The following is a 57,671-nucleotide window of genomic DNA, read 5'->3' as shown; positions in this document are numbered from 1 at the left end:
ATCAATTTGTTCAATGCACCAAGTGATTAAATTTGCTAGGCGTTCCGTTTGTTTGGTTAAATGTAAAAAACCCATAACGGCTTCAAAGCCCGTTGACATACGGTATAGTTTGATTTCGGTATTTTTGGCACTCGTCTGGCTTTTACTATTGCGACCTCGACGATAAAAATCTTCTTCTTCTGGGGTCAATAATTTTTCATCCAACATTTTTTGAATCAACATCGCCTGCGCTTTGGCTGAAACATAATGCGTCGCTAAACGGTGCAACTGACTTGGGCGGGCTTGGCCTTGATTGACTAAGTGTTCACGAATATAAATTTCATAAATCGCATCGCCAACATATGCCAGCGCCAAGCCATTTAATTGTCGGTGGTCTCTCATCCTTCTCTTCTCCAACGGGTGCCTTGTGGTGTATCTTCTAGGACAATCCCTTTTTCTTTAAATAAATCACGAATCTCGTCACTTCTGGCAAAATTCTTTTCTTTTCTTGCTTGATTTCTTTCGACGATTAACGCTTCAATTTCCTCATCAATTAAGTCTTGTTTAACGTAAATCCCAAAAACACTTAAAATTTCGTGGTAATCAGCCAGCACTTTTTGAAGAACAACAGCGGAAACATCGGCTTGTTGACTGTAGACGTTCAACCATTTTGCCATCTCATAAACAACCGTGATGCCATTGGCTGCGTTGAAATCATCATCCATTTCCTTAGTAAAGTTGGTCACTAAAGTTTGCCATTGTGCTAATTTATCAGCGTCTTCAGCTAATTGGTCTTTCGCATCTTTTAAACGAAACTGGGCATTTTCATCGGTGATTTTTAAACGATTTAAATTCGTCTCCGCTTCTTTAAAGGTCGCGTCACTAAAGCGAATTGGGCGTCGGTAATGCGTCGAAGCTAGGAAGAAACGTAAGACTTGAGGGTCTTTTTGTTGAACCATTTCATGGACGGTCACAAAATTCCCTAACGATTTACTCATTTTTTCGTCCATTTCACCAATTGTTACAAAGCCATTGTGCATCCAATAATTCGCAAACGGATGCCCTGTCTTTGCTTCACTTTGGGCAATCTCGTTTTCATGGTGTGGAAACTCTAAATCTTGCCCGCCACCGTGGATATCAATCGTATCACCTAAGTGTTTATTGGCCATTACGGAGCATTCAATGTGCCAGCCCGGACGTCCGTTCCCCCAAGGTGATGCCCAAAAAATCTCGTCTTCTTTGGCTTTTTTCCATAAAGCAAAATCAAGTGGGTCTTCCTTGATTTGTTGCTCGCCACCGGTGCGTTGACTTGCGCCGACTTCTAATTCATCAATGGATTGATCACTTAATTTGCCATAATCTTTAAAGCGACGTGTCCGGTAATACACGTCACCATCAATCGCATAAGCATATTCTTTGTCAATTAAAACTTGAATGAAGTCAATGATATCTGGTATATGGTCCATTACGCGCGGATGGAGTGTGGCCGGTTTTACCGCTAAAGCACTCGTATCTTCTTCAAAAGCTTGGATAAATTGTTCCGCAATTTCTGGGGCAGTTTTGCCGACTTCTTTGGCTACGCGGATGATTTTATCGTCGACATCCGTAAAATTTGAAACATAATTCACTTCATAGCCGCGGTATTCAAAATAACGACGAATCGTATCAAAAGCGACGGTACTTCGGCCATTGCCAATATGAATGTAATTGTAAACAGTCGGGCCACAAACATACATTTTTACGCGACCAGCTTCAAGTGGTTCAAAAACTTCTTTTTGACGAGTTAACGTATTATAAATTTTTATCATTTCACTTTCCCTCCTAAAAAATAAAAAACGCCTTTCAAATAAGTTTCCTTATTTAAAAGACGCTTTTTTTGGCGTGGTTCCACTTTTTTTTACAGAAAAAACACTTTTTTTCTGCCTTTTTGACGTAACGAGTCACCATCGTCTTTGCTTTTAGTCAAAGCCACTCCCAGGTGCATTTCCGATCACTTTTTAATTGCTCACAGCATCCGCAATCTTCCTGAAAAAAAGTCATTCGTACTTCGCCTGTTCCACGTGTTTCTAATAAAATTTGGTTTATAAAACTTGGTTTAAATGTTCAAGGGCTTTTTCTTTACCTAGTAATTCAACCGTATCCGGTAATTCTGGCCCATGGGTTTGACCCGAAACCGCCACCCGAATTGGCATAAAGAGATTTTTGCCTTTGACACCTGTTTCTTTTTGAACGGCTTTAATCGCGGCTTTCACACTTGGTGCATCAACGACGTCTAACGCTGCTAATTGGGCTTTAAAAGCTTGTAAAACAGTTGGTACAGTCTCTCCTGCTAACACTTCTTTAGCAGCCTCATCTAAAACCGGATGCTTCGTAAAGAAGAGATTGGATAAGTTAACAATTTCCGCCGCAAAACTCATTTGTGGTTGGTATAAAGCGACAATTTTTTGGACCCAAGCCAAACGTTCTGGCGTCAAGTCTTCTTCTAGGCGACCATCTGCGACTAAGTAAGGAATACACATTGTTGTTAGTTCTTCAGTAGCCATTTGTTTAATGTAATGGTTATTGACCCACTCTAATTTTTTGCTATCAAAAGCGGCCGGTGATTTACTTAAACGGTTGGCGTCAAACATTTGAATCAGTTCTTCTTGTGAGAAGATTTCGTCTTCACCAACGGGCGACCAACCTAGTAAAGTAATAAAGTTAAACATTGCTTCTGGTAAATAACCTAATTCACGATATTGTTCGATAAATTGTAAAATACCGCCATCGCGTTTACTTAATTTTTTGCCCGTTTCTGAATTAATAATTAACGTCATATGGCCAAATCTTGGCGCTTCCCAACCAAACGCTTCATAGATCATCATTTGTTTTGGTGTATTGGCAATATGGTCATCGCCCCGTAAAACATGGGTAATTTTCATTTCATGATCGTCAACCGCAACCGCAAAGTTATAAGTTGGCATGCCATCGCGTTTTAAAATAACAAAATCGCCACCCACGTTATCTGATTCAAAGACAATTTCACCTTTTACGATATCATCAAAACGATATTCGGTGTTTCTTGGTACACGGAAACGGACAACTGGCTGAATACCTTGCGCTTCTTTTTGTGCTTGTTCTTCTGCTGTTAAATGACTACATTTGCCATTGTAACGTGGGATTTCACCACGAGCGCGCTGAGCTTCACGTTCTGTTTCTAATTCTTCTTCCGTACAGTAGCATTTGTAAGCTAAGTTACTCGCCAATAATTGATCGATTAACGGTTGATAAATCGCCGTTCTTTCTGATTGACGGTAAGGGCCATATTTCCCAGGATTTTCAGGGGACTCATCCCAATCAATTCCTAACCAAGCTAAATTTTCTAATTGGCTTTTTTCGCCTTCTTCAATGTTGCGTTTTAAATCGGTGTCTTCGATTCGGATAATAAAGTCACCACCATGATGACGTGCGAATAAATAATTAAATAATGCGGTTCTAGCATTTCCGATATGTAAGTGTCCGGTTGGACTTGGTGCATAACGTACACGAATTTTTGTCATGTTGTTCATCCTTCTTTACTGGTCTATTTTGTAGTAAAAAAACTACTGCTTGACTAGAATTGTACATTTATTAAGGCAATTAGTAAAGGCTCATGGACGAGAAATCCTTTGATTTTCCTTGTTTTTTACCGATATCTAAACGAAAATAAAAAAACTTTTTCTTTTCAGTTTTTGATACGATACGGAATTGTTGATCTTCTAAACAGTGGGGCTAATTGCGAGTACCTTTTGACTAGCGACTAGGATGACAGACTGCAAACTACCAAACTTAAATTATCTTCCATATGAAAACCAAATAAAGAGTTAAAATAAAGAATTAATTTGATTATTCCAAAGAATTTCGAAAATAATTTTTAATTTATAGTCTTATCTTAACTCTTCTTTTATTTCCTCAATTTCAGGAATAAGATTAAACAATACTCCTTTAATAGCAAAAATTTGACGAAATATAGAAATTATTAGAACTCAACCTCTCATCAGATGAATCAACACGCTTAATATCAAAATAAGAAAGGTTGATCGCCCTTTTTTGATTTATTCCGAGTATGTAACAGAAAAATTTGACAAGGAATTCTTATTTTTTTGTTTTTTTAACAAAAGCAATAAGTATTAAAAATAAGGGTAATGATACACCTAAACCTATAGCTATATCATCAGTAATATAAGTTATAATCAACATCAGGAAAGAGCAAAATACTAAATAATAAATATTCTTAAGTTCTTCTTTATACATATAAAAACCTCCTCTATAGTTAAAATAGCCCCCTAGATAAGGACAGTTAAAAAACACCTTATCTAGCGGGGTTTATTTTGTGTTCACTGAATGCAACAAGATAAAAAAGGTTGTATCAATCAATGAGCAGATGTGGAAATTATTGGCATAATGCACCGCAAGAATTATTTTTTTGGCCATATGGAAAATGTTTATAACTTCGCCAGTTGTCCCTTTTATACAAAAGTTTGCGCGATAGTGAATGATTTATGACCTACTCTATAAAAAAGTAAGTCCCGTCTCTTTTTTAATGATCTGGATTGGTAATCCCGCGTGATGAATGGGCTGGGCGAGCAAAAATCATCCGACCGGCAGCTGTTTGTAAGGCACTGGTCACCACGACTGTAATTTGTTCGTTCATGTAATGTTGACCGTCTTCTACTACAATCATGGTGCCGTCATCCAGATACGCAACGCCTTGTTGACGCTCCGTTCCCGCTTTAACGACCACGACTTCCATTGTTTCGCCAGGAATGACAACGGGCTTAACGGCATTGGCTAACGCGTTAATGTTTAAGACGGGAACATTTTGAAATTCCGCAACTTTATTTAAATTATAATCATTGGTCACGACAATTCCGTCTAATAACTTCGCGAGTTTTAATAACTTGCTATCGACTTCGTGAATTTCTTCAAAATCGCCTTCATACATCTCAACTGCGATGCCTTCTTCTTTTTGTAAGGCATTTAAAATGTCTAAGCCACGACGGCCCCGGACGCGTTTTAAGTTATCACCAGAATCCGCAATATATTGCAATTCATACAACACAAAATTCGGAATAATTAACGTTCCTTCTAAAAAGCCGGTTTTGGCAATATCATAAATGCGCCCGTCAATAATCACACTTGTGTCTAAAATTTTGTATTGATGGAAAAAATCATCGACTTTACGCGTTAATAATTGTTGTTCCGCATTTTCGTTTTTTTTATTTTTAGGACTAAAGATTTTACGCCATTCTTCCATTCGTGTGGTACCAACTTGAAAACCTAAATAACCAAATAAGAGCATTAAGACAACTGGAATAACACTATTAATAAAAGGGACTTTCCAGGCGAAGAAAGGAATCGAGATTGTTACACCTAAAATTAAACCAATAATCGAACCGATTGCCCCAAATAATAAATAAGTTAAGCTTAATTCACTTAACGCCCGTTCAATTTTTCGAATACCAGCTGAAATATAATTCACAATAACTAATGAAAATAAAAAGAAAATAAGAGCACCAATTAAACTATTTGTGATGGTATTATTCAGCCAGTCATTATTTGCATACCCTAAAGCTAACCATGCTGCTGGTAGCAAAGAGATGCCTAAACTTGCGCCTGCTAAAACTAACAGCGCACGAATGACACGTTTTTGCATACACAAACCTCCTCATACTTTTTTTAAGGTAGGTGATGTCACCTACCTCTTTTTTAATGAAATACTTTTTTCAATGCTTCGTCTAAAGTTGCCACGCCAATGACTTCAATATTTTTGGGCGGGCGCCAATTCGCTAAATTATTTTTTGGTAAATAAACTTTCGTAAAGCCCAGTTTTTGAACTTCTTTCACCCTTTGTTCAATGGCATTGACACGCCGAATTTCACCGGTTAAGCCAATTTCGCCAATAAAACATTCGGTCGGGCTCGTCCCTTTTTCTTTGTAACTTGAAGCCAAACTCATCGCAATCGCTAAATCAATCGCTGGTTCGTTTAATTTTACACCGCCAGCTGCTTTTAAATAGGCATCTTGATTTTGTAATAATAAGCCCGTTCGTTTTTCTAAAACAGCCATAATTAAAGAAACGCGGTTAAAATCGAGGCCAGTTGTTGTCCGCTTGGCATTCCCAAACATGGTTGGGGTTACGAGCGCTTGAATTTCGACTAAAATCGGTCGAGTGCCTTCCATCGCTACCACAATTGCCGAACCGGTGGCGCCAGCTAAACGCTCTTCCAAAAAGACTTGTGAAGGATTGGCGACTTCGTACAGACCACCTTCACGCATTTCAAAAATGCCAATCTCATTCGTTGAACCAAAACGGTTTTTCACCGCTCGTAAAATTCGGAAGCTTTGATGTTGTTCCCCTTCAAAATATAAGACCGTATCAACCATATGCTCTAACATTCTTGGCCCTGCAATCGAGCCTTCTTTGGTCACATGACCGACAATAAAAATCGCAATACCATTCGTTTTGGCAATCTTTAATAGTTCAGCCGTCGTCTCCCGGACTTGACTCACACTGCCAGCAACACTCGTAATATCCGGTTGGGTCATGGTTTGAATCGAGTCAATAATGACATAAGCGGGTTTTAAATTTTCAATAGCTTGGCGAATATCATGCATGTCTGTTTCGGCATACAAATGAAAATCATGGTCCGTTACGCCTAGTCGTTCAGCGCGCATTTTTATTTGTTCGGCACTTTCTTCGCCCGAAACATATAACACTTTGCCACCTGTTGCCGCTAACTGTTGTGAGACTTGTAATAATAGCGTTGACTTCCCAATCCCTGGATCGCCACCTAACAAGACCATAGAACCCGGAACCACACCGCCACCTAACACACGATTTAATTCTTCTAGTTTCGTTTGAACGCGTGGTTCTTTTTTGGCTACCACGTCAGTTAAACGCATCGGCTGCATTTTTTGTCCTGTTAAAGTGGTGCGCGTTCGCCGATCATTGGTTTCTTGGATTTTTTCTTCAACTAAAGAATTCCAACTATTACAATTCGGACATTTCCCTAAATAGCGCGGTGAAATATAGCCACAATGTTGACATTCAAATTGGGTTTTTACTTTTTTTGCCACAAAATCCTCCTATTCTTGGTTTGAAGAGCCAAAGCCACCCGTTCGTTCCGTCGTTGTTTGATCTTGATCGGCTTTTAAAAACGGTAAGAAAATCCCTTGACCAATCCGCTCGCCTTTTTTAATCACCATATCGGTTAAACCAAAATTCGTAAATTGGAACATAATGTGACCTTCGTTGTCTGTATTATTATAATAATCACTATCAATCACACCAATCCCATTGGCTAAAGACAAGAAACGTTTTAGCGGATTGCTTGAACGATTGGCAAGTTGTAAATATTCATCGTCACCCATATAAGCTTTAATACCAGTTGGCACTAAGGTTGGTTTTAATTTTTTGTTATCACTTTCTTGACCGATTTTGCGCGTTAACACTTGTTTCCAGATACTTGGAATAACAATTTCTGCTGCTGCTTCAAAATCATAGCCTGCCGCATGGTGCGTTGCTCTTTGCGGCAATTGAATTTCTTTATTTTGATAAGCCGTCACGACTTCAAATCCACGTTTTTTCATAATAACCTCCAATAAAATACTATTTCTATTTTACCACAGATTTATTCTCAGTTGTTTTGTTGAAGTTATTTGTCTTAATTTTTATTAATTTTTAGATAATTCAAAAAAATAATGGCAAAAGCATGACGAAAAGACTTTTTCCTTGTACAATAGGAAAAAGTCTTTTCAATGAAATTCTTATATGGGGTGAAAAAATGCGTCAATTTTTACAACAAGTGCAACGAGTCGTCGTTAAAGTCGGAACAAGTTCTTTAATTCATCCAAATGGAATGATTAACTTAGCCTCGATTGACGAACTCGCTTTTGTTTTAACCGATTTAAAAAACCAAGGCAAAGAAGTGATTTTAGTTTCTTCTGGTGCCGTGGGAGTAGGCATGCATCAACTGAATTTGGCAAAGCGCCCGACCACGATTCCTGAACAACAAGCAGTCGCGGCGGTCGGTCAAGCGGCACTCATGAATATTTATAACCAACGCTTCACGACTTATAGCCAACAAACTGGACAAATCTTATTAACAAGAGACGTGATTGAGTTTCCTGAAAGCCGTCAAAATGTAATTAATACTTTAGAACAACTATTAAAAATGGGTATTATTCCAATTATTAATGAAAATGATACCGTTGCCGTTGACGAATTGGACCATTTAACCAAATTTGGTGATAATGACCAACTTTCAGCGATTGTGACCCAATTAACTCAAGCCGATCTTTTAATTATGCTATCAGACATTGACGGTTTTTATTCTGCCAATCCAATGACAAATCCTGATGCCAAACTCTACGCGCATGTTCCGCGAATTACCGAAACAATTTTAGCGCAAGCAGGCGGGAAAGGGAGTCAATTTGGGACTGGCGGTATGAGTAGTAAATTAAAAGCAGCACAACGTATTTTTGAGATGCAAGGCGCGATGATTTTAGCCAATGGGAAGCAACCCAAAATTATTTTTGATATTTTACAAGGAGCTGAAATCGGAACACTTTTTAAGGAGGAACAATAATGCAAACTTTAATTGAATTAGGTAAACAAGCCAAAGAAGTCAGTTTACAACTGGCTTTACTCGATACGACCACGAAAAATCACTTACTCGAACAAATGGCCAACGACTTAGAAGCACAAACAGATGCCATTTTAGTCGCCAACCAAAAAGACTTAGACCGTGCGCCGGAATTTGGTATTAGCGAAACGATGCTTGATCGTTTGCGCTTAACCAAAGAACGTGTTTTTGAGATGGCACAAGGCGTGCGCCAAGTCGCTTCTTTACCTGACCCAATTGGCGAAGTTGATAAAATGTGGAAAAACCAAGACGGTTTAATGATTGGGCAACAACGGGTACCTTTAGGTGTAATCGGAATTATTTACGAATCGCGACCAAACGTGACGACGGATGCGGCGACCTTATGTTTTAAGACTGGCAATGCAGTGATTTTGCGTGGTGGGAAAGAAGCGAGTCACTCCAATCAAAAACTCGTCGCAATTTTACAAAACACGTTAGCAGCCAATGGGTATTCGCCTCATGCCATTCAATTAATTACGGATCCTTCTTATGAAGTTGCCAACGAATTCATGCGTCTAAATGAATACTTAGACGTTTTGATTCCACGTGGCGGGGCCGGTTTAATTCAACGTGTAAAAACGAGCGCAACTGTTCCAGTGATTGAAACAGGAACTGGGAATAACCATGTCTATATTGACGCCGAAGCTGATTTACAAATGGCTTTAGATATTACTTTCAATGCCAAAGTCCAACGTCCTTCCGTTTGTAATGCGGTTGAAACATTAGTCGTACATGAACGCATTGCCCCAAATTTTTTACCTGCCATCGAAAAGTTATTAACCGAGCAAAAAATTGCTTTGCGTGGTGACGAGCAAGCCTTAAAATACTTAACAACAGCAACTTTGGCAACACAAGAAGATTGGGAAACCGAATATTTAGATTTAATTTTAGCAATTAAAGTTGTAAGTTCCATTGAAGAAGCGATTCAACATATTAACCATTACAATACGAGTCATTCAGATGCCATTGTGACGAATAATTATTTCCACTCGCAAAAATTCTTAAATGAAGTCGATTCAGCAGCGGTTTACGTCAATGCTTCTACTCGTTTTACTGATGGCTTTGTCTTTGGTTTTGGAGCGGAAATTGGAATTTCAACGCAAAAACTACATGCGCGTGGCCCAATGGGATTAAATGAATTAACGTCTACTAAATATATTGTTTACGGAAACGGCCAAGTTAGAAAATAAAAAATCGCTCAAAGAATGCTTTCCATTCTTTGAGCGATTTTTTGCTTTTATCCTAAAGCAACGTCTAAAATCATCATAATAATAAAGCCAAGCATCGTACCAAACACCCCAAAATGACGGTGATTTTCCGTTGTTGCGCGTGCTTCTGGAATGAGTTCCTCAACAACGACATAAATCATTGCACCAGCGGCAAAAGCTAAAGCATAAGGTAAAATAAAGGTCACTTTTGTCACTAAAAGAGCCCCAATCACCCCAGCAATCGGTTCAACTAGCCCAGAAGCTTGCCCATGGAAAAAGGCTTTTCTCCGACTCAAACCTTCTTGTTGCAAAGGAATCGAAACCGCTGCACCTTCTGGAAAGTTCTGAATCCCAATCCCAATTGCTACGGCCGTCGCGGCTAAAACGGCTGCTTTTGGATCATCGGCACTTGCAGCTGCACCAAAAGCCACCCCAACGGCTAAACCTTCTGGAATATTATGTAACGTAATTGAAAAAACAAGCAATATCGTTCGCTTAAAGTGACTTGGAATCCCTTCTTCTACGTGATCTGGGCCAAAATGAATATGGGGTAAGATTTTATCCGCTGCGTATAAAAATAAACCACCCAAGCCAAAACCTATACTAACAACCAGCCAAGCAATATCGCCATTTTCTTCTGCTTGCGCAATGGCCGGGTCTAATAATGACCAAAAACTTGCTGCAATCATGACACCTGAAGCAAAACCAAGCATCGTACTTAAAACATTTCGATTAATTGTTTTAAAGAAAAAGACCAACCCCGCGCCCAATGCTGTCATAAAATAAGTAAAACCTGTTCCAACTAATGCTTGTTGCCACGGCACTAGTGTTACTAACCAATCAATCATTTGTCTACTCCTTTTTTCTTTCTTTTAATTATAAATGCGTTTTTCTTTTCTTTCTTCATTATAATTCGCCCTGGTTTTTTAGGCAAGCCGAATTCAGTGATAAAAACAGCATTCTAACCTTGATTTACTTGATAAATTCCCCTTTCCCCCTTATAATGCTAAGAGACCTTAGTCAATAAAAATTAAAGTGAGGAAATGAATTGATTACAGTAAGTGATATTAGTTTGCATTTTTCAGATCGCAAACTTTTTGATGATGTAAATATTAAATTTACCCCTGGGAATTGTTATGGTTTGATTGGTGCAAATGGAGCTGGTAAATCAACTTTCCTAAAAATTTTATCTGGAGAAATTCAACCGTCAACCGGAAATATTACTTTAGGACCAGACGAACGTTTAGCGGTCTTAAAACAAAACCATTTTGACTACGAAGAATTTTCAGTAATGGAAACAGTCATCATGGGACACCAACGTCTTTATGAAGTGATGAAAGAAAAAGACGCGATTTATATGAAACCTGATTTCAGCGATGAAGACGGGATTCGCGCAGCTGAACTAGAAGGGGAATTTGCGGAATTAGATGGTTGGGAAGCCGAACCACAAGCAGCCATGCTTTTACAAGGGTTAAACTTACCAGAAGAGTTACACCACGTTTTAATGAGCGAACTAACGGCTGGCCAAAAGGTAAAAGTTTTACTTGCCCAAGCTCTTTTTGGGAAACCCGATGTCTTATTACTAGACGAGCCGACCAACGGACTAGATATCCAATCAATCGCTTGGTTAGAAGAATTTTTAATTAACTTTGAGAATACCGTTATCGTTGTTTCGCATGACCGTCATTTCTTAAACAAAGTTTGTACCCACATGGCAGACTTAGATTTTGGTAAAATTCAACTTTATGTTGGAAACTATGATTTCTGGTTAGAATCAAGTCAGTTAGCTTTAAAATTACAATCACAACAAAACGCCAAAAAAGAAGAACAAATCAAAGAATTACAAGATTTTATCGCACGTTTTAGCGCCAATGCTTCAAAATCAAAACAAGCGACTTCTCGTAAGAAAATGTTAGATAAAATTACTTTAGACGATATTAAGCCTTCTTCTCGTCGCTACCCATTCGTTGGTTTTAAACCCGAACGTGAAATCGGCAATGACTTACTTCAAGTCGATGATTTGTCAGTAACGATTGATGGCAAAAAAATCTTAGACAAAGTGACATTCACTTTAAACAAAGATGACAAAGTGGCTTTCTTAGCTGACAACGATATTACGACCACGACTTTATTTAAAGTATTAATGGGTGAAATTACGCCTGACAGTGGTACGGTTCGTTGGGGTGTGACAACGAGTCAATCTTATTTACCAAAAGACCCAAGTGCAGAATTTGCCAATGATTTGACCATTTTAGACTGGTTGCGACAATATGCCAATAAAGAAGAAGACGACAATACGTTCTTACGTAGCTTCTTAGGTCGCATGCTTTTTTCTGGCGATGAAGTCATGAAAAAAGTCAATGTTTTATCTGGTGGCGAAAAAGTACGTTGTATGTTATCAAAAAATATGCTATCAAAAGCCAATGTTCTCGTTTTAGATGACCCAACCAACCACTTAGACTTAGAATCTATTACAGCCTTAAACGATGGCTTAATGGCCTTTACTGGTTCATTACTCTTCGCTTCTCATGACCACCAATTTATCCAAACGTTAGCAAACCGGATTATTACGGTTTCAGCCAACGGGATTGTGGATCGTGCTGATACGACTTATGATGAATTTTTAGAAAACGAAGATGTTCAAAAACGCGTAGCTGCTTTATATGCTTAAAAAAATAGGCAATGACTTGAAGTCATTGCCTATTTTTTTACTTTTTGCTCAGAGCAAAACGATGATTCCTTCACCTTGGTTATCGGGTATGAATCATCTGCTCTTTCGGCAACTTCAATCAATCGGATCAAGCGAAAGTGCCGCTTGGTCCGATTCATCTCCAGTTGCTCAGAGCAAAACGATGATTCCTTCACCTTGGTTATCGGGTATGAATCATCTGCTCTTTCGGCAACTTCAATCAATCGGATCAAGCGAAAGTGCCGCTTGGTCCGATTCATCTCCAGTTGCTCAGAGCAAAACGATGATTCCTTCACCTTGGTTAATATTCTTCTCTTGGGGAGAGGGAGGAAAATTTGTTGTATTCTTTGACAAAGAGGAGCTCGACGGTTCCACGTGCACCACTTCGGTTTTTTTCAATAATGACTTCAATGACGTTATCGTTTTGAGGCGCTTCTGCCATGCTTCCTTCATCTTCGCCGCCTTCACGTTGATAATAATCATCGCGGTATAAAAAAGCAACGATATCGGCATCTTGCTCAATCGAACCTGATTCACGAATATCACTTAAAACTGGGCGCTTATCTTGGCGTTGTTCCACACCACGCGAAAGCTGAGACAAAGCAATCACTGGTACTTTTAATTCCTTCGCTAATTTTTTTAATTGACGTGAAATCTCTGAAACTTCTTGTTGGCGGTTTTCACGACCTGTTCCTTCAATTAGCTGCAAATAATCAATTAAAATTAAACCAAGATTGCCTTGTTCTTGTGCCAGTTTACGACAGCGTGCGCGGATTTCTGAAATTTTAATCCCTGGCGTATCATCAATATAAATACTCGCTCGCGACAAACTGCCCATGGCAACAATCAAGCTCCGCCACTCTTCTTCTGTTAACTGACCCGTTCGTAAATTCGCAGCTTCAATCGAACCTTCTGCACAAAGCATCCGGTTAACTAACGATTCCGCTCCCATCTCCAAACTAAAAATCGCCACTGAACGATCTGTTTTAGTTCCAACATTTTGAGCAATATTTAAGGCAAAAGCGGTCTTCCCAACAGCAGGACGAGCAGCGAGAATAATCAATTCTTCTTTTTGTAAACCAGCAGTCATTTTATCTAAAGCTGGATACCCAGTAGGTAAACCCGTAATCGTCTCATTGCTTTGGGCCAAACGATCAATTGTTTCCATTGTGGTATTTAAAACTTCGGCAATTGATTTAAAACCGGTACTATTCCGTTTTTCTGAAACTTCTAAAATACTTTTTTCGGCCGCATCAACAATTGTTTGGACCTCTTCACCTTGTTCAAAACTGCTTAAGACAATTTGGTTAGCCGTTTGAATTAACTGTCTTAAAACGGCCTTGTCATCCACAATTTTAGCATAATAGGTCACACTAGCAGAAGAAGGCGTCGCTTGACTTAATTCCGTTAAATAACTAATACCGCCAATATCTTCAATCGTATTATTTTTTTCAATTTCAGCTTTTAATGTAATTAAATCGATGGCCTCGCTACGATCATTTAACTGAATCATACATTGAAAAATAATTTGATGGCTACGACGATAAAAATCACGCGGTGTTACAATTTCCATCGCTTCAATTAAAGCATCACCATCAAGGAAAATAGCCCCTAAAACGGCCTGCTCTGCTTCAATATCTTGTGGTGGGATACGATCTTGCCAGACTTCATTCATGTTATTTCTCTCCTAGTTTCTTCACTGCTTTCTATTCTACTAAAAATTAGAAAGAAGCACAATTACGACTCTTTGAAAAGGCGAAAAACAAACTACGTTATCGAATCAATCCCAAGATAACGCAGTTCCCATTTCATTATTCAATTGATACTTTAAAAATTCTTAACCTTGAACCACTTGAACTTTAACCGTTGCTGTTACTTCATGGTGTAATTTAGCTGGTACTTTCGTAAAGCCTAACGTACGAATTGGTTGTTTTAAATCTAATTTGCGTTTATCAATCTTAACTTTATATTGTTGATTTAAAGCATCCGCAATTTGTTTTGAAGGAATCGAACCAAATAAACGACTATCTTCACCTGCTTTGGCTACAATTTTAACGACTGTTTCTTCTTTTTCTAATACTTCTTTTAAGGCTTGTGCTTCTTTTAAGATTTCTGCATCTTGTTTTTCTTTTGCTCGGTTTTTGCCGGCCATTTCAGCTAAACTTTCTTTATTCGCTTCTTTTGCTAAGTTGTTTTTAATTAAGTAGTTTTGGGCATAACCGGTTGGTACTTCCTTTACTTCCCCTTTTTTGCCTTTTCCTTTGACATCTGCTAAAAAAATTACTCGCATATCATCACTCCTCTTCTATCTTTCCTAATACTATTAAATAGTATTTATTGAAGCTTTTCAAGTGCCTCTGACATTTGGCTTCATTTTCAAAAAATCTTCTTCTTCATTGTAGCACAAATCAATGTTTTCGTCTTTTTTGTTCCACGTGAAACAAAAAAAGACCCCACTCACGTGAGATCTTAAAATATTAATTTTCTTCGCCAACGAATGGTAATAAGCCCATAATACGTGCGCGTTTGATTGCGATAGTAAGTTTGCGTTGGTTTTTCGCTCCTGTACCAGTTACACGACGTGGCAAGATTTTCCCACGTTCTGAGATAAATCTTTTTAATAATTCAATGTCTTTATAATCAACATGTTCAATATGGTTTGCTGCAAGATAGTCGACTTTACGACGTTTGCGTCCGCCTCTTCTTTGTTGTGCCATCCTATTTCCCTCCTATCAAATTTCTTAGAATGGTAAATCATCGTCTGAAATGTCAATTGATGAGCCGCCGAATGGGTCGGTCGTGTCTCGATCAAAATTAGGCATTCCGGTTGCTTGAGAGGATTGATTTTGATTAAAATTGCTGCCAAAGCTTGGTTGATTAGCATTAAAACCCTCACTTGGTGCCGAACGGCGTTGTTCATTGACACTACGAGATTCTAACATTTGGAAGTTTTCTGCAACAACTTCGGTTACATAAACTTTTTGCCCTTGTTGATTATCGTAATTTCTTGTTTGAATACGACCAGTTACACCAATTAAAGAACCCTTTTTAGCAAAATTTGCTAAAGTTTCAGCTGACTTACGCCAGATTACACAATTAATAAAATCTGCTTCACGGTCACCACTTTGGCTCGTAAAGTTACGGTTTACAGCAAGTGTAAAGGTCGCAACGGCTGTGCCACTCGCAGTGTATCGTAAATCAGGATCTTTGGTTAATCTTCCTACTAATACCACATTATTAATCAAATCTGATCATCTCCTCATCGTTTTGTTTCACATGAAACAATTTTATGCTTCTTCTCTGACAATCATGTGACGGATAATATCGTCATTGATTTTTGCAAGACGATCAAATTCATTGATAGCACTTGCGTTTGATGGAGAAGAAACTTTAACGATGTGATAGATACCTTCACGGAATCCGTTCATTTCATACGCTAGACGGCGTTTTTCCCAATCTTTTGATTCGATAACTTCAGCGCCGTTATCAGTTAAGATTGTGTTGAAACGTTCGATTAAAGCTGTTTTTGCTTCTTCATCAATGTTTGGACGAATAATATAAAGAATTTCATATTTCGCATTTTCCATTGATTTTTCACCTCCCTATGGACTTAGGCTCTTCTATTTATAAAGAGCAGAGAGAGTGGCCATATTTGACTACTCACGAGAAATTATTATACATGGTTTCATCCATTTATGCAAGAGTTTCAATTTATTTTCTTCAAATAATTGTCATCACTAACTATTTACGCGAAAAAAAGTTCCTCATTTTTTCAAACGAGAAACTTTTTTACTTTATTCTTCTGTTGTTGTTTCTTCGACTTCTTCTTCTGGTTCGACGGTTGCCATCGTCACCACTTTGGCTTCATCTTCCATCTTCATCACGCGCACTCCTAACGTGGCACGTCCTGTTTGGGAAACATCGGCGACGTGGAAACGAATAATGACGCCTTTATCCGTAATTAGTAAGATGTCTTCATCGCCAGTAACCGTTGTTAAACCAGCTAATGGGCCATTTTTCTCAGTAATGTTGGCCGTCTTAATTCCTTTACCGCCGCGACCTTTAATTGGATACTCTGACGCTTTGGTTCGTTTACCATAACCATTTTCGGTAATAACGAGTACTTCGTCGTCTGGGCGAATAATCGACGCACCAATTACGTAGTCATCCTCTCTTAAACGAACACCACGCACGCCGGCTGCCGTTCGGCCCATATCACGCACCGCTTCTTCTTGGAACGTCACTGAGTAACCACCGTGCGTACCAATAATCATAACGTCTTCGCCGGTTGTCTTCAAGACGTTGACTAGTTCATCGTCTTCTTTTAGCCCAATCGCAATCAAACCATTGCTGCGAATATTGGCAAATGCTGTCACTGAAGTTCGTTTTACAACACCTAGTCTTGTCGTAAAGAACAAGAAACCTTGCCCATTTTGTTCTTCTTTGCTAACAGAGACAATCGTTTGAATTTCTTCACTTGAATCGATACCAAGTAAGTTAATAATTGGGATTCCTTTGGCTGTTCGGCCATATTCTGGAATTTCGTATCCTTTAGCTTGGTAGACTTTTCCGCGATTTGTAAAGAAGAGGAGCATGTCATGGGTTGAACAAGAAACCAAGGTTTGAACAAAATCTTCATCATGTACGCCCATTCCTTGTACGCCTCGCCCACCACGGCGTTGCGCTCTAAATTCACTATTTGCCACCCGTTTAATATAGCCATTATTCGTTAAAGTGATAACAATTTCTTCTTCTTCAATTAAATCTTCATCTTCTAAACTCAAGACTTCTCCGACCAACAATTCTGTTCGACGAGTATCGCCGAAACGTTGCCCAATTTCATGTAATTCGGTTTGAATAATTTCTAAAATACGTTCTGGTCGAGCCAAAATATCAGCTAAATCAGAAATAATGGTCAATAATTCTTGGTATTCATTTTCAATCTTATCGCGCTCTAAACCAGTCAGACGACGTAAACGCATATCTAAAATCGCTTGCGCTTGACGATCAGAAAACGTAAAGCGTGCAATGAGCGTTTCTTTGGCTTCTGAGTCATTTTTTGATCCACGAATGATCGCAATAATTTCATCAATATGATCTAAAGCAATCCGCAAGCCTTCTAAAAGATGGGCTTTATCTTCTGCACGTTTTTTATCAAACTGCGTTCGGCGAATGATGACTTCTTTTTGGTGCTCAATATAGTTTTCTAAAATGCGTTTGACACTTAAGATTTTTGGCACGCCTTTTTCGATGGCCAACATGTTAAAACCAAATGACGTTTGGAGAGCGGTCATTTTGTACAAGTTGTTTAAAATGACTGAAGCACTGACATCGCGACGAACATCAATGACAATACGCATCCCTTCACGCGAAGATTCATCTCGCAAATCGGTAATCCCTTCAATTCGTTTGTCACGATGAAGTTCAGAAATTCGTTCGATTAATTTGGCTTTATTGACCATATAAGGTAGTTCGGTAACTAAAATACGTTCGCGACCATTGGATTTTTCAACGATTTCAACTTTTGCCCGAATCGTAATGGAACCTCTTCCTGTTTCATAAGCCCGACGAATGCCCGATTTCCCCATCACCAAGCCACCCGTTGGAAAATCCGGTCCTGGTAAAACTTCCATAATATCGGCCGTCGTTGCATCAGGATTTTCCATTAAAACATCAATCGCAGCAATGACTTCGTTTAAGTTGTGTGGGGGAATATTGGTCGCCATCCCTACCGCAATCCCTGTCGTTCCGTTTACTAATAGATTAGGAAAGCGCGCTGGTAAAACTTCAGGTTCTTGCTCACTTTCATCATAGTTTCCTTTAAAATCAACTGTTTTTTTATTGATGTCACGTAACATTTCCATCGATAATTTACTCATTCGGGCTTCGGTATAACGCATTGCCGCCGCACCATCGCCATCGACTGAACCAAAGTTTCCGTGCCCATCGACTAACATGTAACGATAACTAAATGGTTGCGCCATACGCACCATTGACTCATAAATGGCGCTATCGCCATGTGGGTGATATTTCCCCATGACATCTCCCACAATACGAGCCGATTTTTTGTGCGGTTTATCTGAAGTCACACCTAATTCATGCATCCCATATAAAATTCGACGGTGAACTGGTTTTAGCCCATCACGTACATCGGGTAAAGCCCGCGAAACAATGACACTCATCGCATAATCGATAAAGGATTCTTTCATCTCACTCGTCAAATTGACTTCTTGAATATTTTTTTGTTTGTCTTCCAAGTTCTTACCTCCTTAACGATTAAATATCTAAGTTCTTCACGTAATGTGCATTTTCTTCAATAAAATTACGTCTTGGTTCGACTTTATCTCCCATCAACATTTCAAAAATTTGATCGGCTTCAATGGCATCATCGACGGTTACTTGTAGCATTAAACGATTTTCTGGATCCATGGTCGTTTCCCATAATTGATGATCATCCATCTCCCCTAACCCTTTGTAGCGTTGAATCGAAGGTTTTGGTGTTGCTGGTAGCGCGTCTACTACTGCTTGCAAACGGTCTTCTGCGTCTTTTCCAGGTTGCACATAAGTAATATTTTTTCCTTGTTTTACCCCGTATAAAGGCGGTTGTGCGATATAGACATAGCCTGCTTCAACAATTGGGCGCATGTAACGATAAAATAACGTCAATAGCAACGTACGAATATGGGCGCCATCGACATCGGCATCGGTCATAATGACTAATTTATGGTAGCGCGCTTTGGAAACATCAAAATCAGAACCAAAACCAGTTCCCATCGCTGTAAATAACGAGCGGATTTCTTCGTTGGCTAAGATTTTATCCATTGATGCTTTTTCAACGTTTAAAATTTTCCCACGAATTGGTAAAATCGCTTGGAATTCCCGGCTTCGACCTTGTTTTGCTGAACCACCAGCCGAGTCTCCTTCGACGATAAATAATTCGCATTTTTCCGGGTCTTTACTTGAGCAATCGGCTAATTTCCCTGGTAAGTTACTAATTTCTAACGCACCTTTACGACGCGTCACTTCACGCGCTCTTTTAGCAGCCAAACGAGCTTTGGAAGCAAGTAACCCTTTTTCAATAATTTGGCGACCAACTGTCGGATTTTCCATTAAAAATTTTAAGAAATACTCTGAAAATAAACGATCCGTTACCGTACGAACTTCTGAATTCCCTAGTTTGGTTTTCGTCTGTCCTTCAAACTGCGGATCGGGATGTTTGATTGAAATCACAGCCGTTAAGCCTTCACGCACATCTTCTCCACTTAAATTATCTTCATTATCTTTCATTAACTTTTGTTTGCGTGCATAGTCGTTAATCACACGCGTTAAAGCCGTTTTAAAGCCTGATTCATGCGTTCCGCCTTCATAAGTATGAATATTATTGGCAAACGTTAACAAGTTCGTATGGTAGCCATCGGTGTATTGTAAGGCTACTTCTACGATAATTTCTTGTTGTTCTCCTTCAATAAAAATTGGCTCTGGAAATAAAACTGTTTTATTTGCGTTTAAATGTTCAACGTAACTTTTAATGCCGCCTTCATAGTAATATTCTTTTAAAACAGGTTCTTCCGAGCGACGGTCTTCAATTGAAATGTGGAGACCACGATTCAAGAAAGCCAACTCACGGACACGCGTAGCTAATTTATCAAAGTTAAACTCGGTTGTTTCCGTAAAAATCTCTGCATCGGGCATAAAATGGACTTCAGTTCCATGGCGTTCTGTTTCGCCAATAACTTTTAAGTCTGCTTTAACAGCACCACGTTCAAATGCTTGATAATGGATTTTACCATCTTTGTAAACTTTAACTTCTAATACTTCCGATAAGGCGTTAACTACCGAAGAACCTACGCCATGAAGACCACCTGAAACCTTATAACCGCCACCGCCAAATTTTCCACCGGCGTGTAAAATCGTAAAGACCGTTTCAACGGCTGGCCGACCAGTTTTTTCTTGAATACCGACTGGAATACCACGACCATCATCAATGACTGTTATGCTGTTATCTTTTTCAACAATCACTTCAATGGTTGTCGCAAAACCAGCAAGGGCTTCATCAATCGAGTTATCGACAATTTCCCAAACCAAGTGATGTAGTCCTTCTGAGCTAGTCGAACCAATATACATTCCCGGGCGTTTACGAACCGCTTCTAGCCCTTCTAAAACTTGAATTTGACTCGCATCATATTCTTTTGCGCGTTCTACTAAAATTTTTTCTTCTTCCGTCACCTAGTTCTTCTCTCCTTTGATTGATCCATTTTGAACGTAATAAATTTCTGGTTCAACGGTCATTTTTTCTTTTAAATGCTCGAGTGTCGTCGTTGTTATAAATGTTTGCACTTTATTTTCAATTGTTTTTAGTAAATGAAGCTGTCTTGAGTCATCTAACTCACTCATGACATCATCAAGTAATAAAATCGGATATTCTCCTGTTACTTCATAAATTAAATCAATTTCAGCTAGGCGTACACTTAAAGCCGTCGTACGCTGTTGTCCTTGCGAGCCAAATGTTTGGACGTTTTTTTGATTGATTAAAAAAACAATATCATCCCGATGCGGCCCAACTACGGTCATTTGACGAAAGCGTTCTTTTTCTTTGTTTTTTTCAATTTGTTCAGCAAATTGTTGTTGCATTTGTGGCAACGTTAATGCTTCAGGAAGCAAAAAACTGGATACATATTCAAGTTCCAATACTTCTTTTCCTTGACTAATCACTTGATGAAGTTGGTTCGCCCAATATTCTAAGCGTTTAATAAAAATTTGACGAGCCAGTAAAATTTTACTACCAAATTCAATTAATTGTTCCGTTAAAACATCTAAGTACAGCTCGTCTGTTTGTTTTTTTTCCGCTAATTGTTTTAAATATTGATTGCGTTGTTTGAGTACTTTTTGATATTGGACTAAATCATATAAATAAACTGGGTTCATTTGACCAATTTCCATATCTAAAAAACGCCTGCGAATCTGCGGGCTACCTTTTACTAAAGATAAATCTTCTGGTGCAAATAAAATCACATTTAATTGTCCAATATAACTACTTAATTTTTTTTGCTCAATATGATTAACTTTTGTTTTACGTCCTTTTTTAGTCAAAAAAAGTTCTAAAGGAAGCGTGGAATGTTTTTTTTGGACCATTCCTTTTATATACGCATATTCTTGTTCCCATCCAATTAATTCTTGTTCATGTGTTGTGCGATGGCTCCTGGTCATTGCTAGAACAAAAATACTTTCTAGTAAATTCGTCTTCCCTTGTGCATTTTCACCAAGAAAAATAATTAGATTTTTTTTAAAAGTTAAATGAGCGGCTTCATAGTTACGAAAATGCTGTACTTGAAGCTCATTTAATCTCATCGATTTGACCCTGTTGTTCCATAAAGAAAGTACCCTCCCCAGGTACTTCAATCATCATGCCAGCGTATAACTTTCTTCCGCGACGATTTTCTGGTTCCCCATCCACGAAGACGGTATTTTCAGCTAAAAACCATTTGGCTTGCCCACCACTACTAATAATCGTTGCTTCTTTTAACATTTGCCCAAGTGTCATATATTCCGATTTTAGGTAAATTTTTGTTTTCATTTTTTCCCTCAATTCTTCATGAACTACATGTGCTTATTATACTCTTTTAAAGTGAATAAAACAAATTTATCCATATATTTTTGCCTTTTAACCACTTCAACTCAAAATCGACGTTTATTACTCAAAACAAAAAAAACGGCTTAGAATCGCTTTTAAGCCGTTTTTTTGTTTTCTGTTGTTTTTTTCATACATTTTCAAAGGTTTGAAAAATTAATTCGTGCGAACAGGAGTAATTAGTTGAACAAATTCTCCTTGACCTTCAGATGGTTCCAAAATAAAGGGACGAATGGCCGAAATAAAATGAATGTGAATCGACGTATCACCAAATGCTCTTAAGGCAGCTTTCATATAGTCTGGGTTAAAAGAAATATCAAGTGGTTCACCCGTTACTTGTGTATAACTCAAACTCTCTTCGACTTTCCCAATTTCTGGCGAGTTTCCGTATAAAATAACCCCATCGTCAGCAATATGTAAACGAACAATATTATTCCGGCCTTCGTGGGACAATAAAGAGGCCCGATCGATTGCTGCTAATAATTTCTTAACTTCAAACTCAATGGTCGTATTAAAGTTCGTCGGGATTAAACGATCCGTATCTGGATACGTCCCTTCTAATAAGCGCGAATAAAATTTCATATTTTGCGTTTCAAAAAGCACTTGATTATCCATCATCCGAATTGAGATGACTGCTTCTTCGTCATCACCATAAGAACGAGAAAGTTCAATTAAGCTTTTCCCAGGAATAACAATATCAAATTGATCATCCGTGTTTTCTAATGGGATTTTTCTTTGACTCAAACGGTGTGAATCCGTAGCGACTGCTAGTAAGACTTGGTTTTTTAAAACAAAATGAACACCTGTTAAAATCGGACGGCTTTCATGTTGGGAAACGGAAAAAACAGTTTCGCTAATTAATTTATTTAAAACGTGCACTGGAATTTGAATTTGGTTTGCTGTTTCGATTACTGGTAAATGTGGGTAATCATCCGCATCTAGTCCATTAACCATAAAGTTCGCTTTACCAGAAGTGATTGCTACTTGATTATTTTCGACTACTTCTAAAGTAAAGTCATCTTCTGGTAAACGACGCATGACTTCACTAAAAAAGCGAGCTTGTAAAATAATCGCTCCTGTTTTTTCAATTTGCATTTGTGCTTGTTCATTTTCAACATTTAAAAAGGTTTCAATTGAAATATCAGCGTTACTACCTGTTAAGGTCAATCCTTTTTGAGATAATTCAATTTTTACCCCTGTTAAAATAGGCATGGTGGTTTTAGATGAAATTGCTCGTTGGACTTTTTGTAATTCTTGAATAAAAAGATTACGATTCATTGTTAGTTTCATATAGGGTCTCCTTTTTCTTTTATTATTAGTAAATAAAAAATAGTAGTAGTAGTAGGGCTGTTAGTTCTGTGGATAAGATTAGAGAAAGCCAATTAAATAAAGTTTTCCACTTGTGAATAACTTGTGGAAAACTTTTATTCTTTTTTGAGACTTTTCCACACTAGTTAAAAATGATTTCTTTTAGTTCTGATATTTCATTTTGAATAATGACATCGTGTTTTAGTAATTGTTGAATTTTTTCATGCGCATGAATAACGGTTGTGTGATCTTTTCCGCCAAATTCTGCCCCAATTTTAGGGAGTGAATTATCCGTGAGTTCTCTCGATAAGTACATGGCAATTTGGCGTGGTACAACAATGTTTTTTACACGTTTTTTTCCTTTTAAGTCTTTTACCTGCAAGTGATAATATTTAGCGACTTCTTCTTGGATATGCAAAATTGAAACTTGACTGAGGTGATGGCTCGCTTTTAAGGCTTTTAGTGCCTCTGCTGCTAAACTTGTTGTAATGTCTGCACTTTGAATGGCGGCAAAAGCTTGAACTCGAACGAGCGCGCCTTCTAATTCTCGAATATTTGAGTCAATTTGCCCAGCGATATAACTTAAAGTATCATCTGGAATTTCTAGATTCTCGGCTTCGGCTTTTTTTCGTAAAATAGCTGTTCGTGTTTCTAAGTCTGGCGGCGTAATATCAACGGAAAGTCCCCAAGCAAAACGAGAAACAAGCCGTTGTGGCAAGGTCGGAATTTCGTTTGGTAAACGATCACTGGTTAAGACAATTTGTTTATTATTACGATAGAGCTCTTCAAATGTGTTAAAGAATTCTTCTTGCGTTCCTTCTTTATTCACTAAAAACTGAATATCATCAACTAATAATAAATCGACCGTTCGATACTCATTTCGAAAGTCTTCCATTTTGTTTTTTTGAATGGAAGTAATAAATTCGTTCGTAAAGTTTTCACTACTGACGTATTTAATTTTGGCATTTGGCCGTTTAAGCAACATTTGGTGGCCAATTGCGTGCATTAAGTGTGTTTTTCCTAGACCGACTCCTCCATAAAAGAAAAGAGGATTGTAAATGGATCCTGGGTCTTCAGCGACAACTAAAGCGGCTGCATGGGCCATTTGGTTGCCTTTTCCAATAACAAAGGTATCAAATGTATATTTTGAATTCAAAACAGAATTTTTGTTGCGCGTTGTTTCGGTCGCATCCGGTGTGCCTTCTTCAATTGTTGGTAAAGTAGGGACTTCATCGGGGGTAACAAAAATTGGTAAAACTTCAGCACCGGACATCATATAGAAGGTTTCTAAGATTTTACTAGCTAAATGTTTTTCCCAATAGTCTTTTTGCACAACGGTAGGCACTTCAATCATTAATTGGTTATTTTGAAAAGAGAGAAGCTTTGCAGGCTCAATCCAAGTCGTGTAGCTCACTGGATTCATCTCTTTACGATAACTGTCTTGTAATTCTCTCCAAATGGTTTCAAGAGATGGCATAATAATCCTCCTGTAAAAGTAGATAAAGATAGATACTACTAAAATAGCATGAATCATAAAAGTTTTCCACAGAATAAAGAGAAAAAAAGCAAATAAATCATTTTTTTCCACAATGTGCATAAGAATAGAAATGAAAATCCACAATGTGATAAAAAGTTATCAACAACCAAAAATGCAATGTGCATAACTTTGCTCGATGAATAGTTATGCACAGGAGTTAGGGGAAAACAGCGCTTGATCTAACTAGGTTTTTTCGACTTATGAACAGGAGGGGAAACGCATGTGGATAAGTTATTTAAGCTTGTTGATTTGTGGATAACTACCAGAAAACTCTGCGGATAAAAATTTATAAAAAAAAGTCATCCACAAATTTATTTTCTTCTTTTTTTTGAATTGTGGATAACAAAAAAATGAGACCAAACTCGAAAGTTTTCTTTTTTTCTCATTTTTGGGTGAGCGGAAGCTAAGTTGCTAAAAAAGTTACGAATTAAAAAACGATGCAAAAAAAGAGCTAGATTGGAGAAATAAGATCAGAAAAAAGGGGATTTAGTCTTAAAAGTAATCGCAAGTCAAGAGATTACTTGATTTTTTGATTGACAAAGTAGGTAAGTCTTAGTTATAATGTCAAGGTATGTCGTAAAGTATCGATAGCAATCCCTTTTTGGAGGTGGAAAGAATGAAAAGAACATACCAACCAAATAAGCGCAAACATTCAAAAGTTCACGGTTTCCGTAAACGTATGAGTACAAAAAATGGACGTCGCGTAATCGCAAGTCGTCGTCTTAAAGGCAGAAAGGTTCTTTCTGCATAAACCACTGCAAATCAGTGGTTTTTTTTATACACTTTTTTAGCTTAAAAGGTGAAACCTGACTTTAAATTATGGTATGATTGTTAGGTGAGTAATAAAAAAGAAGGAACGGATGCAAGACGATGAGAAAGTCATACCGGGTAAAGAAAGAGAAGGAATTTCAGAAGGTTTTTGAGACCGGCAAATCGACGGCGAATCGAAATTTTATCATTTATATCTTACCTAAGACAGGGCAAAGTCATTTTCGGGTAGGAATTTCTGTTGGTAAAAAAGTCGGCAATGCGGTCAAACGTAATGAGGTGAAGCGTAAGATTCGTAGTAGTCTGTATCATTTAAAAGATCAAATTCAAGCAGAATATGATTTTATTCTCATTGCGCGGCCAAGCGTGGCTCATTTGTCGTCTCAAGAAGTTGAAGCGAATTTGCGTCATGTGTTGAATTTAGCGAAAATATTAAAATAATAAGAAATAGAAGGGAATTATTTTTGTGAAAAAAAGAAAGCGTCTACTACTGATGACTCTGATGCTCTTTTTCGTAGTTGTCTTATCAGCCTGTGGGACAGGAGAAATTACTGCTTCGAGTACAGGAGTTTGGGAAAGAATTGTTTATAGTTTTGCGCAAGCAGTCAAATGGTTATCCATTAGTGGCAGCCGTGGGATCGGCATTATCCTATTTACTTTAATTATTCGGATTATTTTATTGCCTCTTATGCATTATCAAACAAAAAGTATGCGTAAAACACAAGAATTACAACCAAAAGTAAAAGAATTACAACAACAATATTCGGCAAAAGACCAAGCGACACAACAACAATTACGTGAAGCACAGCAAAAACTTTATGCAGAATATGGTGTTAATCCTTATGCGGGTTGTTTACCGTTACTTGTTCAAATGCCCATTTTAATGGCCATTTACCAAGCAATTTCACGTGTACCTGAATTAAGAGAAGGTAGCTTTTTATGGCTAAAAGTTTTAGGGGAGCCAGATCCTTACTTTATTTTACCGATTTTAGCTGCTATTTTTACTTTCTTAAGTACTTATTTATCAAGTATGAGTCAAGTGGAAGCCAATGCGAGCTTAAAAGTGATGAATTATGTAATGCCAGTAATGATTTTAGTGATGGCGATTAACTTACCAAGTGCTTTATCTTTATACTGGGTAATTTCAAATGCCTTTCAAGTTGGCCAGACACTCTTAATTAATAATCCATTTAAGATTATGAAAGAGCGAGAAGAATTAGCTAAAATCGAACGTGAAAAAGAAAAAGCATTGAAAAAAGCACAAAATCCTAAGAAAAAACGTAAAAAATAATTTACTAAGAAAAAGTTAGAGAGGGGTCAATGAGATGCCGATTTATGAAGGACTAACAACAGAAGCTGCAATCCAACAAGGATTACGAGCTTTAGGTGTAACAAAAGAACAAGTAACAATTGAAGTGCTTGAAGAAGCAAAAAAAGGCTTTTTAGGAATAGGCAAAAAGAATGCGCGTGTGTCGTTAGAATTAACAGTGAGTGAAGCAGTTGAAGAAGCGATTGAAGAAATCGTTGAAGAAGTGATTGAAATCACGGAACCTGTTCAAGAAATCGAAGTAACAAAAGCAACACCAAGTGAGTTAGATGACGAAGAGGCGTTAAAAGAATTAGCGATTTACTTAACGAATATTTCCAATGAACTTGGTACGCCGGCTTTAGTTAAGATGACCCGTGAAGAAGGTCTAATTGTTTTTCAATTAGATACACAAAAACAAGGAATTTTAATTGGAAAGCATGGCAAAACATTGAATGCATTACAATATTTAGCCCAAGTTTATATTCATCGTATTGCTAAAAACCGTTTATCAATTGTTGTAAACGTAGGAAATTACCGGGAAAAACGTCAGGCAATTTTACAACGCTTGGCTGAGCGAACAGCTGAAAAAGTTGATCGTACAGGTCGCCCAGTGTTCTTAGAACCGATGCCTGCTTTTGAACGTAAGCAAATTCACGCGGCACTTAGTAAAAAAGATTATGTTAAAACCCATTCTGAAGGGGAAGAACCTTATCGTTACTTAGTTGTTGAGCCCGCTAAAAAATATTATTAAAAGAAGAAACCACTCTTTGAAAAGGATAACGCCTTTTCAAAGAGTGGTTTTTTTTTTAAGAAATTTAATAATTTTTAAGTAAAAGATAAGTTCGTTTATTTTTTATTTTCAAATGAATAGGCGATTGTTAGGATATTTTTTGAAAAAGTATTTGTTAGAAAATGAAGGAGGAAAATTATTGCAAAACAAAAAAAGACGGCTCCTAGCATTGGCTTCTTTATTGTTAGCAGTCAATGTAAGTAGTCAAAATTTTACGCCATTCGTGGAAGCGGCGGAAATAAAAATTCATAATGAAGTAGCGCAAATGTTGCCAAGACAAGATGGCGTTCAACGGATTCATGCCAATCATTTGAGTTGGACACCTGTTTCAAAAGAAAATCTTTTAGGTGGCGCAGATGATTTCAATGCTTTGTTATTTGATTGTTTCATAAATTTTAATGAGACTGGTGGACCTGTTGCAACAAAGAGGGCTGAAAATATAAAAACAATTACTTTTAAAGAAGGCACTTCTCCTGCTGTGAATCAATTTTTAGATTATAAACTCCCGCGATTCAATGTGGCTTTATTAAGTAGTCAGGGCATTGGTGGCCAAGTAAGGATTGAAAATGGTGATGTTATTACGGAAGAAGCGTTACTTGGAAATCAAATTCAACGAACCCTTGATTCAGGCACTGAGTTAATCCGACTACAAGCAATTCAAAAGTTTTTAGAAGAGGCAAAAGAAGATTTACAGTATTTAAATGAGCAAATTTGGACGTTTCCAACAACAGGTGAAATGATTAACGAATGGGGAACAATCCAAATTGAAACTTTAAATGATACGAATATCTTTGAATTAGATTTAACTGAATGGACAAAACCATTCAGTTTAAGTATTACAGATACGAATCCAAATAGCTTGATTATTATTCGAGTCAAGGGGGATCGATTGAAGTTAAATAGCACACTGCTTAATAATCAACTGATCAACTATTCGAATATTAATAAAATAGCCAATCGGATATTATGGGTCTTTGAATCAGATAAAAAAGAGTTCGTTTTTGATTCAACTAGTCTTATAGGTTCCGTTTTAGCACCAAGCACGAATTTAAAATTTTCTGGTTATAGTGCAGTGAATGGTACAGTCATTGCGAATCGTTTAGATGGCCAAAACACAAGCTCTGAGCTACATTATGTTGGTAATTTTACCGGAAAACTGCCAACCATCCCCAATGAACCCGTTTTCCCAGAGCTACCCGATGATTCTGAAGTGCCAAGTAGACCACAAGCACCAAGCGAACCAGAAAGTTCAACACCACCGGAGCTACCCGGAGATTCTGAAACTCCAAGTACGCCAGAAGTTCCAAGCGAACCGGAAAGTCCAACACTCCCAGAGTTACCTGATGATTCTGAAACTCCAAGCACGCCGGAAGTGCCAAGCGAACCAGAAAGTTCAACACCACCGGAGCTACCCGGAGATTCTGAAACTCCAAGTACGCCGGAAGTTCCAGACGAACCGGCAACTCCAACACCACCAGAGTTACCCGGTGATTCTGAAAACTCAAATACTCCAGAAGTGTCAGTTAAACCAGAAAACCCAAACCACTCAAATAAACCAATCGATGTTGGGGGAGATTCGTCAAATGAAACTCTTGATTCAACTTTGTCTCAATCATTGAATTCTAATCATAATAAAATCGAAAAACTCCCTCAAGCTGGTGATAAAGATGTTCAATTGTCCAAAATACGCTCTATTATTGGATTAGGACTTCTTCTTTTCGTAGGCTTATTCGTTGTGAGAAGACGAAAACCAAAAAAATTAACGTAAATAAAAGACAAAAAAAGACAAAGTACAATTCGATTTGAAAATCGAATTGTACTTTGTCTACGGTTTGAAATCACCGCTCTTTGATTGAGGGGGTGTTTTTGTTCATGCTTAGCTTCCAATAGTAGAATGAACAAGTTGAACGACTGTGCCATATGCAAATATTTGTAAAAAAGGCCGACTGTCAATGACTTCTTGCTGGTAATTAAATTCGCAATTAATAACAGCGTTGGCACCATATTCGAAAGCTTTTTCTTTTAATTGGCGATTCACGTTTACAAAAAGATTATTAGGGTTAATTTCTGGATTAAATAAATCTGCTTCGACGCGCTCGGTTACAAAAACAATATCTCGAACGATATAAGGTTTATTAATGTTGCCAGTTGACAAGATAATTTTATCAAGCGGGTTCTCGTCGTTAATCGATTGATGATGTTTCATGGTAGTCCCTTCTTTCTTTTCACTTTCTCTTCTTTATTTTACCATCTTTACTCATTTTCTCCAAAAATAAAAAAAGAGTTTTACTTGTCAGGATAAGAAAAATATGCTAACCTATGACCAGAATTTAATCAGACAAGCAGTCAAAGTGCAACGTCTATCTCTTTTTTTAAGGGGTGGAGTGGGCACTTTTTTTGTGTGAAAAATTAGGAGGGGTTCAATTGGCAAAATTTATTCAAGAATTTGATACGATTGCAGCGATTTCGACACCACCAGGTGAAGGGGCAATTAGCATTGTACGCTTGAGCGGCGAGGAAGCCCTACCGATTGCCGCCAAAGTTTTTCGAAGTGGTCAAAAAAATTTACAAACCGTTTCGAGCCATACGATTCACTACGGACATTTAGTTGATCCAGAGAAAGAACAGCTCGTTGATGAAGTGATGGTTTCAGTGATGAAAGCACCAAAGACCTTTACGCGCGAAGATGTTGTCGAAATTAATTGTCATGGCGGGATTGTAGTTGTTAACCAGATTTTACAACTATTATTACGTCAAGGTGCTCGGTTAGCCGAACCTGGCGAATTTACCAAGCGCGCCTTTTTAAACGGCCGCATGGACTTATCGCAAGCAGAAGCGGTAATGGATTTAATTCGCGCTAAGACAGATCGTGCGATGAATCTAGCACTAAATCAACTAGATGGGAACTTATCGCATTTAATTCGAGCGTTACGTCAAGAAATTTTAACAACTTTGGCACAAGTTGAAGTGAACATTGATTACCCAGAATATGATGATGTCGAAGAAATGACGACACAATTACTTATTGAAAAAGCCAATCATGTTAAACAACAAATTTTAGCTTTGTTACAAACGGCGCAACAAGGAAAAATTTTACGTGAAGGCTTAAGTACTGCGATTATTGGGCGACCAAATGTTGGTAAATCAAGCTTACTCAATCATTTATTACAAGAGGAAAAAGCGATTGTAACAGACATCGCAGGAACAACACGTGATGTGATTGAAGAATATGTCAATGTTCGTGGTGTGCCGTTGAAACTCGTTGATACAGCAGGTATTCGTGAAACGCAAGACGTAGTAGAGAAAATTGGGGTGGAAAGAAGCCGAAAAGCGCTCGAACAAGCCGATTTAGTGTTATTAGTTTTAAACCAAAATGAAGTTTTATCGCCAGAAGATGAACAGTTAATTGAAGCAACTGCCAATAGTAAGCGGATTGTTCTATTAAATAAAACCGATTTGCCGGCAAAATTAAACCAAGAAAAATTAAAGCAACAAATCGGAGAAACCCCACTTTTTGCGATTTCAGTTTTAAATAATGAAGGGTTTGATGTTTTTGAACAAGCCATTGCCAATTTATTCTTTGGTGGTTCGACAGGTGAAAAAGATGCGTCCTATATTTCTAATAGTCGCCATATTGCCTTGTTAGAAAAAGCCGTCCAAGCATTAGATGAAGTGGTTAGTGGCATTGAAATCGGGATGCCCGTTGACTTGGTACAAATGGATATGACGCGTTGTTGGGATTACTTAGGTGAAGTTGTCGGCGATAGTGTCCAAGATGAATTAATTACGCAATTGTTTAGTCAATTTTGTTTAGGGAAATAAGAAGGGAAGTAAAAGATGCAAACATATAAAGCAAAAACGTACGATGTCATTGTCGTTGGCGCAGGGCATGCTGGTTCAGAAGCTGCCTTAGCAACGAGCCGAATGGGTTTAAAAACCATGTTAATTACGTTAAATTTAGATATGGTCGCTTTTATGCCATGTAACCCATCGATTGGTGGACCAGCCAAAGGTGTTGTCGTTCGCGAAATCGATGCACTTGGTGGCGAGATGGGTAAAAATATTGATAAAACATACATTCAAATGCGCATGTTAAACACTGGTAAAGGTCCAGCCGTGCGAGCGTTACGTGCACAAGCAGACAAGCAAGCTTACGCGATGGAAATGAAACATACCATTGAAAAAGAACCAAACTTAACGTTACGCCAAGGCATTGTTGAAGAATTAGTGATTGAAGAAGGTGTTTGTAAAGGGGTTGTTACTTCAGCTGGTGCAATTTATCATGCGAAGGCTGTAATTATTGCGGCCGGAACCGCTTTACGAGGTGAAATTATTTTAGGGGAATTAAAATATTCTTCTGGTCCGAATAATTCACAACCAGCCATTGCCTTAGCAAACAACTTAAAAGAGCTCGGCTTAGAAATTGAACGTTTTAAAACAGGAACGCCACCACGGATTAAATCAAGCTCAATTGACTATTCTGTAACAGAAATCCAACCAGGTGATGAAGCGGCGAATCATTTTAGTTTTAGTACACCAGACAGCGCCTATTTAACGGAGCAAATTCCGTGCTGGTTAACGTACACAAACCCTAATACACATGCGATTATTCAAGCAAACTTACATCGTGCACCAATGTTTACCGGCATTGTTGAAGGGGTGGGGGCGCGCTATTGCCCATCAATTGAGGATAAAATTGTCCGTTTTGCTGACAAAGATCGTCACCAACTCTTTTTAGAACCAGAAGGCCGTGATACGGAAGAAGTTTATGTGCAGGGCTTATCTTCTTCTTTACCAGAAGAAGTGCAAGAAGAAGTATTGCACTCTGTTGTTGGTTTAGAACAAGCGGAAATGATGCGTACGGGTTATGCAATTGAATATGACGTCGTTGTCCCCCATCAATTACGCCCAACACTTGAAACAAAGGCGATTGAAAACTTATATACAGCCGGACAAACAAACGGTACGAGTGGTTATGAAGAAGCCGCAGGTCAAGGTTTAATCGCTGGGATCAATGCCGCTTTAAAAATTCAAGGCAAAGACCCACTCGTTTTAAAAAGAAGCGATGGCTATATTGGAGTAATGATTGATGATTTAGTTACAAAAGGCACGACTGAACCGTATCGACTTTTAACTTCTCGGGCAGAATATCGTTTGCTTTTACGCCATGACAACGCTGATTTACGCTTAACGCAAATTGGTCATGACATTGGTTTAGTAAAAGAAGCACAATATCAGGCTTATATTAATAAAAAAACAGCCGTTGAAAAAGAAATAAAACGACTTCAAGAAATCCGCATTAAACCAAATCAAGAAGTGCAAGCTTACTTAGAAAAAATTGGCTCCGCAACTTTAAAAGACGGCATTTTAGCACTAGATTTATTGCGTCGTCCAGAAATTAATTATGTTGATTTATTAAACTTTATCCCAGAGAATGGGGAACTAAACGCCAAAGAAATTGAACAACTTGAAATCCAAGTGAAATACGAAGGTTATATTAAAAAAGCGATGGAAAAAGTTGAAAAATTAAAACGAATGGAAGCCAAACGCATTCCAGAAAACATTGATTATGAGGCAATTAATGGCTTAGCAACCGAAGCTCGTCAAAAACTTCAAAAAATCCAACCGACGACTTTAGCCCAAGCTAGCCGAATTAGCGGGGTCAATCCAGCAGATTTGAGCATTTTAATGGTCTACATCGAACAAGGGAAAATAGCAAAAACAACAAGTACCACAGCTTACTAACAAATAAAAAAGCAGCTCGACCAAATCAAATGGCCGAGCTGCTTTTTTTGTTTGTTACTAGTTTTATCAATAGTTTTTAATCATTTTCAAAATATAGATTCTTTTTTTTTTATTATGTTACAATATTTTAGAAATATTAATTATCTAAATGAATGTAAATTGAATCTGCAGAAAAAAGTAGTAATCTGCAGAAATTTTTTAAAATAGAATGAGTTGAATTTAATATTAACACTATGTATTGTGTTTTTTATTAAATTTCATTCAAAAAAAGTACATATATAGTGTTTGTAGAATCTGCAGAAAAAAGTAATAATCTGCAGAAAATTGAAAGAAAGGAAATAAAAATGACTAAAATTATATTGAAACCAGAAAGTAGTAGCAGGGAATATAAAAAAGCTAAAAATAAATTACCAAAAGATTTTTGGAAAACGTATTCTGCGTTTTCTAATACAAATGGTGGCTTAGTTGTATTAGGGATATCAGAAGATGATAAAGGAAATTTCTCAATAACTGGTATTGAAGATGTAGAGAAAATAAAAAAAGATTTATTTACGACACTGAGAGATGATACAAAAATAAGTTTTAACTCAATAACTGAATCGAACGTAAATATTAGATGCTTTGATGATAAATTAGTTCTGGAAATACTCGTTCTAGAAGCGCCTATCTACAAGAAACCGGTTTATCTTAATAACGATATAAAAAATACTTATAAAAGGTTAAATGATGGGGACCATAGAGCAACTACTGAAGAGTTAAAAAATATGATTAGAAATGCAGAAGATGATTTAGATTCTCATTTGTTATCTAATTATGATATTAATGATTTAAATAAGAATTCAATAGAAAACTATCGAAGGTTGTTAATTGGAAATAATGAGGAATCAGCTTATGTCGATATGAGCATAAAAAATTTATTAATCGATGTAGGAGCTATGAAAAGAAATAGAGAAAATTTAAAAGAAATTGAATATAAATTGACGATAGGCGGCTTATTATTTTTCGGGAAATATAGTGCGATTACTGAATATTTGCCTCATTTTCATTTAGATTATTTTAATAGAACGGGTTCGAGTGATAGATGGAGTGATCGAGTAGCTAGCGGAGATCCAAACTATCCAAATTTAAATTTATTCTCATTTTATCAAATAGTCCTAGATAAATTGAGAATGACAATCCATGAACCTTTTGAATTAACAGATGACTATGTTCGAAAGTCATCAACTGAAGATGTAGGAATTGCTTTAAGAGAAGCATTAGCTAATTCTTTAATTCATGCTGATTATTTCTGTAAGAAGTCCGTACGAGTAGAAGCTTATCGAGGTTTTTATATCTTTGAGAATCCAGGAGAAATGAAGGTTTCAGTAGAAGAATTTATCAGAGGAGGGGATTCACAACCTAGAAATCATACGGTGACAACTTTATTTAGACGTGCTGGTCTATGTGAAAGAGCTGGAACTGGTGGTCCCAAGATCGTGCAATCTGCTACTAAAAATAAGTTTAAGATGCCAGATATAATATCAAGAGATGAAAAAACATGTTTAAAAATCTGGAAAATAGACTTAGCAGAATCACACCCGGAATTGACTAAAGAAGAAAAAGCTATTTATAAATGTATCATGAAGGTTGGTTATAGTATTTCTCATGGCGAAATACAGGAGAAGACAGGCTTAAGTAGGTATTATGTTGCTGAAGGAATTAAGGTTTTAATCAGTAAAAATTTAATTATTCAAGAGGGCAGAGCAAGAGCTACTAGATATGCTTTGGTAGAAGGGACATCAGAAAAATTAGCTCAGTTACAACACATCATGAAAAGCCTAGAAGATTATTACATTAAATAAAAAAAGAAAAAGCACGATATTTTTTTGTTTGGAAATCTTTGAAACTCAGACAAAAAAATGGTCTACATCGAACAAGGGAAAATCGCGAAAACAACAAGTACCACAGCTTACTAACAAATAAAAAAGCAGCTCGACCAAATCAAATGGCCGAGCTGCTTTTTTTGTTCCACGTGAAACAAAGAAGGATTAAACTTTATCTAAAGCTTGTGTTAAGTCATTGATAATATCATCAATGTTCTCAATTCCGATGGATAAACGAATTGTTTCTGGTTTAATGCCTGCTGCGCGTAAATCTTCTTCACTTAATTGTGAATGCGTAGTTGAAGCAGGATGAATAATTAAAGATTTGGCATCACCTACGTTTGCGAGTAAAGAGAATAACGCTACTTGATCAATGAGTTTTTTACTGGCATCGCGTCCGTCTTTTAAGCCAAAAGTAAAAATTGCGCCCGGTCCTTTTGGAAAGTACTTTTGTGATAAAGCATGGTAAGGACTACTTTTTAAACCAGGATAATTTACCCAAGCAACTTTTGGATGATTTTCTAAAAACTCGGCGACTTTTTGCGCATTTTCCACGTGACGCTCAAGACGTAAAGAGAGCGTTTCAAGTCCAAGTAGTAATACCCAAGAGTTAAACGGTGAAGCACAAGCCCCTGTGTCTCGAAGTAAAATTGTTCGTAAACGAATAATATAAGCCGCAGCACCAACATCTTTAAACCAAGAAATGCCATGATAACTTGGATCAGGTTCCACTAAGCGCGGGAATTTGCCATTGTCCCAATTAAATTTCCCAGAATCAATGATTGCGCCTCCCATCGCAACGCCGTGTCCACCGATATATTTAGTGGTTGAGTACACAACAATGTCAGCACCGTGTTCAAAAGGTCGGAATAAGTAAGCTGTCGCAAAGGTATTGTCAACGATTAAAGGAATCCCAGCTTCATGTGCAATGGCTGCAATTGCTTCAAAATCAATGATGGTAATATCAGGATTAGCCAAAGACTCAAGTAAAATTGCTTTTGTATTTTCTTTAAGGGCTTCTTTAAAAGCAGCTGGCTCTTCTGAAGCGACAAAAGTTGTTGTAATACCAAATTCAGGTAAAGTATGCGCTAGCAAATTATACGTACCACCGTAAATCGCAGCTGCTGAAACGATATGGTCACCAGCTCCAGCAATATTTTGGATCGCATAAGTAATCGCTGAAGAACCAGAAGCAGTAGCGACGGCTCCTACACCACCTTCTAAAAGGGCCAAACGTTGTTCTAAAACGTCGGTCGTAGGATTGGTAATTCGAGTGTAGATATTACCTGGTTCAGCTAAACTAAAACGTTGCGCGGCTTGGTCTGTGTCTTCAAAAACAAAAGCAGTTGTTTGGTACAAAGGCACTGCTCGACTCCCAGTATCTTTATCAACGGTTTGCCCGCCATGAACTTGTAATGTTTCAAAATGTTGTTGGCTCATTTGAATTCCTCCTTGATTGTGTTTGTTGAATTTAAGTAACGGTGCAAAATAGCATTTGTCATCATCTGTCAAAAAAAGTCGTTCGTTTTTTTTATCCCATCCTTTCAAATAAAAACAAAAAAATCCTTAGAGAAGAAGCCTTCTCTAAGGATGTATTCAATACATGGTACCACCTTAATTCGTAAAAGTTTACACTTTTACCTCATTGTCTCGACAGCAAAAAATGCGATCGATTATTTTTGATAACGGAAATTTCCGTGTGCTTCTAAAATTTCTTCTCAAAGCACCCACTCAAAAGCCATTTTCAAATAATTCTTTCTTCGCTTCTTTTCAGCTACCGAAGCTCTCTTTCAGAAGGAATCCTTATTTTACTTTCTTCATCAACGTGTTTTAATATATTTTTAATCATTATTCACGAATTCTAATCAAATGTCAAGCGCTAATTTTATTAAAAAATAAAAACACGTAAAATCAATCTTCTAGGTTGACACTTCGGCTTATTTATTATAGTTTGAATAGAAAACTATGAGAAAGGGATGATTGAAGTGCCTATTATCCTACCTAAAGGATTGCCAACTTCAGAGGTATTAAAAAAAGAACAAGTTATTATTTTTAATCAACAACGTGCGCGTAAACAAGACATTCGTCCGCTTAGAATCGCGATTGTTAATTTGATGCCTCAAAAAGAAATTACAGAAATTCAACTGTTACGACTGCTATCTCAAACACCTTTACAAATTGAAGTTGATTTTATTCGGATGACCACTTATGAAAGTCAAAATACCGATAAAGCATATTTAGATAAATTTTATAAAACGTTTGATTCAATTAAAGAGACATACTACGATGGTTTAATTATCACAGGTGCTCCAGTAGAGACGTTGGCTTTTGAAGAGGTTCTTTATTGGCAAGAATTAAAAAAGATAATGGCTTGGAGTAAAAATCATTGTTTTTCGACCTTTCATATTTGTTGGGGGGCACAAGCCGCTCTTTATTTTCATTATGGCATCAATAAAATCTTATATACAGAAAAACTATCTGGTATTTATTTACAACAAATCAAAGAAAAGCACCCGCTTACCAGAGGCTTAAGTGATGAAATTACCTATCCACAGTCCCGTTATACTGGGATTGACGCTGCTCAATTAGCTCAAACTTCTTTAAAAGTGTTAGCTAGCAGCGAAGAAATTGGTCCTACGATTATTGCAAAAGGCAATATTCGAGAAGTTTATGTTTTAGGGCACTTAGAGTATGATACGGATACGTTAAAAAATGAATATTTACGAGATCAAGCGAAAAATTTAAATCCGCAAGTACCTAAAAACTATTTTAAAGACGATTGTCCAACGAAACCGATAACGAATTGTTGGCGTGGGGTTGCCTCATTGGTCTTTGCTAATTGGATTAATGAATTGTATCAAGAAACACCTTATCAATTTATTTCGATTGAAAATCAACAATAAATATTTTTAATACCAGTAATTTTTTCAAGAATGTTTTCAATCAAGTTTTCAACTCGAAAAAATATTATTTTTATAATATAAAAAGAAATAAAAAATAAATCCGAAGAATAAATGTTGATTTATCAATGTTTTTATTTGGGTTTTTCTTTTTTATCGAAAATGTACAAAGATTTTTTCATAAAAATCTATTGACAAAAAAAATGAAACCTATACTGATGGTGTGGTTACTACCAGAAAAGAAAATGAAATACTTTAAGTAACAGAGAAGAGATTGCTATTTTTTTATTTATAAAATAACTGTTATTTGTAGCGTTTGATTAAAAAAGTAAGCGCTAACTAAAAAGTGTAATCGTTCTCTTTTTTGGAAGTAATTAAAAAATAGGTCACCTTGTTTGTGACGAGTCAGGAGGAATTTGTTATGAGTATTATCGGAGTGCGAATTGATGGTCGATTAATTCATGGTCAAGTTGCCAATTTGTGGACAACGAAACTAAATATTAGTCGAATCATGGTCGTGGACGATGAAGTCGCAAAAAATGCGATTGAAAAGAGTGGGTTGAAATTAGCGACACCTTCAGGGGTAAAATTAAGTATTTTACCAATTGAAAAAGCAGCCACAAACATTTTAGCTGGCAAGTATGATTCACAGCGTTTATTGATTGTTGCTAGAAAACCAGATCGCTTATTAAAACTAGTTGAGTTAGGCGTTTCTCTAGAAGAAATTAACGTTGGAAATATGTCTCAAACACCAGAAACTCGTTCGATAACAAAATCAATCAACGTGGTAGATGCCGATATTGAAGCATTTAACGAATTAAATCGTAAAGGCGTTCGTTTAGTTGCCCAGATGGTACCTAGTGATAAAGCAGAGAACTTTATGGAATTATTGAAAAAATAAGGAGGGAATAACAAATGGCAATTCAATGGTGGCAGGTCTTATTATTATCATTATATGCGGGATATCAAATCCTAGATGAATTACAATTTTATTCTTCAATCAGTGCACCCGTTTTTGCAGGTCTTTTTGCAGGTCTAGTAATGGGTGATATTAAAACAGGTCTTTTAATTGGTGGTTCCATGCAATTAACCGTTTTAGGGGTTGGAACTTTCGGGGGTGCTTCAAGAATTGATGCGAACTCAGGAACTGTTTTAGCAACGGCTTTTTCTGTTTCACTTGGTTGGGATCCAGAACAAGCGATTGCAACAATTGCTGTACCTGTTGCAGCGTTAATGATTCAAATGGACATTTTAGGTCGTTTCACGAATACTTATTTTGCTCACCGAATTGACGCACACGTTGAAAACTTCAACTACAAAGGGATTGAACGTAACTACTTAGCCGGAGCAATTCCTTGGTCATTGTCTCGGATGTTACCAGTCTTTTTAGCACTTGCATTTGGTGGCGGTCTCGTTGAACAAGTTGTTGCTATTTTAAATGGTGATTTAAAATGGTTGGGTGACGGTCTTTCTGTTGCCGGAGCAGTATTACCAGCAGTCGGGTTTGCTATTTTACTTCGTTACTTACCAGTGAAAAAACATTTCCCATATTTAATTTTAGGTTTTGTGCTTACCGCACTATTAACAACAGTGTTTGGTAATATTCAATTCCTTGGAGCAAGTGTGGCAAGTGTTGTAGAAGAATTTTCAGGTGTCTTTAACTCACTACCTATGTTAGGTATTGCTGCAATTGGTTTTTCTTTAGCTGCAATTAGCTACAAAAACCATATTAATGTGCCAGTAGTCCAAAGCAGTTCAAATTCATCGGCTGAGGGGGAAATTGAAGATGACGAAATCTAATTATAAATTAACGAAAGAAGATTTTAAACAAATTAACCGTCGAAACTTAATTACATTCCAATTAGGATGGAACTATGAGCGGATGCAAGGTTCAGGTTATTTGTATCATATTTTGCCACAATTACGAAAAATGTATGGCGATGGTACAGAAGAATTAAAAACAGCGATGAAAGCTCATTCGCAATTCTTTAATACGTCAAACTTCTTAAATACAATCGTAACAGGGATTGACCTAGCGATTGAAGAAAAAGAAGGAATTAGCGGGATTGATACGGTTTCAGGGATTAAAGCCGGTTTAATGGGACCTTTTGCAGCAATTGGTGATTCGATTTTTGGAGCATTAATTCCAACTATTTTTGGGGCTTTAGCAGCTAATATGGCAATGCAAGGAAACCCTGCAGGAATCATTATCTGGATTGCAGCTCAAGTGGCCGTAATGGTTTTTCGTTGGAAACAATTAGAATTTGCCTATAAAGAAGGGGTTAGTTTAGTTACAACGATGCAACACCGCTTGACGGCTTTAACAGATGCAGCAACTTTAATGGGAGTATTCATGGTTGGGGCTTTAGTTGCAACCATGGTCAATGTAAAAATTGCTTGGGCACCAAGTATTGGAGACGTTACTTTAAGTTTACAAAATAACTTAGACATGATTTTACCACGCCTATTCCCAGCAGCAATTGTTGGTGCGATTTATTGGTTATTAGGTAAGAAAAACATTACATCCACGCGTGCAATTTTCATCGTACTTATCGTATGTATTGCTTTATCTGCCTTTGGGGTAATTTCTAAATAATAGGAGCGAAACAAAATGAGTCATTTAGTATTAATTAGTCATGGCACTTTCTGCGAGCATTTAAAACAAAGCACAGAAATGATTATGGGACCGCAAGAAAATATTCATACAGTTACTTTATTACCAGAAGAGGGCCCGCAAGAGTTTCAAGCGAAATTAGAAGCAGTGATTGCTGATTTAGCTGAGTTTACGGTCTTTTGCGATTTAGCTGGTGGCACACCTTGTAACGTTGCCGCTAAAATGTTAATGAGTGGCTCTGTGTTTGATCTTTATTCAGGTATGAATATGCCGATGGTTATCAGTTATATCAATGGCGAAATGATTGGTAGTCAAGGTGATATCGTTGCACAAGCACAAGAAGGTATTGCGAAAGTCAATGATGTCTTATTTTCTGATGATGAAGACGAAGATGAATAAAAAATAAACAAGAACCACTTATTAAGAGAGCGTCTTCTTTTAATAAGTGGTTCTTGTTTTAGATACCAACAAAAATAAGAAAAAGTTAATAATATCAAGAAATTTTGTTGACTAATTATAAAAAGCATAGTAACCTTATATTGTGGTAGTAACCAGTTAACAAGAGTCATGAAATCGAATTTAAATAAATGGAGGAAAGAAAATGTATCAGTTAGCAAAAACAGAATTAGAAAAATTCGGTGCCGAAATTACGACGCGCGAAATCCGACAACAGCCAGAATTATGGGCAGAAGCCTTTACTTATTATCAAGCATCACTTGAACAAATTACGTCATTTTTAAAAACAGTAAAAACAAGTACTACTGAGAAAGTCCGAGTAATTTTTACTGGTGCAGGGACCTCGCAATACGTAGGAGATACGATTGTCCCTCATTTAAACCAAAATGGTGATACTAAGAAGTTTATTTTTCAAAGTATTGGCACAACTGATATTGTCGCAGCGCCAGAGCAGTATTTTTTCCCTGAGGAAACAACGATACTCGTATCCTTTGCGCGCAGTGGCAATAGCCCAGAAAGTGTCGCAACGGTTCAATTAGCGAATCAATTAATCAAAAACATCTATCATTTAACGATTACTTGTGCCAAAGAAGGGGCTTTAGCCAAAGCGGCTCAAGGAGATGAGCGTAATTTATTGTTAATAATGCCTGAACGTTCAAATGATGCAGGCTTTGCGATGACAGGTAGCTATTCATGCATGACGCTAACTGCCTTGCTCGTTTTTGATGAAAAGAATCAACTAGCAGAAAAAACTCGTTACGTGCAAGCTTTAATTGAACTTAGTCAAGATGTGCTTGCTCGTGTTTCAGACATTCAAGCAATCATTGACCGTGATTTTAATCGAATTGTGTACTTAGGTTCGGGTAGTTTAGCTGGCTTGACACGTGAAGCACAGTTAAAAGTTTTAGAGTTAACGGCAGGAAAAATCACAACCGTCTTTGATTCCTCAATGGGCTTTCGTCATGGACCAAAATCTTTTGTAAACGAACAAACTTTAATTTTTGACTTTATTAGTAATAATGCTTATACACGTCAATACGATATTGATATGTTAGAAGAAGCCAATGCTGATCAAATTGCAGCAGGAGTGATTGGGATTGGACAAGCGGGAGAAATGAATTATACCGGTGAAAACTTTGTCTTAAAAGCAAGTGAGGTTCAATTACCAGATGGTTACTTAGCTTTAGTTGATGTTGTTTTTGCACAAACAATTTCTTTATTGTCATCCATTAAAGTGGGAAATACACCAGATACACCTTCAGCTACAGGGACGGTTAACCGTGTCGTAAAAGGGGTAATTATTCACGAATACTAAACAAACAAAGAACGAAACAATAAAAGATAGGAGAATCAATTATGTTACAATTAACTAAAGGAAAAAAAGCAGCAATGGATCGTTTATCAACGCAAGAAGGTTTTATTAGTGCATTAGCGATTGATCAACGTGGCGCTATGAAAAAAATGATGAATGCACTTGATATGGAAGCAACGGCTCAAAATATTGAAGAATTTAAAGTGCTTGTTTCTGAAGAGTTGACAGCATATTCTTCTTCAATCTTATTAGATCCAGAATTTGGGTTACCAGCAGCTAAAGTTCGCGATTCAAAAGCAGGTCTTTTACTTGCTTATGAAAAAACGGGTTATGATGCTTCCACTCCTGGTCGGATGCCAGATTTATTAGAAGATTGGTCTGTGCTACGACTGAAAGAACAAGGTGCCGATGCGATTAAATTTTTATTATATTACGACATTGACGAGGATCCAGCTATTAACCATAAAAAACACGTCTTTATTGAACGTTTAGGTAGTGAATGTTTAGCAGAAGATTTGCCTTTTTACTTAGAGTTGTTATCTTATGATGCAACCATGGCTGATAATACGAGTGCGGCGTTTGCTAAAGTAAAACCTCGTAAAGTGAATGAGATGATGAAAGAATTTTCAAAACCACAATACAAAGTTGATGTTTTAAAAGTAGAAGTACCCGTTAACATGAACTATGTGGAAGGTTTTGGAAAAGGTCAAATTGTCCACACGCGAGCAGAAGCTTTACAGTTTTTCAAAGAACAAAGCGAGGCGACCTCATTACCATTTATTTTCTTAAGTGCAGGGGTAAGCGCGCAGTCGTTTCAAGATACGTTAGTTTTTGCCAAAGAAGCAGGTTCGACTTTTAATGGTGTCTTGTGTGGTCGCGCAACTTGGAAGGATGCCGTTGCGCCTTTTGCGAAAGAGGGCGAAGACCAAACACGTAATTGGTTACTCAGCCAAGGAAGAGAAAATATCGAGTCACTCAATCGTGTCGTTCATCAAACGGCAAGTTCTTGGCATGATAAAGTTGAAGTGGTTGGCTAGTACGATAAACCATAAAAAACCATTCTATTTTCTTTTTACAATAGAGTGGTTTTTCACTAATAACGAAGGAGCAAATAAATGACAACGTTTGAAATTAAAGAAGATTTTATGTTAAATGGCGAACCGTTTAAAATTTTATCCGGAGCGATTCACTATTTCCGGGTGCATCCAAGCGACTGGTATCATTCTTTGTATAATTTAAAAGCGCTAGGATTTAACACGGTGGAGACTTATGTCCCTTGGAACTTACATGAAGGCAAAGAAGCTGAATTTTATTTTGAAGGTTTTGCTAATTTAGAAAAATTTATCCAAACGGTAGCCGAACTTGATTTATATGTTATTTTACGTCCGACACCTTATATTTGTGCTGAGTGGGAATTTGGTGGCTTACCCGCATGGCTACTACAAAAAGACTGTAAAATTCGGTCAAGTGATCCGAAATTTTTAGCTTACGTTCGTCGTTATTATGAAGCTTTAATGGCTAAAGTAGTTCCGCTACAATTTACCCATGGCGGACCGATTTTAATGATGCAAATTGAAAATGAGTATGGTTCTTATGGAGAAGACAAAGCGTATTTAAAAGCGATAAAAGAATTGATGGAAGAGTTAGGCGTAGATGTACCGCTCTTTACTTCAGATGGTTCTTGGTTAGCGACTCTAAGAGCAGGCAGTATGATCGAAGAAGGTGTATTGCCGACGGGGAACTTTGGTTCAAAAGGGCAACAAAATTTTGCAGAGTTAAAAAAATTCCAAGAAGCACATGGTAAAAATTGGCCATTAATGTGTATGGAATTTTGGGATGGCTGGTTTAACCGTTGGGCAGAACCGATTGTTACACGTGAAACGGACGAGTTAGTGGCGGCTTTACGCGAAGTTTTAGAGTTAGGCAGTGTCAATTTATACATGTTCCATGGCGGGACCAATTTTGGCTTTATGAATGGTTGTTCGGCACGGGGGACACTTGATTTGCCACAAATTACTTCTTATGATTACGGTGCACCACTGGATGAACAAGGCAACCCAACTGAAAAATATTACGCGATACAAAAAATGGTAAAAGAATTATTCCCAAATATACAACAAAAAGAACCCCTCGTTAAACCAAGCCTGTCAGTGAATCAAATTCCATTAACGAATAAGGTTAGTTTATTTGAAGTTTTAGATGATATTAGTGAAAAAATCACTACTAAATACCCGAAAACAATGGAAGAAGTAGGTCAAGCTTATGGTTACATGGTTTATCGAACCAAAGTCCAAAAAGACGCAGAAGAAGAACGTTACCGAATTATCGATGGTCGGGACCGAGCAAAAGTTTACTTGAATGGTGAACATATCATGACGCAATACCAAGAAAAAATCGGCGAAGATATTTTTGTCCAACCACCTTTTGCAGAAAACGAATTAACGATTTTAATGGAAAACATGGGGCGAGTGAACTATGGGCATAAACTATTGGCCGATACACAAAGAAAAGGCATTCGCCAAGGCGTGATGAGTGATTTACACTTTATTTTAGATTGGGAGCAGTATGCGTTAGCTTTTGATCAACCGTTAACCATCGATTATACGAAAGCGTGGCAAGCAGACCAACCAGCCTTTTATCAATATCACTTTGAATTAACGGATTTAGCCGATACTTATATCGATTTGCAAGCTTTTGGTAAAGGCATTGTTTTAGTCAATGGATACCATATTGGTCGTTTTTGGCGCAAAGGAGCAACCCAGACCCTTTATGTGCCAAAAGGTTTCTTAAATGAAGGACAAAATGAAATTGTTATTTTCGAGACAGAAGGGGAATACGCCGCTACTTTAGATCTCGTAGCAGCACCGATTTTTGACTTAAAAGAAAAAACCCTACATTAAAAAACAAAAGCAGCAAAACGAAGAGGCGTTTTGCTGCTTTTGTTTCACGTGAAACGCAAAAAAAGGCGAAGTTCTACTTGCATGCGTTGGCATTTTACGTTAAAGTAGAAACGGACTTGTGAAACATTTTTTCTGTTTCACGAAAGAGAAAAGGAGCGGCTATGTTACCAGAAGAATTTCAACAAAGATTATTAGAGCAAGGCATTGCGTTAAGCGAAAAGCAAATGCAACAATTTGAGCAGTATTACGAGTTACTTGTTTCTTGGAATGAAAAAATGAATTTGACGGCCATTACCGAGAAAAAAGAAGTCTACTTAAAGCATTTTTATGACTCGATTACTTTAGCCTTTGCAGTAGACTTCAAAAGTGATGCGCGTCTATGTGATGTTGGTTCAGGGGCAGGATTTCCTAGTATCCCGCTTAAAATTATATTTCCTGAATTACAAGTGACGATTGTTGACTCGTTAAATAAACGCATCACTTTTTTAACGCACTTAGTAGAGACATTGCAATTAACAGACGTCTCTTTGTATCATGATCGTGCGGAAACATTTGCCCAATCAAAAGAACAACGAGCAACGTTTGACTACGTGACGGCAAGGGCTGTTGCGCGGCTGAATGTTTTAACGGAACTGTGTTTGCCTCTTGTTAAGAAAAATGGGTATTTTTATGCTTTAAAAGCAGCGAAGAGTGAAGAAGAATTAACCGAAGCTACTAAAGCGATTGCATTACTCGGTGGTCAGTTCATTGAAGATTTAGAATTACATTTGCCAATTGTCGGTGACGAGCGCCATATTTTGGTCATTGAAAAGAAAAAAGAAACACCCAAAAAATATCCAAGAAAACCAGGTTTACCAAATAAACAACCAATTGTATAGGGGGAGTATCCGTGGCACGTATTATTTCTGTTGCAAATCAAAAAGGCGGGGTTGGTAAAACAACAACGACTGTAAACTTAGGCGCAAGCTTGGCGTTTATTGGTAAAAAAATCCTCTTAGTCGATATGGACGCCCAAGGCAATGCGACCAGTGGAATGGGCATTCGTAAACCCGATGTAGAGCAAGATATTTATACCGTTTTAGTCAACGAAGTTCCAATTCAAGAAGCGATTGTCCCAAGTTCACGAGAAAACTTAGACATCGTACCGGCAACGCTACAACTTGCCGGCGCTGAAATCGAGCTAACGTCAATGATGGCGCGTGAATCGCGTTTGAAATTAGCTTTAAATGAAGTCAAAGATTCATATGATTACATTTTAATTGATTGTCCGCCGTCATTAGGGCATTTAACCATCAATGCTTTTACGGCCAGCGATTCCATTTTAATTCCGGTCCAATGCGAATACTACGCGTTAGAAGGATTAAGCCAATTACTAAATACGGTTCGCTTAGTTCAAAAACATTTTAACCCTGAGCTAGAAATTGAAGGGGTGTTATTAACAATGTATGATGCACGCACTAATTTAGGCGCAGAAGTCGTCGATGAAGTTCGTCGCTATTTCCAAGAAAAAGTTTACGAAACCATTATTCCTCGTAATATTCGCTTGTCAGAAGCACCAAGTCATGGCCAATCGATTATCGACTATGATATTCGTTCAAAAGGAGCCGAAGTGTACCAAGCGTTAGCAAAGGAAGTGTTAGCTCGTGAAAAATAAAGGCAAAAGTCTAGGCAAAGGAATTGATGCCTTGTTTCAAGATCTAGTGAATCTAGAAGAAGTGGATGTAAAAACAGACGAAATTATTGAAATTTCTTTAAATGAATTACGACCGAACCCGTATCAACCACGAAAAACATTTGATGAAACCTCTTTAAAAGAGTTAGCTAGTTCGATTGCACATTCAGGTGTTTTTCAACCGATTATTGTTCGAAAATCAACGGTAAAAGGGTATGAAATCATTGCCGGCGAGCGTCGTTTCCGTGCTTCAAAATTAGCACAAAAAGAGACAATCCCAGCCATCGTCCGTGATTTTGATGAAGAAACAATGATGCAGGTGGCGGTTTTAGAAAACTTGCAACGAGAAGACCTAAACCCGCTAGAAGAAGCCGAAGCGTACGAAATGTTAATGAAAAATTTAAAATTAACCCAAGCACAAGTGGCTGAACGTCTTGGGAAAAGTCGTCCATATGTTGCCAATTATTTGCGTTTACTCACGTTGCCTTTACTTGTTAAAGAAATGTTGCAAGATGAGCGTTTGTCGATGGGACATGCGCGTACGTTACTTGGTTTAAAAAACAAGGAACAAATGTTAAAATTAGCCAATCGTTGTATCAAAGAAAATTTAACTGTTCGTCAAGTCGAACAATTAGTTGCTGCGATGAATGAAGCCAAAGAAGAAAATAAAGTTTCACGTATTATTCAAGAAAAACCTTATTATTTAAGAGAAAGCGAAGACCGCCTAATGGATCGTTTAGGGACAAACGTGGCCATTCACGAGAAAAAAGGCAAAGGGAAAATCGAAATTGAGTATTTATCACAAGAAGATTTAACCCGGATTTTAGACTTGTTGCAACTTTCTTTTGATGAAACGAACGAGTAAAGGAGTTTTAGCTATGTATGATTTAAAAGACATTGTTGAGATGAAAAAACCCCATGCTTGTCAAACGAACCGGTGGGAAATTATCCGAATGGGTGCAGATATCAAAATTCGTTGTTTAAAGTGCGGTCAAATGGTGATGATGCCACGCCGAGAGTTCGAGAAAAAAATGAAAAAAATACTAAAAAAAGCAGAGAAAGAGTGAAGATAAATGGCTTTAACAGCTGGAATTGTTGGTTTGCCAAACGTTGGTAAATCAACTTTATTTAACGCAATTACAAAAGCAGGCGCAGAAGCTGCAAACTATCCTTTTGCGACGATCGATCCAAACGTAGGAATGGTTGAAGTGCCAGATTGGCGTTTGGAACGTTTAACACAATTAGTTAAACCGAAAAAAACGGTACCAACGACTTTTGAATTTACCGACATTGCTGGGATTGTAAAAGGCGCAAGTAAAGGGGAAGGGTTAGGGAACCAATTCTTAAGCCACATTCGCCAAGTAGACGCCATTTGTCACGTAGTGCGTTGTTTTGATGACGATAATATTACACACGTTGAAGGCCGAGTAGATCCGTTAGAAGATATTGATACGATTAACTTAGAATTAGTTTTGGCGGATTTAGACTCAGTGAACAAGCGTATCCAACGGGTAGCCAAAATTGCGAAGACTAAAGACAAAGACGCCGTGGCAGAATTAGCTGTTTTAGAAAAAATCAAACCTGTTTTAGAAGAAGGTTTATCGGCACGTTCAATCGAATTTACTGAAGACGAACAAAAAATCGTGAAGAGTTTCTTCTTATTAACAACAAAACCCGTTCTTTATGTAGCGAATGTTAGTGAAGACGAGGTTGCTGATGCTGAAAGTAACGATTACGTGAAGCAAGTGCGCGAATTTGCGGCTAGCGAAAATGCCCAAGTGATTGTAATTAGTGCCCGCGCAGAAGAAGAAATTGCGGAACTAGATGACGAGGACAAAGCCGATTTCTTAGAAGCGTTAGGCATTGAAGAATCTGGTTTAGACCAATTGATTCGCACGGCTTATGATTTACTAGGCTTAGCGACTTACTTTACCGCTGGTGAGCAAGAGGTTCGTGCATGGACTTTTAGAAAAGGAATTAAAGCACCACAAGCCGCTGGGATTATTCATACCGATTTTGAACGTGGTTTTATTCGTGCAGAAACCGTTTCTTTTGACGATTTAAACCACTACGGAACGATGCAAGCAGCCAAAGAAGCGGGGCGTGTTCGCTTAGAAGGAAAAGAATACATTGTACAAGACGGCGATGTCATGCTGTTTCGCTTTAACGTGTAACGCATTCGTAAAAAAAGCAGTACATCTTGTTTGAAGTATGCTAAAATATTTTTATAAACTTGTTCATAAGGGGGAAACAAAAGCGATGGAACCAGAAACAGTCCGCAATTATGTTTCAGAAAATCGAGAACTCGAACAACAATTAACGAAAAAGAATCAACAATATATTTTTGATTTGAAAAAATCATTAGAAGCTGCGAACCTTTCAGAAGAAGACAAAGCAGTCGCCTTGCATGAAATTTTACCGGTGTTAGTACAAGAACAAAAAACAGGTAGAACCGCCCGTCAACTTTTTGGTACCGTCTCTGAACGAACCGAAGCGATTATTAATAAGCCTGAAGAAGTAAAAGAAACAAAACCATTTTTCATGTGGGTCGACAATGCATTGTTAATTTTAGGTATTTTTGGGCTAATGCTAGGTTTAATGGGATTATTATTTAAAGAAAGTGTGCAAGTCTATGGCGTAATCACGCTCTTCTTAATGGCTGGTGTCGGCGGTTGGGTCTTTTATTTGATGTATAAATATGTGTATCAGTATGAACGACCAGGAGCAGACCGTAGTCAAAAACCGAAAACAGTGAAAATGTTACTTGTTTTAGCAGGTGCTTTTATTCTTTGGATTGGTGTCGTTGGCGCCTCTTCATTAATTCCACCTGCAATCAATGTTATTTTAGCACCTGTTTACTTAGCGATTATTGGGGCAGCTGCCGTGGGTATTCGTTACTATTTGAAGAAAAAGTATAATATTGTTGGTAGCCTCGCTTTACCAAAAAAATAAGAACCGAACAATTTTCAAACACCTAACAATCATGTTAGGTGTTTTCTTTAAAATCTCGCTAAATTTCTTATAAAATTCACAGGATAGTTGACTTATAGCGAAATATTTGCTATTTTCATTAAAATACAAAAATTGAGGAGTGGTTACAAAAATGTCCAACTGGGAAACAAAATTCGCAAAAAAAGGGTTTACGTTCGATGATGTCTTATTAGTACCTGCAGAAAGTCACGTCTTACCAAACGATGTCGATATGAGTGTACAATTAGCAAAAAATATCAAATTGAATATACCGATTCTAAGTGCCAGTATGGATACCGTAACCGATAGTAAAATGGCGATTGCAATGGCGCGCCAAGGTGGTTTAGGCGTGATTCATAAAAACATGAGTATCGCGGAACAAGCAGATGAAGTCCGCAAAGTAAAACGTTCAGAAAGTGGCGTCATTATCGACCCATTCTTTTTAACACCAGAACATTTAGTTGAAGATGCTGAACATTTAATGGCAAGCTATCGTATTAGTGGGGTGCCAATTGTTGAAACGATGGAAAACCGTATTTTAGTTGGAATTATTACGAACCGTGACGTCCGTTTTGTAACGGATTATAAAATCCCAATTAAAGAAGTTATGACGAAAGACCATCTAGTGACAGCGCCAGTCGGTACTTCTTTAAAAGATGCTGAGAAAATTTTGCAAAAACATAAAATTGAAAAATTACCAATCGTCGATGAAAACGGTCGTTTAAGTGGCTTAATTACGATTAAAGATATTGAAAAAGTCATTGAATTTCCAAATGCGGCCAAAGATGAACACGGTCGTTTGTTAGTAGCGGCAGCCGTTGGTGTAACAAGCGATACCTTTGATCGGGCGACCGCATTACTCGAAGCTGGCGCTGACGCAATTATAATTGATACTGCTCATGGCCATAGTGCGGGTGTTTTACGTAAAATCAAGGAAATTCGTCAAACATTCCCTGATGCGACTTTAATTGCTGGAAACGTAGCGACGGCTGCTGGAACAAAAGCTTTATATGACGCAGGTGCAGATGTGGTGAAAGTGGGAATTGGCCCAGGATCAATTTGTACGACGCGCGTAGTAGCAGGCGTTGGTGTGCCACAGTTAACAGCGATTTATGATGCGGCTTCTGTTGCTCGCCAATATGGCAAGACGATTATTGCTGACGGTGGAATTAAATATTCTGGTGATATTGTGAAGGCTTTAGCTGCGGGTGGTTTTGCGGTGATGTTAGGTAGTATGCTTGCTGGAACAGACGAATCACCAGGTGAGTTTGAAATTTACCAAGGTCGTCGTTTTAAAACTTACCGTGGAATGGGTTCTCTTGGTGCAATGGAAAAAGGTTCTAGCGATCGTTATTTCCAAAGCGGTGTAAACGAAGCGAATAAATTAGTTCCTGAAGGTATCGAAGGTCGCGTGGCTTATAAAGGAAGCGCGGCAGATATTTTATTCCAAATGATTGGTGGCTTAAAATCAGGCATGGGTTATGTTGGTGCCGCTAATTTAGAAGAGTTACGTGAAAACTCTGAGTTTATTCAAATGAGTGGTAGTGGTTTGAAAGAATCACACCCACATGATGTTCAAATTACAAAAGAAGCACCAAACTACTCAGTGGAATCTTAAAAAATAAAAAAAGGTCTGTAGGAATACTTCATCCTACAGACCTTTTTTTATTTAAATGTTGCGTTGATCAAATTGACCAAAATATTGATGCATCGGATACATTTTTTGTTCAAGTAATTCTTGGATCGTTACGAATTGATAATTTTGTGCTTTTAAATCATTGATTACTTGATCAAGTGCTTCGGCAGTTGCCGGTTGAATATCGTGCATAAGAATAATACCACCGCTAGCGACGGAGTTTTTCACGACTTTTTGGATGGCAGCACTATTTTTTGTTTTCCAGTCTAAAGAATCGACATTCCATTGAATAATCGGTTTTCCAACAACCTTGGCGGTATCAGTATTAACCGCACCATATGGAGGCCGCAAAATTTTAGGTAAGCAACCGGTCGCTTCAAAAATGGCCTTATCTGTATCAATGACTTCTTTTTTGACGGCTTCTTTAGAAATAGTATTAAATGATGGATGCGAATAAGAATGGCTAGCCAATTCATGACCACCTTCAAAAATCTGCTTCGTTAATTCAGGATTTTCTTTGACGTTTTGTCCAAGTAAAAAGAACGTTGCTTTGATCCCTTTATTGGCTAAAATTTGAATAATCTTTGGAGTCGTTACAGGTGAGGGGCCATCGTCAAACGTTAAAGCAACGTATTTTTGATTGGCATCCAAAGCCTGCGTTGGTGGAATTAAATACTCAGGTTTTACCAAATCTGTTTGGATAAAGGGTTGAATTTTAGCGTAAGGTAGTGCAATAGTCGTTTGCCCGAGTTTATTTTGCGGTAGTTGCACCACCAATTGTTCTTCGGTGTAAGTCATCGGGGTATCCCAAGATAAACGCGGTAAGTTTAAGACTTCATCAAGAATTAGGTTTGGGTCGGCAGCTTGATCTAAAAGCATTTGTTGAATAACTTGTTGAATGCCGAGTAAGTTTTCTTCCTTTTTGATAAGATCTTGGCTGGTAATTAATTGCCCGGTAGAATGATTGATTAATACAGGCTTGGTCGTCTTAGTTTTCGTTTTTATGAATTCTTCTGACTTATTTTGCCAAAGGTATAAGTCCACCGCCACCTCGTAGGCTGCTAATTGCTCAGTATAGTGATTAATTGCTAAATGGCTAACTAAAACGGCAGGATCTTTGGGATTTAACTTCTTTTCCATTTTTTTCATCGATTCCTGAGTAATTTGGTCAAAATCAAAGCCGTCAATAGAAGGAATTTCAGAAGGAGGGTAGCTTACTTCAACGAGATTCGCTTTTTTTGTTACCTTTTCCTCTGTAGCCAATTCATTTTTTTCTTGCTCGTGTTTCACTTGATTTAAAAGAAGCGTGGTTTGTTTTGCAACGCGCTTTTCTAGTTGTTTATTTTCAACAAACTGCATGAGATAGATGCCACTTAAAATCAAAATCAAAGCAAAGAATCCGCTGAAAATTAACTTTAAGGAAATCGGTTGTTTTCTTTTTCGACTGTGTCTTTTTTTGTTTCGATTGTTCTTTTTTTGCATATCCATTTTCTCTCCAACTAGTAATAATTAGTGACAATGTAACACTTCTGTAAACAAGTTGCAACAAAATAAACACAAATAAAGTAAAAATTTAAAAAAACCAGTAATCGTCAAACGTGAAGCCGAAGACGATTACTGGTTTTAATAGTAACAATTAGTTGTTTTTTTCGATTTTAGTTAGACCACCCATATAAGGAACTAAGACTTCAGGGATAGTCACGCTACCATCTTCGTTTTGATAATTTTCTAATACTGCAGCAACCGTCCGGCCAACAGCTAACCCAGAACCGTTTAAAGTATGGGCATAATGAATCTTACTTTCTGCATCGCGGTAGCGAATCATTGCTCGACGTGCTTGGAAATCTTCGCAGTTTGAGCAAGAACTAATTTCACGGTAAGTATCTTGGGCTGGAATCCAGACTTCAATATCGTAAGTTTTAGCCGCTGAAAAGCCCATATCACCTGTACATAACGTAATTACACGATAAGGCAGTCCTAATTTTTGTAGAATACTCTCTGCATCATTGGTCATTTTTTCAAGTTCGTCATAAGAATGAGCTTCATCACTAAATTTTACCATCTCAACTTTGTTAAATTGATGCAAACGAATTAATCCGCGTGTATCGCGACCGGCACTACCTGCTTCTGAACGAAAGGCTGGACTAAGGGCAGTTAAATAAATTGGTAAGTCTTTTTGTTCTAAAATTTCTTGACTATAGTAGTTGGTCAAAGGAACTTCAGCTGTCGGAATTAAAGTTAAGTCAGTGTCTGCTAATTGGAAAACATCTTCTTTGAACTTCGGAAATTGACCGGTCCCAAACATGGCTTGACTGTTAACAATATAAGGCGTCATCATTTCTGTATAGCCGTGTTCATAAATGTGTTGATCAAGCATAAAGTTGTATAAAGCGCGCTCAAGTCTGGCACCTAAGCCTTTGTAAAAGACAAAGCGACTACCTGAAACTTTAGCACCACGTTCAAAATCTAAGATACCTAAGTTCTCAGCCACTTCCCAGTGCGGTTTCGGATCAAAAGGCATAGCTGATACTTGACCCCAGCGGCGCACTTCTACGTTGTCTTCTTCATCGGCACCAATTGGCACACTAGCATTTGGTAAGTTTGGTAAGCGTGTGGCAATTGCTTCTAACTCTTCGTCAATGGTATTGATTTTAGCATCCAGCGCTTTAATTTCTTCGCCAACTTCACGCATTTCAGTAATTTTTGCTGTTGCATCAATTTTTTCACGCTTTAATTGCGCAATTTCACCTGAAACCACATTTCTTTGCTTTTTTAATTCCTCTGTTTGCACGAGTAGTTGTCGGCGTTTCTCATCAAGTTCAATAAAGCTTTTTAGTGTTTCTTCTTTTACACCACGATTTTTTAATTTTTCTGCGACTTCTTCAAAATTTTGACGAATCATTTTAATATCTAACATTTTACTTTCCTCCTAAAATTTTTAATAAAAAAAAGACTCCGCCCCTTGCAAAAAATGCTTGGGACGAAATCGTAACTTCGCGGTACCACCCAAGTTCGACCAAAACGGTCGCCCTTGTTTCTCTTGTAACCAAAGAGTAGGTCTTTTTTTCAAAAGATGCCGAGATAGAATTGGATTCTTTAGTTCCTTGTACTGATTTGCACCAACCACCAGCTCTCTTTGACAAGTTCTCTAAATACTAGATTCTAAGCAATAAATGATTTAATTAAAGTTAACATAGCAAAAACTTGCCTTTTCGTCAACTAATGTTTGTATTTTTAGTTCCTTTATTACGAGTTAGCGGGAGATGGATTGTAAAAGAAGTCCAATCAGGGTTTGACTTTGCATAAATATACCCCCCGTGTAAGGCAATAATGCTTTGAGCAATCGCTAGCCCGAGCCCTGTTCCACCTGTTTCTTGTGAGCGCGATTCTTCCACGCGATAAAAACGATTAAATAATGAATCAAGGGAAGCCTTTGGAATCATCTGGCCATTATTTTTAACAGTGATGACGGCTTCGGTTCCAATCGCTTCAATTTCAATTAAAATTAAAGAAGCTCCTCGACCATATTTTAATGCATTGGCGATTAGATTATTGAATACTCGTACAATTTTTTCTGTGTCGCCATCCATTATAACTTGTGAAGAAGAAGAGACCACTTGGATTGCTATTCCTTTTCGTTTCGCTTCTAATTCAAAGTCAATCGACAGTTGTTCTAATAGTTGCACCATATCAAAAGAAATATAATTAATCGGCACACTCGGTTGTCGGACTTTCGTATATTCAAACAAGTCTTCAACTAAAGATTTCATTTGCTTTGCTTTAATATAGGCTGTGTGTGTATACTTTAGCAAATCTTCCTCGCTATGATATTGTCGGTCTTCAATCAAACCCAAATAACCAATAATTGAGGTCAACGGTGTGCGGATATCATGACTAACATTTGTGATCAATTCATCTTTAGACTGCTCAATGCGTCGTTCTTCTTCAATTGCTGCAACCGTACTATCAACAAGCCCGTTAATACTTGTAATAATTCGATTTAAATCACCACGCACTTCAAACGGAATCCGGTGATCATAGTTTCCTTCTGCAATATAATGAAGCTCAAGAATAATATGACGCAATTGCATCTGACGATAACGCCGAAATAAGCGCCAATATAGAACAATCCCATCAAAAATAAAAAATAGCGGGATGATGAAGTTTTTTCCGTTTAAAAAGATTGTTGAATTGAAATTTCGGACAAAACTATTTCTCGTTTCAAAAATAGATTCATTTAATGAAGGAGAATTACTAATAATAGAAGAAATTAAAACAACAACTGCCACATTAATAAGAAGCAATAAAATAATTGTAATAATGCCTTCTGCAAAAAGCTCGCTAATTTCTTTAGAAGTTAAACTAATTCTTTTTTTCTTATCCGATAGATTATTTTCCATCAATTTTATAGCCTACTCCCCAAACAGTTTGAATCACTTTTTCTCCGCCAGTTGCCTCTTCAATTTTATCGCGTAAATGACTGACATGAACCATCACCGTTTTAGCAGATACGACACTTTCTTGTTTCCAAACGCGCTCAAAAATTTCATCTGCACTAAAAACACGGTTTGGATGCGAAGCCAGTAAATATAAAATGCCAAATTCTAAGGCGGTTAATTGGATATCAACCCCTTCAATTGTTTTTACTTCATGTGAATCACGGTTAATGATTAATGAACTTACTTCTAATACATCTGGTTGTTGGCTTGCATGACTCATTTGAGTTCTTCTAAGCAACGATTTAACACGCGCCATCACTTCAAGTGGATTGAATGGTTTAGTGACGTAATCATCGGCCCCTGCGACGAGACCTTTTATTTTATCCATATCCGTTGTTTTTGCAGTAAGCATAATGATAGGAATTTGCGATTCTTTTCGTAAAGTTTTGACTACTTGCATACCATCTAGCTCAGGCATCATGATATCTAAAATTAGTAAACCAATATCCGGGGTAGTACGAACCTTTAGAAGCACTTCTTTTCCATCATAAGCTTTAACTGCCTCATAACCTTCGTTGTGTAAATAAATACTGATTAGTTCTACAATCTCTTTGTCGTCGTCTGCTACTAGTATTTTCATTGAATAGCCTCCTTTGAATTCTTATTGCTTCCATTTTATCAAAAAAATACGAAAATAGATAAACATACCCTTTAATTTTAACTAAATATCAATGATTAAGTACTTGTTTTTTTGACAAACGGATGAAATCCGAACAATTATGCAGTTTTATTAAAAAATCATAAAGAAATAAACCGCTCTATCTTTAAAAAAAGGACGAAATGAATTAGAAAAAGGTGAAAGTAGAAACGTTGATAAATCAACATTTTGAGGGTTGACGAGCGGTGATAAAATTGGTATATTGTTAATTGTTGATGACGCCAATTAAAGCGCATCATCTTTTTGAAAAAAACAATTGACAAACAGTACTTCTTTTTGTTAAGATGTTTAAGTCGTCAATTAACAACTGAAAGACATTTTTCGAAAAAACGAAAAAAAGACTTGACGTTTGATATTTAAACTGATATGCTATAAAAGTTGCTAACGCGACAAGTTAAAATTTAAGTAGACCTTTGAAAACTGAACAAAGCAAGCAAACGAACCAATTGTGTAGGACTTCTATTTTAATATAGAAGCAAACATACAAAGCAAGCAAAAATGCTAGCAACGTTAATTTATGAGCTTAACAACTGCAAAGTTGTTTCAAATTTTTTATGAGAGTTTG

At 37.5% G+C, this 57,671-nt stretch carries 51 protein-coding genes and 3 other annotated features (1 of these 54 running past the window's edge); of the genes, 26 read left to right on the top strand and 25 right to left on the bottom strand.

The window, feature by feature from the left end; genetic code table 11:
- From JOD14_RS05560 to JOD14_RS05530, 7 genes are all read right to left on the bottom strand, one after another.
- Window positions 1-381, bottom strand: the 5' portion of a protein-coding gene (locus tag JOD14_RS05560; protein ID WP_204653851.1) for a Mini-ribonuclease 3. The gene continues 27 nt to the left of window position 1, outside the view; only the first 381 of its 408 coding nucleotides appear in the window; the start codon lies at window positions 379-381; its stop codon lies off the left edge, out of view.
- Window positions 378-1,787, bottom strand: a complete 1,410-nt coding sequence (cysS, locus tag JOD14_RS05555; protein ID WP_204653850.1) for a cysteine--tRNA ligase — start codon at window positions 1,785-1,787, stop codon at window positions 378-380. The genes JOD14_RS05560 and cysS overlap by 4 nt, the downstream gene beginning before the upstream one ends.
- A gap of 52 nt (window positions 1,788-1,839) precedes the next feature.
- Window positions 1,840-2,047: a binding site (T-box leader), on the bottom strand.
- A gap of 13 nt (window positions 2,048-2,060) precedes the next feature.
- Window positions 2,061-3,518 carry a glutamate--tRNA ligase gene (gene gltX / locus JOD14_RS05550; protein ID WP_204653849.1) on the bottom strand — a complete coding sequence of 486 codons (1,458 nt, stop codon included), beginning with the start codon at window positions 3,516-3,518 and terminating at the stop codon, window positions 2,061-2,063.
- A gap of 574 nt (window positions 3,519-4,092) precedes the next feature.
- The gene (locus JOD14_RS05545; RefSeq protein WP_204653848.1) at window positions 4,093-4,251 is read right to left on the bottom strand and encodes a hypothetical protein; all 159 of its coding nucleotides are present in this window, start codon (window positions 4,249-4,251) and stop codon (window positions 4,093-4,095) included.
- Between the two features lie 286 nt (window positions 4,252-4,537).
- The gene (locus JOD14_RS05540; protein ID WP_204653847.1) at window positions 4,538-5,653 is read right to left on the bottom strand and encodes a PIN/TRAM domain-containing protein; all 1,116 of its coding nucleotides are present in this window, start codon (window positions 5,651-5,653) and stop codon (window positions 4,538-4,540) included.
- A 53-nt stretch (window positions 5,654-5,706) separates the two neighbouring features.
- Window positions 5,707-7,077 (bottom strand): DNA repair protein RadA, encoded by a 1,371-nt coding sequence (gene radA / locus JOD14_RS05535; protein WP_204653846.1) that lies wholly within the window; start codon window positions 7,075-7,077, stop codon window positions 5,707-5,709.
- Window positions 7,078-7,086: 9 nt separating this feature from the next.
- Window positions 7,087-7,590 carry a dCTP deaminase/dUTPase family protein gene (locus tag JOD14_RS05530; RefSeq protein ID WP_204653845.1) on the bottom strand — a complete coding sequence of 168 codons (504 nt, stop codon included), beginning with the start codon at window positions 7,588-7,590 and terminating at the stop codon, window positions 7,087-7,089.
- Window positions 7,591-7,784: 194 nt separating this feature from the next.
- On the opposite strand from JOD14_RS05530, the gene proB reads away from it, so the two are divergent.
- Complete coding sequence (gene proB, locus JOD14_RS05525) at window positions 7,785-8,588, top strand: glutamate 5-kinase (RefSeq protein WP_204653844.1); 804 nt, start codon at window positions 7,785-7,787, stop codon at window positions 8,586-8,588.
- Window positions 8,588-9,835: a glutamate-5-semialdehyde dehydrogenase gene (locus JOD14_RS05520; RefSeq protein WP_204653843.1), complete on the top strand. Its 1,248-nt coding sequence runs from the start codon at window positions 8,588-8,590 to the stop codon at window positions 9,833-9,835. The genes proB and JOD14_RS05520 overlap by 1 nt, the downstream gene beginning before the upstream one ends.
- A 47-nt stretch (window positions 9,836-9,882) precedes the next feature.
- On the opposite strand, the gene JOD14_RS05515 is transcribed toward JOD14_RS05520, so the two are convergent.
- Window positions 9,883-10,701 carry a ZIP family metal transporter gene (locus tag JOD14_RS05515; RefSeq protein WP_204653842.1) on the bottom strand — a complete coding sequence of 273 codons (819 nt, stop codon included), beginning with the start codon at window positions 10,699-10,701 and terminating at the stop codon, window positions 9,883-9,885.
- Between the two features lie 200 nt (window positions 10,702-10,901).
- Here JOD14_RS05515 and JOD14_RS05510 point away from each other — a divergent pair, with 200 nt between their 5' ends.
- Window positions 10,902-12,524: an ABC-F family ATP-binding cassette domain-containing protein gene (locus JOD14_RS05510; RefSeq protein WP_204653841.1), complete on the top strand. Its 1,623-nt coding sequence runs from the start codon at window positions 10,902-10,904 to the stop codon at window positions 12,522-12,524.
- Window positions 12,525-12,843: 319 nt separating this feature from the next.
- Here JOD14_RS05510 and dnaB read toward each other — a convergent pair whose 3' ends face one another.
- The 11 genes from dnaB to dnaA form a co-directional block, all read right to left on the bottom strand.
- Window positions 12,844-14,217 carry a replicative DNA helicase gene (gene dnaB, locus JOD14_RS05505; protein ID WP_204653840.1) on the bottom strand — a complete coding sequence of 458 codons (1,374 nt, stop codon included), beginning with the start codon at window positions 14,215-14,217 and terminating at the stop codon, window positions 12,844-12,846.
- A 162-nt stretch (window positions 14,218-14,379) separates the two neighbouring features.
- Window positions 14,380-14,832 carry a 50S ribosomal protein L9 gene (gene rplI, locus JOD14_RS05500; RefSeq protein WP_204653839.1) on the bottom strand — a complete coding sequence of 151 codons (453 nt, stop codon included), beginning with the start codon at window positions 14,830-14,832 and terminating at the stop codon, window positions 14,380-14,382.
- A gap of 187 nt (window positions 14,833-15,019) precedes the next feature.
- Complete coding sequence (gene rpsR / locus JOD14_RS05495; protein WP_204653838.1) at window positions 15,020-15,259, bottom strand: 30S ribosomal protein S18; 240 nt, start codon at window positions 15,257-15,259, stop codon at window positions 15,020-15,022.
- Between the two features lie 24 nt (window positions 15,260-15,283).
- Window positions 15,284-15,787, bottom strand: coding sequence for a single-stranded DNA-binding protein (ssb, locus tag JOD14_RS05490; protein WP_204653837.1), 504 nt, complete (start codon window positions 15,785-15,787; stop codon window positions 15,284-15,286).
- A gap of 42 nt (window positions 15,788-15,829) precedes the next feature.
- Window positions 15,830-16,129 (bottom strand): 30S ribosomal protein S6, encoded by a 300-nt coding sequence (gene rpsF / locus JOD14_RS05485; protein ID WP_204653836.1) that lies wholly within the window; start codon window positions 16,127-16,129, stop codon window positions 15,830-15,832.
- 207 nt (window positions 16,130-16,336) lie between these two features.
- Window positions 16,337-18,799, bottom strand: coding sequence for a DNA gyrase subunit A (gyrA, locus tag JOD14_RS05480; protein ID WP_204653835.1), 2,463 nt, complete (start codon window positions 18,797-18,799; stop codon window positions 16,337-16,339).
- A 19-nt stretch (window positions 18,800-18,818) separates the two neighbouring features.
- The gene (gene gyrB / locus JOD14_RS05475; RefSeq protein ID WP_204653834.1) at window positions 18,819-20,768 is read right to left on the bottom strand and encodes a DNA topoisomerase (ATP-hydrolyzing) subunit B; all 1,950 of its coding nucleotides are present in this window, start codon (window positions 20,766-20,768) and stop codon (window positions 18,819-18,821) included.
- On the bottom strand, window positions 20,769-21,890 hold the full coding sequence (gene recF, locus JOD14_RS05470; protein ID WP_204653833.1) for a DNA replication/repair protein RecF: 1,122 nt from the start codon (window positions 21,888-21,890) through the stop codon (window positions 20,769-20,771).
- Window positions 21,877-22,116, bottom strand: coding sequence for a S4 domain-containing protein YaaA (gene yaaA, locus JOD14_RS05465; protein WP_204653832.1), 240 nt, complete (start codon window positions 22,114-22,116; stop codon window positions 21,877-21,879). Before yaaA ends, recF begins: the two co-directional genes overlap by 14 nt.
- Window positions 22,117-22,326: 210 nt before the next feature.
- Window positions 22,327-23,460 (bottom strand): DNA polymerase III subunit beta, encoded by a 1,134-nt coding sequence (gene dnaN, locus JOD14_RS05460; protein ID WP_204653831.1) that lies wholly within the window; start codon window positions 23,458-23,460, stop codon window positions 22,327-22,329.
- 160 nt (window positions 23,461-23,620) lie between these two features.
- The gene (dnaA, locus tag JOD14_RS05455) at window positions 23,621-24,955 is read right to left on the bottom strand and encodes a chromosomal replication initiator protein DnaA (RefSeq protein WP_204653830.1); all 1,335 of its coding nucleotides are present in this window, start codon (window positions 24,953-24,955) and stop codon (window positions 23,621-23,623) included.
- Between the two features lie 676 nt (window positions 24,956-25,631).
- Between dnaA and rpmH the strand changes: the two genes are divergently transcribed.
- The 5 genes from rpmH (at window position 25,632) to JOD14_RS13350 (ending at window position 29,650) form a co-directional block, all read left to right on the top strand.
- A complete protein-coding gene (rpmH, locus tag JOD14_RS05450; protein WP_204653829.1) occupies window positions 25,632-25,766 on the top strand; it encodes a 50S ribosomal protein L34 in 135 nt (44 codons plus the stop codon).
- Between the two features lie 119 nt (window positions 25,767-25,885).
- A complete protein-coding gene (gene rnpA, locus JOD14_RS05445) occupies window positions 25,886-26,224 on the top strand; it encodes a ribonuclease P protein component (RefSeq protein WP_204653828.1) in 339 nt (112 codons plus the stop codon).
- 25 nt (window positions 26,225-26,249) lie between these two features.
- Window positions 26,250-27,074, top strand: a complete 825-nt coding sequence (locus JOD14_RS05440) for a membrane protein insertase YidC (RefSeq protein WP_204653827.1) — start codon at window positions 26,250-26,252, stop codon at window positions 27,072-27,074.
- A 34-nt stretch (window positions 27,075-27,108) separates the two neighbouring features.
- Complete coding sequence (gene jag / locus JOD14_RS05435) at window positions 27,109-27,843, top strand: RNA-binding cell elongation regulator Jag/EloR (RefSeq protein ID WP_204653826.1); 735 nt, start codon at window positions 27,109-27,111, stop codon at window positions 27,841-27,843.
- 178 nt (window positions 27,844-28,021) lie between these two features.
- Entirely contained in the window at window positions 28,022-29,650 is a 1,629-nt protein-coding gene (locus JOD14_RS13350) for a collagen-binding domain-containing protein (RefSeq protein WP_204653825.1), read from the top strand.
- Between the two features lie 108 nt (window positions 29,651-29,758).
- On the opposite strand, the gene JOD14_RS05425 is transcribed toward JOD14_RS13350, so the two are convergent.
- Window positions 29,759-30,088 (bottom strand): heavy metal-binding domain-containing protein, encoded by a 330-nt coding sequence (locus tag JOD14_RS05425; protein WP_204653824.1) that lies wholly within the window; start codon window positions 30,086-30,088, stop codon window positions 29,759-29,761.
- 218 nt (window positions 30,089-30,306) lie between these two features.
- Between JOD14_RS05425 and mnmE the strand changes: the two genes are divergently transcribed.
- From mnmE to JOD14_RS05410, 3 genes are all read left to right on the top strand, one after another.
- Window positions 30,307-31,704 (top strand): tRNA uridine-5-carboxymethylaminomethyl(34) synthesis GTPase MnmE, encoded by a 1,398-nt coding sequence (gene mnmE, locus JOD14_RS05420; protein WP_204653823.1) that lies wholly within the window; start codon window positions 30,307-30,309, stop codon window positions 31,702-31,704.
- Between the two features lie 15 nt (window positions 31,705-31,719).
- A complete protein-coding gene (gene mnmG, locus JOD14_RS05415) occupies window positions 31,720-33,627 on the top strand; it encodes a tRNA uridine-5-carboxymethylaminomethyl(34) synthesis enzyme MnmG (RefSeq protein WP_204653822.1) in 1,908 nt (635 codons plus the stop codon).
- Between the two features lie 344 nt (window positions 33,628-33,971).
- Entirely contained in the window at window positions 33,972-35,468 is a 1,497-nt protein-coding gene (locus JOD14_RS05410) for an RNA-binding domain-containing protein (RefSeq protein WP_204653821.1), read from the top strand.
- A 186-nt stretch (window positions 35,469-35,654) separates the two neighbouring features.
- Here the strand turns inward: JOD14_RS05410 and JOD14_RS05405 are convergent, their stop codons facing one another.
- The gene (locus JOD14_RS05405) at window positions 35,655-36,929 is read right to left on the bottom strand and encodes an O-acetylhomoserine aminocarboxypropyltransferase/cysteine synthase family protein (RefSeq protein WP_204653820.1); all 1,275 of its coding nucleotides are present in this window, start codon (window positions 36,927-36,929) and stop codon (window positions 35,655-35,657) included.
- A gap of 143 nt (window positions 36,930-37,072) precedes the next feature.
- Window positions 37,073-37,322: a binding site (T-box leader), on the bottom strand.
- A 143-nt stretch (window positions 37,323-37,465) separates the two neighbouring features.
- Here JOD14_RS05405 and JOD14_RS05400 point away from each other — a divergent pair.
- The 15 genes from JOD14_RS05400 (at window position 37,466) to guaB (ending at window position 51,931) form a co-directional block, all read left to right on the top strand.
- The gene (locus JOD14_RS05400; protein ID WP_239576098.1) at window positions 37,466-38,392 is read left to right on the top strand and encodes a homoserine O-succinyltransferase; all 927 of its coding nucleotides are present in this window, start codon (window positions 37,466-37,468) and stop codon (window positions 38,390-38,392) included.
- Window positions 38,393-38,810: 418 nt separating this feature from the next.
- The gene (locus JOD14_RS05395) at window positions 38,811-39,290 is read left to right on the top strand and encodes a PTS sugar transporter subunit IIB (protein WP_204653819.1); all 480 of its coding nucleotides are present in this window, start codon (window positions 38,811-38,813) and stop codon (window positions 39,288-39,290) included.
- A gap of 14 nt (window positions 39,291-39,304) precedes the next feature.
- On the top strand, window positions 39,305-40,189 hold the full coding sequence (locus tag JOD14_RS05390; RefSeq protein ID WP_204653818.1) for a PTS mannose/fructose/sorbose/N-acetylgalactosamine transporter subunit IIC: 885 nt from the start codon (window positions 39,305-39,307) through the stop codon (window positions 40,187-40,189).
- Complete coding sequence (locus tag JOD14_RS05385; RefSeq protein ID WP_204653817.1) at window positions 40,176-40,985, top strand: PTS system mannose/fructose/sorbose family transporter subunit IID; 810 nt, start codon at window positions 40,176-40,178, stop codon at window positions 40,983-40,985. Before JOD14_RS05390 ends, JOD14_RS05385 begins: the two co-directional genes overlap by 14 nt.
- A 15-nt stretch (window positions 40,986-41,000) precedes the next feature.
- Complete coding sequence (locus JOD14_RS05380; protein WP_204653816.1) at window positions 41,001-41,402, top strand: PTS sugar transporter subunit IIA; 402 nt, start codon at window positions 41,001-41,003, stop codon at window positions 41,400-41,402.
- Between the two features lie 202 nt (window positions 41,403-41,604).
- On the top strand, window positions 41,605-42,774 hold the full coding sequence (locus tag JOD14_RS05375) for an SIS domain-containing protein (protein ID WP_204653815.1): 1,170 nt from the start codon (window positions 41,605-41,607) through the stop codon (window positions 42,772-42,774).
- A 41-nt stretch (window positions 42,775-42,815) separates the two neighbouring features.
- Window positions 42,816-43,808 carry a tagatose-bisphosphate aldolase gene (gene lacD, locus JOD14_RS05370; protein WP_204653814.1) on the top strand — a complete coding sequence of 331 codons (993 nt, stop codon included), beginning with the start codon at window positions 42,816-42,818 and terminating at the stop codon, window positions 43,806-43,808.
- Between the two features lie 78 nt (window positions 43,809-43,886).
- Window positions 43,887-45,671, top strand: a complete 1,785-nt coding sequence (locus JOD14_RS05365) for a glycoside hydrolase family 35 protein (RefSeq protein WP_204653813.1) — start codon at window positions 43,887-43,889, stop codon at window positions 45,669-45,671.
- A gap of 161 nt (window positions 45,672-45,832) precedes the next feature.
- Complete coding sequence (rsmG, locus tag JOD14_RS05360) at window positions 45,833-46,549, top strand: 16S rRNA (guanine(527)-N(7))-methyltransferase RsmG (protein ID WP_204653812.1); 717 nt, start codon at window positions 45,833-45,835, stop codon at window positions 46,547-46,549.
- Between the two features lie 11 nt (window positions 46,550-46,560).
- Window positions 46,561-47,325, top strand: a complete 765-nt coding sequence (locus JOD14_RS05355; RefSeq protein WP_204653811.1) for an AAA family ATPase — start codon at window positions 46,561-46,563, stop codon at window positions 47,323-47,325.
- Window positions 47,315-48,208 carry a ParB/RepB/Spo0J family partition protein gene (locus tag JOD14_RS05350; protein WP_204653810.1) on the top strand — a complete coding sequence of 298 codons (894 nt, stop codon included), beginning with the start codon at window positions 47,315-47,317 and terminating at the stop codon, window positions 48,206-48,208. The genes JOD14_RS05355 and JOD14_RS05350 overlap by 11 nt, the downstream gene beginning before the upstream one ends.
- A 13-nt stretch (window positions 48,209-48,221) precedes the next feature.
- Window positions 48,222-48,410 carry a DUF951 domain-containing protein gene (locus tag JOD14_RS13135; RefSeq protein WP_239576097.1) on the top strand — a complete coding sequence of 63 codons (189 nt, stop codon included), beginning with the start codon at window positions 48,222-48,224 and terminating at the stop codon, window positions 48,408-48,410.
- Between the two features lie 6 nt (window positions 48,411-48,416).
- Window positions 48,417-49,517, top strand: a complete 1,101-nt coding sequence (ychF, locus tag JOD14_RS05345; RefSeq protein ID WP_239576096.1) for a redox-regulated ATPase YchF — start codon at window positions 48,417-48,419, stop codon at window positions 49,515-49,517.
- Between the two features lie 85 nt (window positions 49,518-49,602).
- Window positions 49,603-50,295, top strand: a complete 693-nt coding sequence (locus tag JOD14_RS05340) for a DUF1129 domain-containing protein (protein ID WP_204653809.1) — start codon at window positions 49,603-49,605, stop codon at window positions 50,293-50,295.
- A gap of 151 nt (window positions 50,296-50,446) precedes the next feature.
- Window positions 50,447-51,931: an IMP dehydrogenase gene (gene guaB, locus JOD14_RS05335; RefSeq protein ID WP_204653808.1), complete on the top strand. Its 1,485-nt coding sequence runs from the start codon at window positions 50,447-50,449 to the stop codon at window positions 51,929-51,931.
- A gap of 51 nt (window positions 51,932-51,982) precedes the next feature.
- Here guaB and JOD14_RS05330 read toward each other — a convergent pair whose 3' ends face one another.
- From JOD14_RS05330 to croR, 4 genes are all read right to left on the bottom strand, one after another.
- On the bottom strand, window positions 51,983-53,308 hold the full coding sequence (locus JOD14_RS05330; RefSeq protein WP_204653807.1) for a polysaccharide deacetylase family protein: 1,326 nt from the start codon (window positions 53,306-53,308) through the stop codon (window positions 51,983-51,985).
- A gap of 277 nt (window positions 53,309-53,585) precedes the next feature.
- A complete protein-coding gene (gene serS, locus JOD14_RS05325) occupies window positions 53,586-54,866 on the bottom strand; it encodes a serine--tRNA ligase (protein ID WP_204653806.1) in 1,281 nt (426 codons plus the stop codon).
- A gap of 56 nt (window positions 54,867-54,922) precedes the next feature.
- Window positions 54,923-55,123 (bottom strand) — a binding site (T-box leader).
- 41 nt (window positions 55,124-55,164) lie between these two features.
- A complete protein-coding gene (locus JOD14_RS05320; protein WP_204653805.1) occupies window positions 55,165-56,349 on the bottom strand; it encodes a sensor histidine kinase in 1,185 nt (394 codons plus the stop codon).
- Window positions 56,339-57,028 (bottom strand): response regulator transcription factor CroR, encoded by a 690-nt coding sequence (gene croR / locus JOD14_RS05315; protein WP_204653804.1) that lies wholly within the window; start codon window positions 57,026-57,028, stop codon window positions 56,339-56,341. Before croR ends, JOD14_RS05320 begins: the two co-directional genes overlap by 11 nt.
- Window positions 57,029-57,671: the final 643 nt, after the last annotated feature.

Origin of the sequence: Enterococcus lemanii (assembly GCF_016909125.1) — a bacterium.
Classification (GTDB): Bacteria; Bacillota; Bacilli; order Lactobacillales; family Enterococcaceae; genus Enterococcus_I; species Enterococcus_I lemanii.
This window is presented reverse-complemented; position numbering and strand designations above follow the sequence as displayed.

Bases quoted from the DNA above. Each gene is read 5' to 3' on its own strand.
- cysS (WP_204653850.1), bottom strand. From the start codon at position 1,787: ATGATAAAAATTTATAATACGTTAACTCGTCAAAAAGAAGTTTTTGAA.
- gltX (WP_204653849.1), bottom strand. From the start codon at position 3,518: ATGACAAAAATTCGTGTACGTTATGCACCAAGTCCAACCGGACACTTA.
- JOD14_RS05545 (WP_204653848.1), bottom strand. From the start codon at position 4,251: ATGTATAAAGAAGAACTTAAGAATATTTATTATTTAGTATTTTGCTCT.
- JOD14_RS05540 (WP_204653847.1), bottom strand. From the start codon at position 5,653: ATGCAAAAACGTGTCATTCGTGCGCTGTTAGTTTTAGCAGGCGCAAGT.
- JOD14_RS05530 (WP_204653845.1), bottom strand. From the start codon at position 7,590: ATGAAAAAACGTGGATTTGAAGTCGTGACGGCTTATCAAAATAAAGAA.
- proB (WP_204653844.1), top strand. From the start codon at position 7,785: ATGCGTCAATTTTTACAACAAGTGCAACGAGTCGTCGTTAAAGTCGGA.
- JOD14_RS05520 (WP_204653843.1), top strand. From the start codon at position 8,588: ATGCAAACTTTAATTGAATTAGGTAAACAAGCCAAAGAAGTCAGTTTA.
- JOD14_RS05515 (WP_204653842.1), bottom strand. From the start codon at position 10,701: ATGATTGATTGGTTAGTAACACTAGTGCCGTGGCAACAAGCATTAGTT.
- dnaB (WP_204653840.1), bottom strand. From the start codon at position 14,217: ATGAATGAAGTCTGGCAAGATCGTATCCCACCACAAGATATTGAAGCA.
- rplI (WP_204653839.1), bottom strand. From the start codon at position 14,832: ATGCGAGTAATTTTTTTAGCAGATGTCAAAGGAAAAGGCAAAAAAGGG.
- rpsR (WP_204653838.1), bottom strand. From the start codon at position 15,259: ATGGCACAACAAAGAAGAGGCGGACGCAAACGTCGTAAAGTCGACTAT.
- rpsF (WP_204653836.1), bottom strand. From the start codon at position 16,129: ATGGAAAATGCGAAATATGAAATTCTTTATATTATTCGTCCAAACATT.
- recF (WP_204653833.1), bottom strand. From the start codon at position 21,890: ATGAGATTAAATGAGCTTCAAGTACAGCATTTTCGTAACTATGAAGCC.
- yaaA (WP_204653832.1), bottom strand. From the start codon at position 22,116: ATGAAAACAAAAATTTACCTAAAATCGGAATATATGACACTTGGGCAA.
- dnaN (WP_204653831.1), bottom strand. From the start codon at position 23,460: ATGAAACTAACAATGAATCGTAATCTTTTTATTCAAGAATTACAAAAA.
- dnaA (WP_204653830.1), bottom strand. From the start codon at position 24,955: ATGCCATCTCTTGAAACCATTTGGAGAGAATTACAAGACAGTTATCGT.
- rpmH (WP_204653829.1), top strand. From the start codon at position 25,632: ATGAAAAGAACATACCAACCAAATAAGCGCAAACATTCAAAAGTTCAC.
- rnpA (WP_204653828.1), top strand. From the start codon at position 25,886: ATGAGAAAGTCATACCGGGTAAAGAAAGAGAAGGAATTTCAGAAGGTT.
- jag (WP_204653826.1), top strand. From the start codon at position 27,109: ATGCCGATTTATGAAGGACTAACAACAGAAGCTGCAATCCAACAAGGA.
- JOD14_RS05425 (WP_204653824.1), bottom strand. From the start codon at position 30,088: ATGAAACATCATCAATCGATTAACGACGAGAACCCGCTTGATAAAATT.
- mnmG (WP_204653822.1), top strand. From the start codon at position 31,720: ATGCAAACATATAAAGCAAAAACGTACGATGTCATTGTCGTTGGCGCA.
- JOD14_RS05410 (WP_204653821.1), top strand. From the start codon at position 33,972: ATGACTAAAATTATATTGAAACCAGAAAGTAGTAGCAGGGAATATAAA.
- JOD14_RS05405 (WP_204653820.1), bottom strand. From the start codon at position 36,929: ATGAGCCAACAACATTTTGAAACATTACAAGTTCATGGCGGGCAAACC.
- JOD14_RS05400 (WP_239576098.1), top strand. From the start codon at position 37,466: ATGATTGAAGTGCCTATTATCCTACCTAAAGGATTGCCAACTTCAGAG.
- JOD14_RS05395 (WP_204653819.1), top strand. From the start codon at position 38,811: ATGAGTATTATCGGAGTGCGAATTGATGGTCGATTAATTCATGGTCAA.
- JOD14_RS05390 (WP_204653818.1), top strand. From the start codon at position 39,305: ATGGCAATTCAATGGTGGCAGGTCTTATTATTATCATTATATGCGGGA.
- JOD14_RS05385 (WP_204653817.1), top strand. From the start codon at position 40,176: ATGACGAAATCTAATTATAAATTAACGAAAGAAGATTTTAAACAAATT.
- JOD14_RS05380 (WP_204653816.1), top strand. From the start codon at position 41,001: ATGAGTCATTTAGTATTAATTAGTCATGGCACTTTCTGCGAGCATTTA.
- JOD14_RS05375 (WP_204653815.1), top strand. From the start codon at position 41,605: ATGTATCAGTTAGCAAAAACAGAATTAGAAAAATTCGGTGCCGAAATT.
- lacD (WP_204653814.1), top strand. From the start codon at position 42,816: ATGTTACAATTAACTAAAGGAAAAAAAGCAGCAATGGATCGTTTATCA.
- JOD14_RS05365 (WP_204653813.1), top strand. From the start codon at position 43,887: ATGACAACGTTTGAAATTAAAGAAGATTTTATGTTAAATGGCGAACCG.
- rsmG (WP_204653812.1), top strand. From the start codon at position 45,833: ATGTTACCAGAAGAATTTCAACAAAGATTATTAGAGCAAGGCATTGCG.
- JOD14_RS13135 (WP_239576097.1), top strand. From the start codon at position 48,222: ATGTATGATTTAAAAGACATTGTTGAGATGAAAAAACCCCATGCTTGT.
- ychF (WP_239576096.1), top strand. From the start codon at position 48,417: ATGGCTTTAACAGCTGGAATTGTTGGTTTGCCAAACGTTGGTAAATCA.
- JOD14_RS05340 (WP_204653809.1), top strand. From the start codon at position 49,603: ATGGAACCAGAAACAGTCCGCAATTATGTTTCAGAAAATCGAGAACTC.
- guaB (WP_204653808.1), top strand. From the start codon at position 50,447: ATGTCCAACTGGGAAACAAAATTCGCAAAAAAAGGGTTTACGTTCGAT.
- JOD14_RS05330 (WP_204653807.1), bottom strand. From the start codon at position 53,308: ATGCAGTTTGTTGAAAATAAACAACTAGAAAAGCGCGTTGCAAAACAA.
- serS (WP_204653806.1), bottom strand. From the start codon at position 54,866: ATGTTAGATATTAAAATGATTCGTCAAAATTTTGAAGAAGTCGCAGAA.
- JOD14_RS05320 (WP_204653805.1), bottom strand. From the start codon at position 56,349: ATGGAAAATAATCTATCGGATAAGAAAAAAAGAATTAGTTTAACTTCT.
- croR (WP_204653804.1), bottom strand. From the start codon at position 57,028: ATGAAAATACTAGTAGCAGACGACGACAAAGAGATTGTAGAACTAATC.